Origin of the sequence: Arthrobacter sp. UYP6 (assembly GCF_040547315.1) — a bacterium.
Lineage (GTDB): Bacteria > Actinomycetota > Actinomycetes > Actinomycetales > Micrococcaceae > Arthrobacter_B.
On record NZ_JBEPPM010000013.1, the window covers coordinates 54980 to 111318 of the forward strand.

General features: G+C 65.8%; 52 protein-coding genes and 1 tRNA gene (2 of these 53 running past the window's edge). 26 read left to right on the top strand and 27 right to left on the bottom strand.

Features of this window, described 5'->3' with window-relative positions; all coding sequences use genetic code 11:
* The 6 genes from gcvP to ABIB35_RS12160 all read left to right on the top strand — a co-directional run.
* Positions 1-1919: the 3' portion of an aminomethyl-transferring glycine dehydrogenase gene (gene gcvP / locus ABIB35_RS12135; protein ID WP_354181727.1), read on the top strand. 988 nt of this gene lie to the left of the window's left edge; 1919 of the gene's 2907 nt are visible here — the last part of the coding sequence; the start codon falls outside the window, past its left edge; it ends in the stop codon at positions 1917-1919.
* A 19-nt stretch (positions 1920-1938) separates the two neighbouring features.
* Complete coding sequence (gcvT, locus tag ABIB35_RS12140) at positions 1939-3060, top strand: glycine cleavage system aminomethyltransferase GcvT (protein WP_354181729.1); 1122 nt, start codon at positions 1939-1941, stop codon at positions 3058-3060.
* 123 nt (positions 3061-3183) lie between these two features.
* Positions 3184-3561: a glycine cleavage system protein GcvH gene (gene gcvH, locus ABIB35_RS12145; RefSeq protein WP_354181731.1), complete on the top strand. Its 378-nt coding sequence runs from the start codon at positions 3184-3186 to the stop codon at positions 3559-3561.
* On the top strand, positions 3558-4859 hold the full coding sequence (glyA, locus tag ABIB35_RS12150) for a serine hydroxymethyltransferase (RefSeq protein WP_354181732.1): 1302 nt from the start codon (positions 3558-3560) through the stop codon (positions 4857-4859). Before gcvH ends, glyA begins: the two co-directional genes overlap by 4 nt.
* 9 nt (positions 4860-4868) lie before the next feature.
* Positions 4869-6284, top strand: coding sequence for an L-serine ammonia-lyase (locus tag ABIB35_RS12155; RefSeq protein WP_354181734.1), 1416 nt, complete (start codon positions 4869-4871; stop codon positions 6282-6284).
* 38 nt (positions 6285-6322) lie between these two features.
* Positions 6323-6745: a ChaB family protein gene (locus tag ABIB35_RS12160; protein WP_354181736.1), complete on the top strand. Its 423-nt coding sequence runs from the start codon at positions 6323-6325 to the stop codon at positions 6743-6745.
* A 24-nt stretch (positions 6746-6769) separates the two neighbouring features.
* Here the strand turns inward: ABIB35_RS12160 and ABIB35_RS12165 are convergent, their stop codons facing one another.
* From ABIB35_RS12165 to ABIB35_RS12175, 3 genes are all read right to left on the bottom strand, one after another.
* Positions 6770-7573 carry a carbohydrate ABC transporter permease gene (locus ABIB35_RS12165; RefSeq protein ID WP_354181848.1) on the bottom strand — a complete coding sequence of 268 codons (804 nt, stop codon included), beginning with the start codon at positions 7571-7573 and terminating at the stop codon, positions 6770-6772.
* Positions 7574-7659: 86 nt separating this feature from the next.
* On the bottom strand, positions 7660-8610 hold the full coding sequence (locus ABIB35_RS12170) for a carbohydrate ABC transporter permease (RefSeq protein ID WP_354181738.1): 951 nt from the start codon (positions 8608-8610) through the stop codon (positions 7660-7662).
* Positions 8607-9989, bottom strand: coding sequence for an ABC transporter substrate-binding protein (locus tag ABIB35_RS12175; protein ID WP_354181740.1), 1383 nt, complete (start codon positions 9987-9989; stop codon positions 8607-8609). Before ABIB35_RS12175 ends, ABIB35_RS12170 begins: the two co-directional genes overlap by 4 nt.
* Positions 9990-10183: 194 nt before the next feature.
* On the opposite strand from ABIB35_RS12175, the gene ABIB35_RS12180 reads away from it, so the two are divergent.
* Positions 10184-11050 carry a sugar-binding transcriptional regulator gene (locus ABIB35_RS12180; RefSeq protein ID WP_354181742.1) on the top strand — a complete coding sequence of 289 codons (867 nt, stop codon included), beginning with the start codon at positions 10184-10186 and terminating at the stop codon, positions 11048-11050.
* Between the two features lie 33 nt (positions 11051-11083).
* On the opposite strand, the gene ABIB35_RS12185 is transcribed toward ABIB35_RS12180, so the two are convergent.
* The gene (locus tag ABIB35_RS12185) at positions 11084-12568 is read right to left on the bottom strand and encodes a mannitol dehydrogenase family protein (protein ID WP_354181743.1); all 1485 of its coding nucleotides are present in this window, start codon (positions 12566-12568) and stop codon (positions 11084-11086) included.
* Between the two features lie 246 nt (positions 12569-12814).
* Between ABIB35_RS12185 and ABIB35_RS12190 the strand changes: the two genes are divergently transcribed.
* The 3 genes from ABIB35_RS12190 to ABIB35_RS12200 all read left to right on the top strand — a co-directional run bounded on the left by ABIB35_RS12190 (position 12815) and on the right by ABIB35_RS12200 (position 16314).
* The gene (locus ABIB35_RS12190; RefSeq protein WP_354181745.1) at positions 12815-14677 is read left to right on the top strand and encodes an L-lactate permease; all 1863 of its coding nucleotides are present in this window, start codon (positions 12815-12817) and stop codon (positions 14675-14677) included.
* Positions 14678-14685: 8 nt separating this feature from the next.
* Positions 14686-16077 carry an FAD-binding oxidoreductase gene (locus ABIB35_RS12195; protein WP_502915786.1) on the top strand — a complete coding sequence of 464 codons (1392 nt, stop codon included), beginning with the start codon at positions 14686-14688 and terminating at the stop codon, positions 16075-16077.
* 69 nt (positions 16078-16146) lie between these two features.
* A complete protein-coding gene (locus ABIB35_RS12200) occupies positions 16147-16314 on the top strand; it encodes a hypothetical protein (RefSeq protein WP_354181747.1) in 168 nt (55 codons plus the stop codon).
* An 18-nt stretch (positions 16315-16332) separates the two neighbouring features.
* Here the strand turns inward: ABIB35_RS12200 and ABIB35_RS12205 are convergent, their stop codons facing one another.
* Both ABIB35_RS12205 and ABIB35_RS12210 read right to left on the bottom strand, forming a co-directional pair.
* A complete protein-coding gene (locus tag ABIB35_RS12205) occupies positions 16333-19095 on the bottom strand; it encodes a molybdopterin-dependent oxidoreductase (protein WP_354181748.1) in 2763 nt (920 codons plus the stop codon).
* The gene (locus tag ABIB35_RS12210) at positions 19092-19937 is read right to left on the bottom strand and encodes an FAD binding domain-containing protein (protein ID WP_354181750.1); all 846 of its coding nucleotides are present in this window, start codon (positions 19935-19937) and stop codon (positions 19092-19094) included. The genes ABIB35_RS12205 and ABIB35_RS12210 overlap by 4 nt, the downstream gene beginning before the upstream one ends.
* A 357-nt stretch (positions 19938-20294) precedes the next feature.
* On the opposite strand from ABIB35_RS12210, the gene ABIB35_RS12215 reads away from it, so the two are divergent.
* Positions 20295-21140 (top strand): HpcH/HpaI aldolase/citrate lyase family protein, encoded by an 846-nt coding sequence (locus ABIB35_RS12215; protein ID WP_354181752.1) that lies wholly within the window; start codon positions 20295-20297, stop codon positions 21138-21140.
* A 136-nt stretch (positions 21141-21276) separates the two neighbouring features.
* A complete protein-coding gene (locus ABIB35_RS12220) occupies positions 21277-21669 on the top strand; it encodes a helix-turn-helix domain-containing protein (protein ID WP_354181754.1) in 393 nt (130 codons plus the stop codon).
* Between the two features lie 7 nt (positions 21670-21676).
* Here the strand turns inward: ABIB35_RS12220 and ABIB35_RS12225 are convergent, their stop codons facing one another.
* From ABIB35_RS12225 to ABIB35_RS12240, 4 genes are all read right to left on the bottom strand, one after another.
* Positions 21677-22264: a ClpP family protease gene (locus ABIB35_RS12225; RefSeq protein ID WP_354181755.1), complete on the bottom strand. Its 588-nt coding sequence runs from the start codon at positions 22262-22264 to the stop codon at positions 21677-21679.
* Positions 22261-22917 carry a ClpP family protease gene (locus ABIB35_RS12230; RefSeq protein ID WP_354181757.1) on the bottom strand — a complete coding sequence of 219 codons (657 nt, stop codon included), beginning with the start codon at positions 22915-22917 and terminating at the stop codon, positions 22261-22263. The genes ABIB35_RS12225 and ABIB35_RS12230 overlap by 4 nt, the downstream gene beginning before the upstream one ends.
* Before the next feature lie 78 nt (positions 22918-22995).
* Positions 22996-23463: a ribonuclease E activity regulator RraA gene (gene rraA, locus ABIB35_RS12235; RefSeq protein ID WP_354181759.1), complete on the bottom strand. Its 468-nt coding sequence runs from the start codon at positions 23461-23463 to the stop codon at positions 22996-22998.
* A 101-nt stretch (positions 23464-23564) separates the two neighbouring features.
* Entirely contained in the window at positions 23565-24137 is a 573-nt protein-coding gene (locus ABIB35_RS12240) for a TetR/AcrR family transcriptional regulator (protein ID WP_354181761.1), read from the bottom strand.
* A gap of 115 nt (positions 24138-24252) precedes the next feature.
* Here ABIB35_RS12240 and ABIB35_RS12245 point away from each other — a divergent pair, with 115 nt between their 5' ends.
* Positions 24253-25779: an MFS transporter gene (locus ABIB35_RS12245; protein WP_354181763.1), complete on the top strand. Its 1527-nt coding sequence runs from the start codon at positions 24253-24255 to the stop codon at positions 25777-25779.
* A gap of 33 nt (positions 25780-25812) precedes the next feature.
* On the opposite strand, the gene ABIB35_RS12250 is transcribed toward ABIB35_RS12245, so the two are convergent.
* Positions 25813-26259 carry a universal stress protein gene (locus ABIB35_RS12250; protein WP_354181765.1) on the bottom strand — a complete coding sequence of 149 codons (447 nt, stop codon included), beginning with the start codon at positions 26257-26259 and terminating at the stop codon, positions 25813-25815.
* A gap of 110 nt (positions 26260-26369) precedes the next feature.
* Between ABIB35_RS12250 and ABIB35_RS12255 the strand changes: the two genes are divergently transcribed.
* Together ABIB35_RS12255 and ABIB35_RS12260 are read left to right on the top strand one after the other, a co-directional pair.
* Positions 26370-27575, top strand: a complete 1206-nt coding sequence (locus tag ABIB35_RS12255) for a multidrug effflux MFS transporter (RefSeq protein WP_354181766.1) — start codon at positions 26370-26372, stop codon at positions 27573-27575.
* A 283-nt stretch (positions 27576-27858) separates the two neighbouring features.
* Entirely contained in the window at positions 27859-28767 is a 909-nt protein-coding gene (locus tag ABIB35_RS12260; RefSeq protein WP_354181768.1) for an SDR family oxidoreductase, read from the top strand.
* Positions 28768-28894: 127 nt separating this feature from the next.
* Here the strand turns inward: ABIB35_RS12260 and ABIB35_RS12265 are convergent, their stop codons facing one another.
* The gene (locus ABIB35_RS12265; RefSeq protein ID WP_354181770.1) at positions 28895-29770 is read right to left on the bottom strand and encodes a hypothetical protein; all 876 of its coding nucleotides are present in this window, start codon (positions 29768-29770) and stop codon (positions 28895-28897) included.
* Positions 29771-29956: 186 nt separating this feature from the next.
* On the opposite strand from ABIB35_RS12265, the gene ABIB35_RS12270 reads away from it, so the two are divergent.
* Positions 29957-30457 carry a DUF456 domain-containing protein gene (locus ABIB35_RS12270; RefSeq protein WP_354181772.1) on the top strand — a complete coding sequence of 167 codons (501 nt, stop codon included), beginning with the start codon at positions 29957-29959 and terminating at the stop codon, positions 30455-30457.
* 6 nt (positions 30458-30463) lie between these two features.
* On the opposite strand, the gene ABIB35_RS12275 is transcribed toward ABIB35_RS12270, so the two are convergent.
* Positions 30464-31981: a S10 family peptidase gene (locus tag ABIB35_RS12275; RefSeq protein ID WP_354181773.1), complete on the bottom strand. Its 1518-nt coding sequence runs from the start codon at positions 31979-31981 to the stop codon at positions 30464-30466.
* Positions 31982-32363: 382 nt separating this feature from the next.
* Between ABIB35_RS12275 and ABIB35_RS12280 the strand changes: the two genes are divergently transcribed.
* Positions 32364-33716 (top strand): MFS transporter, encoded by a 1353-nt coding sequence (locus tag ABIB35_RS12280; RefSeq protein ID WP_354181774.1) that lies wholly within the window; start codon positions 32364-32366, stop codon positions 33714-33716.
* Positions 33713-34831: a zinc-binding dehydrogenase gene (locus ABIB35_RS12285; RefSeq protein WP_354181776.1), complete on the top strand. Its 1119-nt coding sequence runs from the start codon at positions 33713-33715 to the stop codon at positions 34829-34831. Before ABIB35_RS12280 ends, ABIB35_RS12285 begins: the two co-directional genes overlap by 4 nt.
* Here ABIB35_RS12285 and ABIB35_RS12290 read toward each other — a convergent pair.
* The 7 genes from ABIB35_RS12290 to ABIB35_RS12320 form a co-directional block, all read right to left on the bottom strand.
* On the bottom strand, positions 34828-35229 hold the full coding sequence (locus ABIB35_RS12290; RefSeq protein WP_354181778.1) for an META domain-containing protein: 402 nt from the start codon (positions 35227-35229) through the stop codon (positions 34828-34830). The two genes, ABIB35_RS12285 and ABIB35_RS12290, sit on opposite strands and share 4 nt — an antisense overlap.
* The gene (gene corA, locus ABIB35_RS12295; RefSeq protein ID WP_354181780.1) at positions 35220-36215 is read right to left on the bottom strand and encodes a magnesium/cobalt transporter CorA; all 996 of its coding nucleotides are present in this window, start codon (positions 36213-36215) and stop codon (positions 35220-35222) included. Before corA ends, ABIB35_RS12290 begins: the two co-directional genes overlap by 10 nt.
* A 197-nt stretch (positions 36216-36412) precedes the next feature.
* Positions 36413-37819 carry an NAD-dependent succinate-semialdehyde dehydrogenase gene (locus ABIB35_RS12300; protein WP_354181781.1) on the bottom strand — a complete coding sequence of 469 codons (1407 nt, stop codon included), beginning with the start codon at positions 37817-37819 and terminating at the stop codon, positions 36413-36415.
* A gap of 41 nt (positions 37820-37860) precedes the next feature.
* Positions 37861-39306 (bottom strand): NAD(P)/FAD-dependent oxidoreductase, encoded by a 1446-nt coding sequence (locus ABIB35_RS12305; protein WP_354181783.1) that lies wholly within the window; start codon positions 39304-39306, stop codon positions 37861-37863.
* A 442-nt stretch (positions 39307-39748) separates the two neighbouring features.
* Positions 39749-41656: a heavy metal translocating P-type ATPase gene (locus tag ABIB35_RS12310; RefSeq protein ID WP_354181785.1), complete on the bottom strand. Its 1908-nt coding sequence runs from the start codon at positions 41654-41656 to the stop codon at positions 39749-39751.
* A 91-nt stretch (positions 41657-41747) separates the two neighbouring features.
* Complete coding sequence (locus tag ABIB35_RS12315) at positions 41748-42503, bottom strand: IclR family transcriptional regulator (protein ID WP_354181787.1); 756 nt, start codon at positions 42501-42503, stop codon at positions 41748-41750.
* A gap of 41 nt (positions 42504-42544) precedes the next feature.
* A complete protein-coding gene (locus ABIB35_RS12320) occupies positions 42545-42769 on the bottom strand; it encodes a hypothetical protein (RefSeq protein ID WP_354181789.1) in 225 nt (74 codons plus the stop codon).
* Between the two features lie 177 nt (positions 42770-42946).
* On the opposite strand from ABIB35_RS12320, the gene ABIB35_RS12325 reads away from it, so the two are divergent.
* Complete coding sequence (locus tag ABIB35_RS12325; RefSeq protein ID WP_354181790.1) at positions 42947-43459, top strand: mycothiol transferase; 513 nt, start codon at positions 42947-42949, stop codon at positions 43457-43459.
* A gap of 44 nt (positions 43460-43503) precedes the next feature.
* Here the strand turns inward: ABIB35_RS12325 and ABIB35_RS12330 are convergent, their stop codons facing one another.
* Entirely contained in the window at positions 43504-43923 is a 420-nt protein-coding gene (locus ABIB35_RS12330) for a four-helix bundle copper-binding protein (protein ID WP_354181792.1), read from the bottom strand.
* Between the two features lie 254 nt (positions 43924-44177).
* Between ABIB35_RS12330 and ABIB35_RS12335 the strand changes: the two genes are divergently transcribed.
* The 4 genes from ABIB35_RS12335 to ABIB35_RS12350 all read left to right on the top strand — a co-directional run bounded on the left by ABIB35_RS12335 (position 44178) and on the right by ABIB35_RS12350 (position 46476).
* Positions 44178-44250: transfer RNA gene (locus ABIB35_RS12335), tRNA-Ala, on the top strand.
* A 415-nt stretch (positions 44251-44665) separates the two neighbouring features.
* The gene (locus ABIB35_RS12340) at positions 44666-45550 is read left to right on the top strand and encodes an NAD-dependent epimerase/dehydratase family protein (protein WP_354181794.1); all 885 of its coding nucleotides are present in this window, start codon (positions 44666-44668) and stop codon (positions 45548-45550) included.
* 87 nt (positions 45551-45637) lie between these two features.
* On the top strand, positions 45638-46087 hold the full coding sequence (locus ABIB35_RS12345; RefSeq protein WP_354181795.1) for a hypothetical protein: 450 nt from the start codon (positions 45638-45640) through the stop codon (positions 46085-46087).
* Between the two features lie 2 nt (positions 46088-46089).
* A complete protein-coding gene (locus ABIB35_RS12350; protein WP_354181797.1) occupies positions 46090-46476 on the top strand; it encodes a PadR family transcriptional regulator in 387 nt (128 codons plus the stop codon).
* Here the strand turns inward: ABIB35_RS12350 and arfB are convergent.
* Complete coding sequence (arfB, locus tag ABIB35_RS12355; RefSeq protein WP_354181799.1) at positions 46473-46895, bottom strand: alternative ribosome rescue aminoacyl-tRNA hydrolase ArfB; 423 nt, start codon at positions 46893-46895, stop codon at positions 46473-46475. The genes ABIB35_RS12350 and arfB overlap by 4 nt on opposite strands.
* Before the next feature lie 146 nt (positions 46896-47041).
* Between arfB and ABIB35_RS12360 the strand changes: the two genes are divergently transcribed.
* Together ABIB35_RS12360 and ABIB35_RS12365 are read left to right on the top strand one after the other, a co-directional pair.
* Positions 47042-47425, top strand: a complete 384-nt coding sequence (locus tag ABIB35_RS12360) for a VOC family protein (RefSeq protein ID WP_354181800.1) — start codon at positions 47042-47044, stop codon at positions 47423-47425.
* An 84-nt stretch (positions 47426-47509) separates the two neighbouring features.
* The gene (locus ABIB35_RS12365) at positions 47510-49789 is read left to right on the top strand and encodes a glycoside hydrolase family 3 C-terminal domain-containing protein (protein ID WP_354181801.1); all 2280 of its coding nucleotides are present in this window, start codon (positions 47510-47512) and stop codon (positions 49787-49789) included.
* A gap of 31 nt (positions 49790-49820) precedes the next feature.
* Here the strand turns inward: ABIB35_RS12365 and ABIB35_RS12370 are convergent, their stop codons facing one another.
* Both ABIB35_RS12370 and ABIB35_RS12375 read right to left on the bottom strand, forming a co-directional pair.
* A complete protein-coding gene (locus ABIB35_RS12370) occupies positions 49821-51107 on the bottom strand; it encodes a Y-family DNA polymerase (protein ID WP_354181803.1) in 1287 nt (428 codons plus the stop codon).
* Between the two features lie 24 nt (positions 51108-51131).
* Positions 51132-51509 (bottom strand): LexA family protein, encoded by a 378-nt coding sequence (locus tag ABIB35_RS12375; protein ID WP_354181849.1) that lies wholly within the window; start codon positions 51507-51509, stop codon positions 51132-51134.
* Positions 51510-51727: 218 nt separating this feature from the next.
* Here ABIB35_RS12375 and ABIB35_RS12380 point away from each other — a divergent pair, with 218 nt between their 5' ends.
* Entirely contained in the window at positions 51728-52873 is a 1146-nt protein-coding gene (locus tag ABIB35_RS12380) for a glycerol dehydrogenase (protein WP_354181805.1), read from the top strand.
* Between the two features lie 30 nt (positions 52874-52903).
* Here the strand turns inward: ABIB35_RS12380 and ABIB35_RS12385 are convergent, their stop codons facing one another.
* The 3 genes in view from ABIB35_RS12385 to ABIB35_RS12395 are tightly spaced (each overlapping or abutting the next) and all read right to left on the bottom strand, a layout consistent with a single transcriptional unit that may run on beyond the window.
* Positions 52904-54181, bottom strand: a complete 1278-nt coding sequence (locus ABIB35_RS12385) for an ABC transporter permease (RefSeq protein ID WP_354181806.1) — start codon at positions 54179-54181, stop codon at positions 52904-52906.
* The gene (locus tag ABIB35_RS12390; RefSeq protein WP_354181808.1) at positions 54178-54855 is read right to left on the bottom strand and encodes an ABC transporter ATP-binding protein; all 678 of its coding nucleotides are present in this window, start codon (positions 54853-54855) and stop codon (positions 54178-54180) included. Before ABIB35_RS12390 ends, ABIB35_RS12385 begins: the two co-directional genes overlap by 4 nt.
* On the bottom strand, positions 54852-56339 hold the 3' portion of the coding sequence (locus ABIB35_RS12395) for an efflux RND transporter periplasmic adaptor subunit (RefSeq protein ID WP_354181810.1). The gene runs 123 nt beyond the window's last position; only the last 1488 of its 1611 coding nucleotides appear in the window; its start codon lies beyond the right edge, outside the window — the gene reads right to left on this strand; it ends in the stop codon at positions 54852-54854. Before ABIB35_RS12395 ends, ABIB35_RS12390 begins: the two co-directional genes overlap by 4 nt.

The window sequence follows — 56339 nt, forward strand, 5'->3', positions numbered from 1 at the left end:
CGTACCGGCTGGCACTGCAGACCCGCGAGCAGCACATCCGCCGCGAGAAGGCCACCTCCAACATCTGCACCGCGCAGGCCCTGCTGGCCATCGTGGCGTCCATGTACGCCGTTTACCACGGCCCCGAGGGCCTGACGCGGATTGCCCGCCGCGCCCATGATTCCGCCCGCACCCTGGCCACCGCCCTGCAGGCCGCCGGCGTCGAACTGCTGCACACGAGCTTCTTCGACACCGTCACCGCACGCGTTCCCGGCCGCGCCGCCGAAATCATTGCCGCCGCCGAAGCCCGCGGCATCAACCTGCGTTCCATCGACGCGGACACCGTGGGCATCTCCTGCGACGAGACGACGACGCCGGCCGTTCTCGCCGACGTCGCCGCCGCCTTCGGCGCCTCGGTGGACTCAGCTGCCGAGCCCGAAGGCTTTGAGCTGGCCGCAGACATCCGGCGCATCTCGGACTTCATGACGCACCCGGTGTTCTCCTCCTACCGGTCCGAAACCCAGATGCTGCGCTACCTGCGCCGCCTCTCGGACCGCGACCTGGCCCTGGACCGCACCATGATTCCACTGGGTTCCTGCACCATGAAGCTCAACGCCACGGCCGAAATGCAGGCCATGACCTGGCCCGAGTTTGCCTCCATCCACCCCTTCGCTCCGGATTCCCAGACCGAGGGCTGGCGCGAGCTGATCGCTGATCTGGAAGAGAAGCTCGCGGTCATCACCGGCTACGAGAAGGTCTCCATCCAGCCCAACGCCGGTTCCCAGGGCGAGCTGGCCGGCCTGCTGGCCATCCGCGGCTACCACCACTCCCGCAATGATCAGCAGCGCACCGTCTGCCTGATCCCCGCGTCCGCGCACGGCACCAACGCCGCTTCCGCGGTCCTGGCGGGCATGAAGGTGGTGGTTGTTGCCACCGCCGATGACGGCGCCATTGACCACGCGGACCTGCGCGCCAAGATCGACGCACACCGCGAAAACCTTGCCGCCATCATGATCACCTACCCCTCCACCCACGGGGTGTTCGACGACGACGTCCGCGACGTCTGCGAGGCGGTCCACGAGGCCGGCGGCCAGGTCTACATTGACGGCGCCAACCTCAACGCCCTGGTGGGACTGGCCCGGCCGGGCGAGTTCGGCGGCGACGTCTCCCACCTGAACCTGCACAAAACCTTCTGCATCCCGCACGGCGGCGGCGGTCCCGGCGTAGGCCCGGTGGCCGTGAAGTCCCACCTGGCGCCGTTCCTTCCCGGTGACGCCGCCACGTGGACCGAGGGCGAGGACATCCCCGTCTCGGCATCCCGTTTTGGCTCCGCCGGTGTGCTGCCCATCTCCTGGGCCTACGTGAACCTCATGGGCGGCGAAGGCCTGACCGAAGCCACGAAGAGCGCCCTGCTGGCCGCCAACTACGTGGCGGCCCGGCTCAACGAGTACTTCCCCGTCCTGTACACCGGCCGCGGCGGACTCGTGGCGCACGAGTGCATCCTGGACCTGCGCGAGCTGACCGCCACCACCGGCGTCACCGCCGAAGACGTGGCCAAGCGCCTGGTGGACTACGGCTTCCACGCACCCACCCTGTCCTTCCCGGTGGCCGGCACACTGATGGTGGAGCCCACCGAGTCCGAGGACCTGGGCGAAATTGACCGTTTCATCGACGCCATGATCGCCATCCGCGCCGAGATCGACCAGGTGGCCGCCGGGGACTTCACCCTGGAGGGCAGCCCGCTGCGCAACGCGCCGCACACCGCCGTCGTCCTCGCCGGAAACGACTGGGACCGCGCCTACCCGCGTGAACAGGCCGCCTTCCCCATGCGCAGCCAGCGGATGGACAAGTACTTCCCGCCGGTGGGCCGGATCGACGGCGCTGCCGGGGACCGCAACCTCATCTGCTCCTGCCCGCCCATCGAAGACTTCGAAAACTAGAGCGCAAAGGCTAAGAACAATGACTGAGAAATACACCGCGCTCTACGAAGAGCACAAACGCCTCGGCGCCTCCTTCACCGACTTTGGCGGCTGGCAGATGCCGCTCAAATACAGCTCCGAACTGGCCGAACACCACGCCGTCCGCAAAGCTGCGGGCCTGTTTGACCTCTCCCACATGGGCGAAGTCAAGGTCACCGGCCCGGACGCCGGCGCCTTCCTGGACTACGCCCTGGTGGGCAAGCTGTCCGCAGTGAAGGTGGGCAAGGCCAAGTACTCGCTGATCACCAACGCCGACGGCGGAATCATCGATGACCTGATCAGCTACCGGCTGGCCGACGAGACTTTCCTGGTGGTGCCCAACGCCGGGAACGCCCCGGTGGTCGCCGCAGAACTGGCAGCGCGCGCCGAGGGCTTTGACGTCACCGTGGACAACATCTCCGATGACACGTCGCTGGTGGCCGTGCAGGGGCCCAACGCGGAAGCCATCCTGCTGTCCCTGGTTCCGGCTGAACACCGGGACGCGGTGACGGGGATGAAGTATTACTCAGCTGCCACCGTGCCGATGGCGCTGGGGGCCTGGACCGCGGACCTGCTGGTAGCGCGCACCGGGTATACCGGTGAGGACGGTTTTGAGATCTACGTGTCCAACGACGCCGCGTCCGTTCTCTGGGCTGCACTGCTGGACGCCGGATCGGACCGGGGCCTGATTCCCGCCGGGCTGGCGTGCCGCGACTCGCTGCGCCTGGAGGCCGGCATGCCGCTGTACGGCAATGAGCTGTCACTGGATCTGGACCCCTATGCTGCGGGCCTCGGTCCCGTCGTCGCCCCCTCCAAGGAGGGTGACTTTGTGGGCCGCACCGCACTGGAAGGCAAGAAGCAGCAGGCTCCGGCCCGCCGCCTCGTGGGCCTGAAGGGTGCCGGCCGCCGCGCCGGCCGTTCGCACTATCCGGTTCTCTCCGACGGCGCCGTCATCGGTGAAGTCACCTCCGGCGCTCCCAGCCCCACCCTGGGGTACCCGATCGCTCTGGCCTACGTGGATACCGCCTTCGCGGAGCCCGGCACCGAGGTACAGGTGGACCTTCGCGGCAAGCCGGAACCTTTCACCGTCGTCGAGCTCCCCTTCTACAAGCGCACCAAATAACCCCGCGAGATGGCAGTAAGTGCTCGTCTCAGGCCTGAAACGGACATCTACTGCCATCTCGCGCGGCCTAGACTTTGAAGTAACCCGCACAGACCCGATAGATAGCTTTCGAAAGGCATCCTCATGAGCAAAGTGAACGCAGGACTCCGTTACTCCGCCGAACACGAGTGGGTGGACTCCTCCAGCCCCGTCAAGGTAGGCATCTCCGCCGTCGCCGCCGACGCCCTGGGCGACGTGGTGTACGTGGACCTGCCCGAGGTTGGCACCGTCATCACCGCCGGCGAGACCTGCGGCGAAGTGGAGTCCACCAAGTCCGTGTCGGACCTCTACGCTCCGGTCTCGGGCGAAATCATCGAAATCAACCAGGAAGCCATCGACAATCCGGCGCTGCTGAACGAGGACCCGTACGGTGCCGGCTGGCTCTTCACGGTCAACACCACTTCCGAGGGCGAACTGCTCAGCGCCGAGGAGTACGCAGAAAAGAACGGCGGCGAGCTGTGACCGATTACCTGAATTCCCACCTCGCTCAGATCGATCCGGAGGTGGCGGAGCAGATCGACAACGAGCGCCGCCGCCAGCAGTCCGGCCTGGAAATGATCGCCTCGGAGAACCACACCTCCGTGGCCATCATGGAAGCCCAGGGCTCGGTCCTGACCAACAAGTACGCCGAGGGTTACCCGGGACGCCGCTACTACGGCGGCTGCGAGTACGTTGATGTCATTGAGCAGCTGGCCATCGACCGCGCCAAGGACCTCTTCGGTGCTAACTTCGCCAACGTCCAGCCGCACTCCGGCGCCCAGGCCAACGCCTCGGTCATGCACGCCCTGATCCGTCCGGGCGACACCATCCTGGGCCTGTCCCTGGCGCACGGCGGCCACCTCACACACGGCATGAAGATTAACTTCTCCGGTCGGCTGTACAACGTGGTGCCGTACAACGTTTCCGAGGACACCCACCGGGTGGACATGGCCGAGGTGGAACGCCTGGCCCGCGAACACCAGCCCAAGCTGATCGTGGCCGGCTGGTCGGCGTACGCCCGCCAGCTGGACTTCGCGGAATTCCGCCGCATCGCCGATGAGGTGGGCGCCTACCTGATGGTGGACATGGCCCACTTCGCCGGACTGGTGGCTGCCGGACTGCATCCCAGTCCGGTTCCCCACGCCCACGTGGTCACCTCCACCACGCACAAGACCCTCGCGGGTCCGCGCGGCGGCATCATTCTCTCCAACGACGCCGACATTGCCAAGAAGATCAACTCGGCTGTGTTCCCCGGACAGCAGGGCGGCCCGCTGGAGCACGTCATTGCCGGCAAGGCCACTGCCTTCAAGATCGCGGCCACCCCCGAGTTCAAGGAACGCCAGGAACGCACGCTGGCCGGCGCGGGCATCCTCGCCGACCGCCTGCTGGCCGACGACGTCGCCGCCAAGGGCATCTCCGTGATCTCCGGCGGCACTGACGTGCACCTGGTGCTGGTGGACCTGCGCAACGCCGAGCTCAACGGCCAGGAGGCCGAAGACCGGCTGGCCCAGATCGACATCACCGTGAACCGCAACGCCGTTCCGTTTGACCCGCGGCCGCCGATGGTGACCTCAGGCCTGCGGATCGGCACCCCGGCGCTGGCTACCCGCGGCTTCGGTGAGGACGCGTTCCGTGAAGTGGCGGACATCATTGCGCTGGCCCTGATTGCCGGCGGCGACGATGACCTTTCGGAGCTCAAGGCACGCGTCACGGCCCTGGCCGCAGCGCATCCGCTGTACACCGAGGTGGCCAACCTGGCCTCCTCACCCGCGCACGTGTAAGGAATCCTCATGGCTGTTGGCGTTTTTGATCTGTTCTCCGTGGGCATCGGCCCGTCGAGCTCCCACACCGTGGGCCCGATGCGTGCCGCTGCCGTTTTCTCGGCGGAACTGGTGAACGACGGCATCCTGGGGTCCGTGGCCGGCCTCCGCGTTGACCTGTACGGGTCACTCGCGGCGACCGGCCGCGGCCACGGCACCATGACCGCGGTGCTGCTGGGGCTGGAAGGCTTCGCGCCGGAGAAGATCCTGCCCGAAGAAGTCGAGGAACGCCTGGCCGCCATCGAGGCGACCCGGAAACTGCAGCTGTGCTCGCAGGTGCCGGGCGCCCCGGACTGCGTGCTGGAATACGGCGAGGCGGACATTGTCCTGCACCCGCTCACCGTCCTGCCCCGGCACACCAACGGCATGAAGTTCGCTGCCAGCGCCGCTGACGGCACAGTGCTGCACGAGGCCACCTTCTTCTCCGTGGGCGGCGGGTTCATTGTGCGCGACGGCGAAGAAGACGCCGCCCGCGAAGAACTGGAATCCACCAAGGCGGCCCTGCCGTACCCCTTCCGCACCGCCGTCGGACTCCTGCAGCACTGCACCGAGAACGGGCTGAGCATCTCCGAAGTCATGCTCGCCAATGAAAAAGTGTCCCGCACCGAGGCGGAGATCCGCGCCGGTCTGCTGCACATCCGCGACGTGATGGAGGAATGCAAAAACTCCGCCATCGCCCGCACCGGGCTGCTGCCCGGCGGTCTGAAGGTCCGACGCCGGGCGCCGGCCTGGCACAGCCGGCTGCGGGCGGAGGATCCGAACCGGGATCCGAAGTTCTGGCAGGAATGGGTGAACCTGGTGGCGCTGGCCGTCAACGAAGAAAACGCCTCCGGCGGCCGGGTGGTCACCGCGCCTACCAATGGCGCGGCAGGCATCATTCCCGCCGTCATGTTCTACGCCACGCACTACGGCCCCGGCATGGAGAACGCCACGCAGGAACAGAAGAACGACGTCGTTGTCCGGTTCCTGCTCACCGCCGGTGCCGTGGGCGTCCTCTACAAGGAACAGGCCTCCATCTCCGGCGCGGAGGTGGGCTGCCAGGGTGAGGTGGGCTCGGCGTCGTCCATGGCCGCCGCCGGGCTGGCCGAAATCCTGGGCGGCACCCCTGAACAGGTGGAAAATGCCGCCGAGATCGCCATGGAACACAACCTGGGGCTGACCTGCGATCCGATCGGCGGGCTGGTGCAGGTGCCCTGCATCGAGCGCAACGCCATCGGTGCGGCGAAGGCCGTCAACGCCGCCAAAATGGCGCTCTGGGGCGACGGCGACCACCGGGTTTCGCTGGACGAAGTCATCGTGACCATGCGTGAAACCGGCCGCGACATGAGCTCAAAGTACAAGGAAACCGCGCTCGGCGGACTGGCCGTCAACGTGGTGGAGTGCTGATACTAGGGACCTTCGATACCTGACGGAGAGGACGCGTTATGCCTAAGACCGGAAAGAACGGCCACGCCATCGAGGACGAGATTCCTTCCACTTTGCAGCGGTCGAACGGCTTGGCGCAGGACACTTTCGCCAAGACGTTCGACTCCGCAGAGGAGGAATACGGCGACGGGGAGCGTGCTGCCCGAACTGCCTACGCTGCTTTGAAGCGCACCCACGAAAAGGTGGGGGATCACTGGGAGGAAAAGGAAGCCAGCGGCCCTTCCGACGCCAAAGCTGCGGAAGGGCGGGATTCCGCCGCGAAGACCGCCGGCGGGGTGGACGCCAACGCGTCCAAAGAACATCTGTATGGCCTGGCTGCCGCGCTGGATATCTCCGGCCGGTCCACGATGACCAAGGGCCAGCTCGTTGACGCGCTGCAGAAGGCCAACGAGAAGGAATCCCGCAAGTCTCGGAAGCGCTGAACGCTCCGCCGGCGCCCTTAGCCTCTACTTCACGGCACCCATGGACAGGCCGCGCACCAGCTGCTTCTGCGCTATCCACCCGGCTATGACCACCGGCAGCGAGGCGAGGACCGACGCGGCGGAGAGCTTGGCCAGATACAGGCCTTCGCTGGTCATCTGCGACACCAGGAAGACCGGCACAGTTGCGGATCTGGCTGCCGTGAGATTCAGGGCGAAAAAGAACTCGTTCCAGGCGAAGATCACGCAGATCAGGGCGGTCGCGGCCAGTCCCGGGGCGACCATCGGCATCAGCACCCGCCATAGGGTCTTTAACAGCCCGGCGCCGTCCATCTGTGCGGCCTCAAGCACCTCGGCGGGCACCTCCTGGAAGAAGGAACGCATCATCCACACGGCGATCGGCAGGTTCATGGAGGTGTAGAGGACCACTAGGGTCCAGATGTTGTCCAGCACCTTCAGCTGGCCGGCAATCACGTAAATCGGCATGATGACTGCCACCACCGGCAGCATCCGGGTGGAGATGAAGAAGAACAACACATCGGAGGTCTTCTTCACGGGCCGGATGCTCAGTGCATAGGACGCAGGAACAGCCATGATCACCACCAGCAGGGTGGAAACTCCGGTGGCAATCATGGAGTTGACGAAGTAGCTTCCGGCACCGGCGTCGAGCACCGCGCGGTACTGGTCCAGTGTGGGGGTGAAGAAGAACGACGGCGGGTTGGAGGCAGCGGCGGATTCCTGTTTGAAGGACGTCAGCACCATCCATAGCACCGGCGAAAAGAACCCGATCGCCACGATCCAGGTCAGCGTGGTCAGCAGTGATGAGGCCATGCGCGGTTTGCCCCGCCTTGGCCGGACGGCCTGCACATCGGTCGAGGAAGAGGAGCCTTTGGCGGGAGCCGGCTCGGTTTGTGTGCTCACGTCTGGTCCTTTACGTCGAAGCTGCGGAAGATCAGGCGAAGGGCGAAGGTGGCAATGATGATCGTTGCAATGACCACCACCACGCCCATGGCAGCCGCCTGGCCAATGTCGAAGCCCAGGAAGGCCCGCTGGTAGATGTAGAACGGCAGGTTGGCGCTGGCCGTGCCGGGCCCTCCCGCCGTCATCAGATAAATCTGGTCAAAGGTGTTCACCACGTAGATGGCCCCGAGCAGCACGCCCAGCTCGATGTAGCGGCGCAGCTGCGGAAGCGTCACCCATAGGAAGGTCCGCCACCAGCCGGCACCGTCAACCTGTGCAGCTTCCAGCACATCCTTGGGCTGCGACTGCAGGCCGGCCAGCACCAGGAGCATCATGAACGGCGTCCACTGCCATACCAGGGACATAAGGATGGAGGCGATCGGGTGCGTCGAAGTCCAGTCCACGGGGGAGATCCCCACCAGGCCAATCAGCCAGTTGAGGAGCCCGTAGTTGGGATTGAGGATGGAGACGGACCAGAGCAGGGAACCGGCCACCGGCATGATCAGGAAGGGGGTGATCAGCAGGGTCCGGACCACTCCGCGCCCGGTGAAGGAGCGGTCCAGCAGGATGGCGAACACAATGCCCAGGATCATCGCGAAGAAGACGCAGCCCAACGTGAAGATCACCGAGTTCAGTGCAGCTTGCCGGAACGTGGAGTCGGCAAAGATCTCCACGTAGTTGGCGAGTCCAACAAAGCGGTCGCCTTCAGGGTTCAGCAGGTTCCAGTTCTGCAGGGAGTACCAGATGGTGAACAGGAACGGGACCTGAGTCACGATCAGGGTGAAAACAAGGGCGGGCAGAAGGGGGCCCCGGCGGCGCCAGCCCTCGGCCTTGGAGATGCCGCCGGCCTGGCGCTGCTCAGCGTCCCGGCGGGCCTTCTGCTGATGTTTCTCTACCAGGGTGCTCATTTGTTTTCTCCTGACTGGTAGCTCTCCGCGACGGTCCGGGCGTATCGCTGGGATTGCTCAAGGGCCTCGGGGACGGTCTTTTGCCCCGCAATGGCGGCGGAGATCTGCTGCGCCACCCGGGTGCCAAGATCCTGGAACTCCGGGATACCCACAAACTGCAGCCCCGGATACGGCACCGGCTTTGTCATGCTGGTTTCCTGCGAGGCCCCGGCCATGGCGGTCAGTGTTGGCTCCGCATACGCCTCGGCGACCTCGGCGTATTCGGGAATCTCGTAGGTTGAGAGCCGGCTGCCGGGAGGCACCCGTTCCCAGCTGATCTTTTCCCCTACCAGCTGGATGTATTCCTTGTTGGTCATCCAGGAGACAAAATCCCAGGCCGCGTCCTTCTTTTCGCTGGTGGTGGGAATGGCGAGCGACCAGCTGTAGAGCCAGCCCGAGGATTCCGTTTCCTGCACGGGCGCCGGAGCATAACCGGTTTTGCCCACTACCAGCGAAGATGCGGGGTCTTCCACGGAGGAAACCATGGAGGTGGCGTCGTACCACATGGCCGCGTTGCCCTGGCTGTACTGGGTGAGGCAGTCACCGAATCCGCTGGTGGCGGCTCCGGGCTGTCCGGCGGTGCGGACCAGGTCCACGTAGTCGGTCACGGCCGCTTCAACCTCGGGTGAATCGAGGGTGGCGTTCCAATCCTCGTCGAACCAACCGCCGCCGTAGGTGTTCATCATGGTGCTCAGCGGTGCCATGACCTCGCCCCAGCCGGCCAGGCCGCGCAGGCAGATGCCGGAGAACCCGTTGTCGGGATCGTTGAGCTGCTCCGCGAAGCCGGTGATGTCCGCCCATGTGGGCTTCTGAGGCATGGTGAGGCCGGCCTCCTCGAAGAGGTCCTCGCGGTAGGCCAGGAAGGACGACTCCCCGTAGAAGGGAACCGAATACATGTCCCCTTCGTAGCTGAGCGCCTCGCTGATGTTGGGGATGAAGTCCTCCGGATCGTAGCCGGGGGTGCTGTCGGCGTACTCCTGCAGGTTGGTGATCCACCCGTTTTCGGCCCACATCGGCGTCTCATAGTTGGAGATCATGACCACGTCGAACTCTCCGCCGCCGGTGGCCACTGAGGCGGTGATCTTGGCCCGGGCCTCGTTTTCCGGAAGGGAAACAAACCGGGCATCAACGTCCGGAAACTGGGCCCGGAACTCGTCCTTGAGGGAGATCGCATCCGTCATCTGCGGATTGGAGACGATGGCCACCACAATTTCCTCGGGCCCGTCCGCGTTTCCGCTCCCGCATCCTGCCAGGACCAGCGACAGGGCCGCAACACCCGCCGCGGCACTCTTACCGGAACTGCGCCTGCGGGTTCTCCGCGTGCTGCGTCCTGTTCTCATACGTCACCTTTGCTCATGTGAGAATTGCTTTCCGCTCATTTGGGGAGTAACTCTAAACAGATACACTCAAATGAGCAACAGCGGGCGACTTCTTCGAAGACAGGCAGGGTCGAATCATTACCGGAACAGGTACGTCCCATGAGGAGCTGCTGGCCAGGATTGGCCGCGACTATTACCTCCACAATCACTCAAAAGTGGAGATCGCCCGAACCTATGGCATCTCCCGCTTCCAGGTGGCCCGTTACCTCGAGGAAGCCCGGGCGCTGGGGATTGTGCGCATTGACGTCAGATTCCCGGCCGCGGCAACGGGCCTGGAACCCGAGCGCCTGGCGGCTGCCCTCGGCGTCGCGCACGTGCGGGTTTCCCCCACCGGGCCGGATGAGCACGCCACGCGGAAGGCCATGGCCAAGGGTGCGGCAGAGGAGCTGATGGCGGCGTCCTTCAGCGGCGCCACCCTGGGTGTGTCGTGGTCCCGGACCCTGGACCTCGCAGCGGGTTATGTGACTGACCTGCCGCCGTGCGGGATCGTCCAGCTGGCCGGAGCACTGCCGGTTCCCGGCAGCGGCAATTCGCTGGAGCTGATCCAGGGCCTGGGCAGGCACGACGGCGTGGCCACCTGGCCGCTGTGGGCACCGCTGGTGGTGGAAAACGCCGCCACCGCGCAGAGTCTGCGCCGCCAGCCCGAAATCGCCGAAACCCTGGCGCGGGCAGACTCCCTGGACGCCGCCGTCGTCGCGGTGGGCGCCTGGCAGCCGGGGCTTTCCACCGTCTGGGACCGGGTGGACAACCGGCTTCGCCTCGCCGCCGCCCGCGCCGGTGCCGTCGCCGAATGCTCCGGCCGCCTGGTGGATGCGGCCGGCAACCCGGTGGACTCGGAGCTGGATGAACGGGTGCTGGCGGTGACCGTTGCCCAGCTGCAGCACACTCCCCGGGTGGTGGCTGTGGCGCAGGGTGCAGCGAGGGCCGATGCCGTGCGCGCCGTGCTGGCGGCAGGCTTTGTCACTACCCTGCTGGTGGACGAAGAGCTCGCCGCCGCACTGTCCGGCGACGCCGCGCAATGAACGACGCGGAATGAGCCGGGCCGGGCTGGGGAACTAGGCCGGGTGATCCGCCGCCAGGTTCTGCACGGCGGCCCGGGCTCCGGCCTCATGCAGGGATGCCAGCGCGGCGGTGTAGGCCTGGACAAAACGGTCGTTGGTGGCGAGGTCCCCGAAGAGTTCGCTGTTGGACACGAAGGCCAGCGGATCCTCCCGATTGCGTGCCGCTGAGGCCATCAGCGTCTCGCGCAGCCGGTCCACGACGTCGATCGGCCGGCCCTGTTCGTCAAGGCCTTCCGCGTAGCGGGCCCAACTCGCCACGATGGCTGCCGAGCGGTGGATCTCGCCGCCGGAAGCCAGGTTTTCGCGGATCACCGGCAGCAGCCATTTGGGGATCCGGTCCGAACTCTCGGCGCAGAGGCGGGCGAGCGTGTCGCGGACATACTCGTTGGAGAACCGCTCGATCAGCCGGTGCTGGTAGGCGGTGAGGTCCACGCCGGGCAGCGGTGCAAGCGTGGGGGCGGCTTCCCTGGCCATGTAATCGAGCAGGAAGCCGGCAAACAGGGGATCCTGGCTGACTTCGTGGGCGTAGCGGTATCCGGCGAGGTAACCGAAGTAGCACAGGCCCTGATGGCTGGCGTTGAGCAGGCGCAGTTTCATGAGTTCGTAAGGTTCCACCTCGTCCACCACCTGCACGCCCGCGTCCTCAAAGGGCGGGCGGCCCTGCGGGAAATCGTCCTGCAGGACCCACTGTTCAAAGTCCTCGCTCACCACCGGCCAGGCGTCCTCCACTCCGAAGTCCTCAGCGACCATGGCACGGTCCCGGTCCGTGGTGACAGGTGTGATCCGGTCCACCATGGAATTGGGAAAGGCCACGTTCTCCTGCATCCAGGCGCCCAGCTCGGGATCACGTGCGGCGGCAAAGGCTGTGAACATCCTGCGGGCCACATCGCCGTTGCCCTGGATGTTGTCGCAGGACATGACCGTGAACGGCGGCAGCCCCCTGTCCCGCCGGCGCTGCAGGGCCTCGCTGACCAGCCCAAAAACGGTGGTGGGAACTGCCCCCGGCTGCAGATCCGCGGCCACTGCGGGGTTGGCTGCATCAAATTCGCCGGTGACCTGATGGAAGTTGTAGCCGCCCTCCGTGATGGTCAGCGAGACGATCCGGGTGCCGGGCGCGGCCATTTTCTCGATGACGGCCTCGGGATCCTCCGGTGCCAGCAGGTATTCGATCATCGATCCGATGACGCGTCCCTCCCGTGTGCCGTCAGGATTCTTCAGCACCAGTGTGTACAGGCAGTCCTGCGCATCCATCACCGTCTTCATGGCGGCATCCCCCGGCAGGACGCCCACACCGCAGATCGCCCAGTCCCTGGCTGCTCCCTCATTCATTAGGCGGTCCAGGTACATCGCCTGATGGGCCCGGTGGAATCCACCCACACCAAAGTGGACAATCCCGACGCTGAGCTCGGCACGGTCATAGCGTGGAACGGAGAGGTTGGCCGGAAGTCCGGACAGGGACGCGCTGTTGAGTTTACTCATGGGTTCCACCTCGGGGCCGGCGTCGGACAGGTGCGGCTCAATTTATCATGTGAGCGGACATTCCGGCCTCACATGAGCGCTGGGAAAGGGTCGACCGCTGCAGAGGAAGAGGTGAGCAGGTGCTTTTAGCCGCCACCGTTGACCGGTTTGCGGCTGCGGGCCTAGGGTCAACGCATCGTTACCGTGGATGGGGCTGGTACAGCTGCACCGCGCAGACGGACGTGAACAAAGACAAAGGAGTCTTTTGTGAGGACGCCGCTAGCTGCATTCGAACAGCCGCTCGATCCCATTGCGGATTCCCTGGGTTATTCCGCCCTGCTTGCGGCGCTGCCGCTGCTGGTCCTTTTTGTCCTGCTGGGGGTCTTCCGAATGAAGGCCTATCAGGCCGCGCTCATCTCGCTGGCGCTGTCCGTCCTGCTGGCGGTGCTCGCCTGGAAAATGCCGGTGGAGCAGGTGGCAGCGGCCACCGGGCTGGGTGCCTTTTACGCCATATTTCCAATCCTCTGGATCCTGATCAACGCGCTGTGGATCTACAAACTCACCGTTGCCACGCCCTGGTTCGAGGTTCTGGGACGCACCATCCGCTCCATCTCGGATGACCTGCGGATCCTGTCGATCCTGATCGCGTTCTGCTTTGGCGCGCTGCTGGAGTCACTGGCCGGCTTTGGCGCGCCGGTGGCCATCGCCGCCGCCATGCTGATGGCGGCCGGCATGGAGCCGCTCAAATCCGCCATTGTGGCGCTCCTGGCCAATACCGCTCCGGTTGCCTTTGGCGCCATGGCAGCGCCGATTATCGCTCTGAACGGCGTGACCGGAATTCCGCTCCATGAATTGTCCTCCATGACCGGACGGCAAACCCCCTTCATCGCCCTGGTGGTGCCGCTGATCCTGGTGTTCCTGGTGGACGGCAGGCGCGGCCTGAAGCAAACCTGGCCGGTTGCCCTGGTGGCCGGGTTTGTCTTTGGACTGGCACAGTTTCTCGCCTCGAACTTCTTTGTTGTGGAACTGACCGACGTTGTGGCAGCCGTGGCCACGGTCATCGCCGTGCTCCTTATGCTCCGGGTCTGGCAGCCGGCGGAGATCATCGGCATGTCCGGCCAGGTGCAGGAAGCCCGGGACGGTCTGGAAACCGGAGAGCCTGCGGCGGAAGCACGGGAAACCGTGGATGCCGCCGGCAGCGGAAACGCCGGCGCCGGAGGCAACCTGGACACCTTACAGACTCGGCCCCCGGGGAAAGCGCGGGGGCGGCGCTCCGCGGCACTGTCTTCGGGCGGAGCCACCGCGGCGCAAATCCCGGCCGGAAAGGTGGTGGAAGGGGCCGCCGGTGTATCCGGTCCAAAATCTCCGGGGAACACGGCCCGCCCCGATGCCCGCAGCGTCTGGATGGCCACCGCTCCGTACCTGATCATCATCGTGGTGTTCTCGCTGGCTCAGATACCTGCCGTCAAGACCTGGCTGACCGCCATCGGCAGCGTCACCTTCCACTGGCCGGGGCTTGACGTGGTGGACTCGAACGGTAAAACGGTAACCACCCAGACCTTGCGCTTTGACCACATCCGGGCCACCGGAACCCTGCTGCTGTTCGCCGGAATCCTGACCATGCTGCTGTATCGGATCCGGCCTGCAACGGGCGTGAAAGTCTACGGCGAAACCCTCAAGCAGCTGCGCTGGACCATTGTGACGGTGTGCGCCGTGTTGGCCCTGTCCTTCGTGATGAACCTGTCCGGGCAAACCACCACGCTGGGCGTGGCGCTGGCCTCGGCCGGCGGGTTCTTTGCGCTGCTCTCGCCGCTGCTGGGCTGGATCGGCGTGGCGCTGACCGGTTCCGACACCTCCTCAAATTCGCTGTTCGGCCAGCTGCAGGTGGCGGCGGCCAATGAGACGGGTCTGTCCGCCACTCTGATGGCGGCGTCCAATTCCTCCGCCGGGGTGCTGGGCAAGATGCTCTCGCTGCAGAACCTGGCCATCGCCGCCGCCGCCGTGGGCCTGGAAGGAGCGGAGAGCACACTGTTCCGCAAGCTTCTGGGCTGGAGCCTGGGCCTGCTGGTCTTGATGACGCTGCTCATCTGGCTGCAGTCAACATCCGTCCTCGGTTGGATGGTGCCGTAACCGTGAGCATTTTCTCCGACGCCGACGCCGCTGTTGGCCCTCCCGGGCCGGCACCGAGCGCCGCCCTGCTGGATCAGGCGCCGAACGCGTCCCTGGAGCCGGCGCACCGGGAGCACGCCAGTACCGACCGCTCCGGGTTCGTGGCCGAGTCACACCCCGACGGCGTGGTGTTCGCGGAGTCCGCAGAGCAGGTTGCCGAGACCCTGCGCCTGGCCACCTTGCACCGGGTGCCGGTGGTGACCCGCGGAGCCGGCACCGGCCTGGCCGGAGGATCCTCCGCCCGCTCCGGGGAAGTGGTGCTGGATGTGTCCAGGATGAACAGGATCCTGCGCATCGACCCGGTGGAACAGCTGGCCGTGGTCCAGCCCGGGGTCCTGAACGCGGAAATTAACGCAGCCGCCGCGGACTACGGACTGTTTTATGCCCCGGATCCCGCGAGCACCGCCATCTGCTCCATTGGCGGGAACATCGCCACGAACGCCGGCGGGATGCGGTGCGCCAAATACGGCGTCACCCGCGAATCCGTGCTCGCGCTGCGGGTCATCCTGGCCGACGGGCGTGAGCTGCGCACCGGCAGGGAGACCATCAAGGGCGTCACCGGCTACGATCTGAACGCGCTGATCATCGGCTCCGAAGGCACGCTCGGCGTCGTCGTCGAAGCAACGCTTCGGCTGCGCCCCATGCCGGTGTCAACCGCCACCGTGGCGGCGTTTTTCCCCGACGTTCAAAGTGCCGCCCAGGCCGCGTCGGCGGTGGTGGCTGCCCGGATCCAGCCGTCAATGATGGAACTCATGGACGGTCCCACCCTTGAGGCCGTGGACGCGGCAACCGGCACGGACTACCGCTCCCGCGGCGCATCGTTCCTCCTGGTGCAGACCGACGGTTACGGTGCCTTCCTGGAGCAGGACGTGGTGCTTCAAGCCGTCCGCCCCTACGCGGGGTCATGCGACAAGGCAGCCGACGACGACGAGGCCGCCGCCATGGTGCGCGCCCGGCGGGACGCCATTCCCTCGCTGGAAAAGATGGGGCGCGTGTCGATCGGAGACATTGGCGTGCCGCGCGGACGGCTGGCCGAAGCGGTGGCCGGGCTCGAAGAGATCTCGGCTGCCACCGGGGTGCGGATCTTCACCATCGCCCATGCCTCAGATGGCAACCTGCATCCCATGATCGTGATGGATCCGCGGGATTCGGTCACTGAGGGGCCGGCCAAGGACGCCCTGGGCCGCATGTTTTTCCTGGCCAACCGGCTCGGCGGAACCCTGACCGGGGAGCACGGGGTGGGGCTGCTCAAACGGGAGTGGGTGGGTGCCGAGCTTGGCGACGTCTCAGTGGGTGTGCAGCATTCCATCCGGCGCGCCCTGGACCCCCTGGGCATCCTGAATCCGGGGAAGGCGATCTAACCCGCTGTAACATGCGGGTAGCAGCCGGGCGGGTACCCGTACCGGTTTAGGGCATGACGGGGGAGAGACATGATGGCATTTTCAGGATTTGGTGCAATATTCGCCATTCTTTATTTTGTGGTGGTGGCCGCGGTGGCGGTTCTGGGGGTGTGGGCGCTGGTGCTGCTGATCATCTTCCTGCGGCTGCGCATCACCGAGCTGCGCGGGGCGCAGACCGGGCCGGGGAATCCCCGGTAACGCAGGGGTCCCCGGGCATCAGCCGGGCAGGCCGTTCCGCCTCAGCTGATCCTGCAGCGCCAGGCACATCACGTCCCGGGCCAGCGGAAGCACGCTGAACCGGATTCCCGTGGCATCCCGGACGGCATTGGCCAGTGCCGGTGCCACGGGATTGAACGGGCTCTCACTCATGGATTTGGCGCCCAGGGGCCCCAGCGAATCGGTGGTATCCGCGAAGAAGATTTCGGTCCTGGGAACGTCGGCAAAAGCGGGTACATGATAGTTGCGCAGGATCTTTGTCTGGACCTCGCCGGCGTCATCAACGCGTACCTTTTCAAACATCGCAGCGCCCAGCGCCTGGGCGATTCCGCCCTCGATCTGGCCGCGGCACTGCAGGGGGTTCAGGACCACCCCGGCGTCCGCGGCATGGACGCTCTGCAGGATCCGGATCTCACCCGTGCCGGGATTCACTCCCACCCGGAAGCCCTGCACGTTGAAGGCCACCGACCGCGGGGTTCCGCCCCAGCGCCCCTCCGCTGACAGCCCGATTCCGGCCACCCGGGCGCGGGCGGCCACCTCGGCCAGCGGAAGGCGCTCGCCGCCGCACACCACGGTGCCCGCCGCCAGCACCACCTGGGCGGATGTGGTGGCAAAGAGCGAGGCGGCGAACCCCTTGATGAGCACGGCAAGTTCCGCTGCCGCGGCCAGTGTTGCCTTGCCGGCCACCACGGTGCCGGTGGAGCCGTAGGCGCCGGTGTCATGATCCACCAGGTCAGTGTCCGCTTGACGGATCACCACATCCCGCGGATCAGCATGCAGCGCTTCCGCGGCGAGCTGGGCATGGACCGTGCTGGTGCCGTTGCCGAACTCGGCGGTGCCGACGTCGAGCCCGTAGCGGCCGTCCGGCCGCAGGGTGATCCGCACGTTGGATACGTGCCCGCGGGGCGGAACCGTATCAATCATGGCGACGGCGGTGCCGGCGCCTACCAGCCACTCGGAGCCCAAACCCGCTCCGGAGCTTTCCCCGGACACCATCCCGCGGTCCAGGGCGGCCCGCACCCACTCCACGCACTGGTCCAGGCCGTAACTGCCGTAGTGCACATCTCCTGCCGGTTCGGCGGCGGTGGAGAGCATGGGATCTCCCATGGCGACGACGTTGCGGCGTCGGAATTCCAGCGGGTCCATGCCGATACCCCGCGCGAGTTCGTCCATGGCGCTCTCGACGGCAAAAATCATCTGGCTCAGCCCGTACCCACGGAAGGCCCCCGACGGGACGGTGTTGGTATAGACGGCGCGGGCATCCACCTTCTTATTGCGGCACCGGTAGACGGCCAGCGACTCGCCGCAGCCGTGGAACATCACGCCCGGAGCATGGTTGCCGTACGCGCCGGTGTTGGTGGTGACATCCACGTCCATAGCTGTCAGAGTGCCGTCCCGTCCGGCTCCGGCCCGGACCCGGACGGAAAACGGATGCCGCACGGTGCTGGCGGTGAACTGCTCCTGGCGGGTCAGCTCCAGCTGCACCGGCCGGTTCAGCCGCAGGGCGGCCAGGGCAACCAGGTCCTCCGTGAGCACTTCCTGTTTGCCGCCGAAGCCGCCGCCCACCCGCCCGGCGACCACGCGCACGGAGTCGGGCTGCAGATCGAAAATCCTGCACAGCGTCCGCCGCACCAGGAACGGCACCTGGGTGGAGGTGCGGACGGTCAGCCGGCCGGCGTCGTCGAACCAGGCCACGGCGGCATGGGTTTCCAGGGCCATGTGCGCCAGCCGCTGGCTTTCGTAGGTGTTTTCGTGGACGACGTCGGCTGCGGCAAATCCTGCGGCGAGGTTGCCGATCTCGGAATGCAGCTCTGCCACAATGTTCGCGGCGGAGGCGCCGGGCCCGGCAGCAGAAGGCGCGTCCTGGGGGCCGGGATGCAGCGCCGGAGCGCCGGGTGCCAGGGCCTCCGCCGGATCAAAGACGGCCGGCAGCAGCTGATACTCCACCCGGATCAGCCGGCTTCCCTCCTCGGCGGCGGCCACGGAAGACGCGGCGACGGCGGCCACCCGCTGACCGCGAAAACGCACCACGTCGTCCAGGACCCGGGTGTCGTCCGGGTCATCGGTGTGCAGCTCGTGCTGGGCGCTGGAGAAGCGCTGCAGCGGAGCGTCGTGATGGGTCAGGACAGCCTCCACCCCGGGTACGGCCAGGGCAGCCGAAGCATCAATGGACAGGACGCGGGCATGCGGATGCGGCGAGCGGAGCACCTTCAGGTGCAGCAGGCCGGGCAGGGAGGACGGGGGAATATCCAGGGTGTAGCGGGCAGTGCCGGTGACGATTGCGGTGCCGGCCGGTGCCGGAACATTCCTGCCGACCGTCCCCGACTCCTCGGTATGCCGCACGCCGTGTACTGCGTCCTCGATGGCCCGGTAGCCGGTGCAGCGGCACAGGTTGCCTTTGAAGCTGCGGGGCAGGTCCTGCTGCTGTTCCGGGGTAAAGGAAGCGGCAGTCATGATCATTCCGGCGGTGCAGAAACCGCATTGGAAGCCCTGTGCATCCAGGAACTGCTGCTGGAGGGGGTGGAGAGTGTCGCCGTCGGCCAGCCCTTCAATGGTGGTGATACTGAGGTCCTCCGCGCGCACCGCCGGGTAGAGGCAGCTGTGCACCGGCAGGCCGTCCACGTGCACGGTGCAGGCGCCGCAGTCACCGGCGTCGCAGCCCTTCTTGACGCCCAGCCACCCCTGCTCCCGCAGGAAGGTCCGCAGGCACTGCCCGGGCGCCGGGACGGCCGCCGTTTCGGTGCCGTTGATCCGGTACGTCACGCGGCCAGCTCGGTACGGATTTCTTCGGCGAGCCGCCCGGTGATGTAGTGCCGCCAGGCAGGCAACCCGTGCACGTCATTGAGGTACAGCTCTGCGGGGATGGCCCCGGCAAGGGATGAGCGGAGTTCGGCCGCCGCTGGCATCCCGGCGAACCGAAGCTGCACCGGCCGCACGGTGGCTGCGGTGACCGTCAGTACAAAGCCGCCGTCTTCGTCCCGGCGTCCAATCAGCAGAGCGCCGGACCTTCCCAGGGTGGTGAGCGAAACCTGACGGGAAGCCGTGCGGGCGCGGAGGGCTGCCGCGGGCACGGTGATGCTGCGCAGCAGTTCTCCCGGTGCCAGGGCCGTGCTGCCTTCGCCGATGACCAGGGCTGTGACGGGCAGGCGCCGGCTTGTTCCGTCGGGGGAGAGGATCAGGGCGCTTGAGTCCAGTGCGGCTGTCAGAGCGGTCATGGGCCCGGCGGGAAGGGCGGTGCAGATGTTTCCGCCCACCGTGGAGACGTTCCAGACCTTGAAGGAGGCAACGAAGGCGTCGCAGCAGGCCCGGATCAGGTTCAGCGCCGGCCAGCCGACGGCCGGCGATTGGCCGGAGGCGGCGCCGTGGGGATCGGGTTCGGCCGGGAAGGCATACAGGGTGGAGACGGTGCAGGTGGCGGAAATTTCGAGGCCGTCCGTGCTGACGGTCAGCGGTTCCCAGCCCGCCTTCGTGATGTCCAGCAGCCGCTGCAATTCGGAGGTGCCGGCTGAGAAGAGGACGGTGCCGCCGGCGAGCCAGGCGTCGCCGGGCCGCCAGTCGCGCGGATCGGCGGTGTGCACCACGGAGGACACGGTGTTCAGATCCATGAGGCCCCGCCCGCCGCTGCAACCTCCACGTAGCCGCCCGAGAGCAGACCGGTCACGGCGTCGGCACAGGCGCGGCCGCTCGTGAGTTTTGATACACGGGTATCCAAATGTTCCAACACGGTGGTCCTACCCTCCAGCGGCGCTCCGGCGGGCAACCGCTGCCCGTCCAGAAACACAACTTGCTCTGGAGGTTCCCGGCCGGAGCAGCTCCCCGCCGGTGTCCCCCTAATTGCACGGAGCCTACCACGGTGCTCGTTGTGTTTTTCGCGGATAGGACCGGTGACGGCGGCTGTAACGGTGGTCACACCCAGCCCCCCAGTTGGAATAACGCCACGGCTGGAAAGTAGGGTCTAGGGTATGGCCCCTTTTCGTAACAGCCGCGCCGCGTCGCTGCCTGCAAAACTGTCCCGCTCATGGCTTCTGGCATCTGCAGCCAACGAGGCCAACTTTGGGCCGGCGCTTGCGTCCGAGGCCGACTCCGTGGTGTTCGACATGGAAGACGCGGTTCCGGCAGCCGGCAAGGCCGAAGCCCGCGAACGCGTGGTTGAAGCCCTCTCCACCGGAATGACCGCCTGGGTGCGCGTCAACGGCATCGAAACCGACTACTGGGCCGATGACCTGGCTGCACTGTCCAAGGCTCCGGGCCTGCGCGGTGTCATGCTGGCGATGACCGAAAAGCCGGAGCAGGTCACTCATACGGCCATGCGCCTGCAGGCGGGCACCCCGGTCCTGGCCCTGGTGGAATCCGCGCTGGGCATCGAGAACGCGACGGCGATTGCCTCCGCTCCGGGCACCTTCCGGCTTGCGTTCGGCGTGGGTGACTTCCGCCGTGACACGGGCGCCTCTGACGAGCCCATGGCGCTGGCCTATGCCCGGTCCAAGCTGGTGGTCGCGTCCCGCGTGGGGCAGCTGCCCGGCCCGATCGACGGCCCCACCGTCGGCGCCCTGGGTGAGAAGCTCCTTGACGCCTGCAAGGTCACCCAGTCCATGGGCATGACCGGCAAGCTGTGCCTCATGCCCGACGCCGCAGACACGATCAACCAGGGGCTGTCCCCGAGCGGATCGGAAGTCCAATGGGCCCATGAGCTGCTTGAAGCGCATGCCGCCGGTGCCGTGGTGGGCGACGGATCGTACCTGCCGCGCCTGGCCCGTGCCCAGAAGATCTCCTCGCTGGCCGACTCGTACGGACTCTGGAACGCCTAACTGAGTTGAACCCGGTGCCCTCGATCCGGCCAGGAACTCCAGCACCCGCGCCGTGAGCGCGGGTGCTGCTAGCGGCAACCCTCTGCTCAGAGCAGAGTCCCTGTTGTCCGGCGCCCGCAGCGTTTTACCATCAATCATGGCCGACATCACTGCGTTAAGTGTTCCAGCGGGAATCCGCCCGGCAGCCGGGCCGCCGTCCAGCCGGGGAACGCCCCGCAGCCCGGGCGAGCCCTTGTGGCGGCAGGTGCTCGGCGGGTTGCTGCGGCGGCTGCGGCATGAGCGGGGTCTGACGCTGGGTGAGATCGCCGACCGTGCCGGACTGTCCCCGCAGTACCTCTCCGAGATCGAGCGGGGGCTGAAAGAACCTTCCAGCGAAATGATCGAGGCAGTGGCGGGGGCACTCGGCGTCACGCTGGTCGACCTGACCCTTGCCGTGGCTGAAACGTTGATCCTCGCCAGCAGCGCTGCTGCCGTACCGGGCCCGGCCGGTCGCGCCACCGGCCGCGGTTCCTTCACCCTCGCGGCCTGACGGCGGCTCAGGCCTGGTCGATCACGTGGTCGATCAGGCCGTAGTCCCGGGCCGCCGGGGCGGTGAACAGTCGGTCCCGGTCGGTGTCCGCGCGCAGCGTCTGCATGCTCTGGCCGGTTCGGTCGGAGAGGATGGCCTCCATATCGGAGCGCACCCGTACAAGCTCATCTGCCTGCAGAATCAAGTCGGGGATGGTGCCGCGGCCCTGCACCGCGGGCTGGTGCAGCATGATCCTTGCAGGCGGCAGCGCGGCCCGTTTCCCCTTCGCCCCGGCGGCCAGCAAAACGGCGCCGACGGCGACCGCCTGGCCCACGCAGGTGGTGGCCACCTCCGGCCGGATGAACCGGATGGTGTCGTAAACGGCCAGCATGGCGCTGGGCTCGCCGCCGTCGCAGTTGATGTACAGATCGATGTCCATGTCCGGACTCGCGGAGTGCAGGTACAGCAGCTGGGCGATCAGCGCGTTGGCCACGCCGCCGTCGATCGGGGTGCCGAGATAGACGATCCGCTCGGTGAGCAGGTGCGAATAGATGTCCATGATCCGTTCGCCGCGCGGATGCTGGGCGATCACGTTGGGAATCGTGTAGCTGCTCATCGGGCCGCCTCCGCTTCGGCGGCTCCGGCGGTCTGGCCCCGGGGCGGGCGGCCGAATCCGGCGGCGGGGCGCAGGCGCGGCCGGAACTCGTCGAAGCCCTGCACGATTGAATCGATGAAGCCGTAGTTCAGTGCCTCCGCGGCGGTGTACCAGTGGTCGTGCAGGGAGTCCTCAAAAACGCGGTCGACCGGCTGGCCGGTGTCCTCCGAGATCAGCCCCAGCACGGTGTCGCGGGTGTGCCGCAGGTCATCGGCCTGCAGTTCGATGTCCACGGCGGTGCCCGCGATGCCGGCGGACCCTTGATGCATCAGGATCCGGGCGTGCGGCAGGGCGCGGCGTTTGCCGGGTGTGCCGGCGGACAGCAGGAACTGGCCGGCGGAGCAGGCAATGCCTAATGCCAGTGTGGAAACATCGTTGGGAATGGTCCGGATGACGTCGCGGATCGCCAGCATTGCCGGCACGGACCCGCCGGGGGAGTGGATCCACAGGGCGATATCGGCCAGGGGATCCTCGGCGGCAAGGGTGATCAGCTGGGCGGCGAGCAGTGTTCCGTTGTCGTCATCCAGCGGCCCATCCAGGACCAGGACGCGGCGCTCGTAGAACTCGGTGCGGACTCTTTCAGTGAACAGCGGAGGTTTCTCGGAATCAGTCATGACTCCACGGTGTCGCGGCCGGCGGCCGGGGGGAAGGCCGCTCTGCCGGCAGCAGAGCTGCTGTCAGCGGAGCTGGTCCTAGCGCTCGGCGAGGATGCCGTCGTCGTCGGCGTACAGGACGGCACCGGGCCGGAAGGTGACGCCGCCGAACGTTACCGTGACGTCCACTTCGCCGGCGGATTCCTTGGCGCTTTTGCGCGGGTTCGAGCCCAGTGCCTTCACACCCAGCGGCAGCCGGGCCAGGGCTGCGCGGTCACGGATTGCGCCGTTGATGACGACGCCGGTCCAGCCGTTGGCCACGGCCGCCTCGGCGATCATGTCGCCCATCAGGGCGGTATTCAGCGATCCGCCGCCGTCGACCACCAGCACCGCGCCGTCGCCGGGCGAGTTCAACGTGGACTTCACCAGGCCGTTGTCCTCGATGCAGCGGATGGTGCGGATCGGTCCGGTGAACCGGAGATTTCCGCCCAGGTCCTGGAACTGCAGGGACACTGACGCCAGATGCTCACCGTGTTTGTCGTAAAGGTCTGCTGTGCTGGTTTCCATGGCACCTACTGTCGCATGCCCCCTCCGCCGAGATGGCACAACACGCTCGTCTCCGGGCGTATTAGCGGCGTGTCCTGCCATCTCGGCGAGGGGAGGGAGGGCTAGTGCGGCTGCGGAAGGCTGGCGGCGTGGGCCTTGAGGACTTCGACGACGTCGAGCAGCTCGGCCACGGATTCCTCGGTGGTGGAGCTCTTTTCCCGCGGCCAGCCGCCGGGCAGTCCCTCGTTGTAATACAGTCCGTCACCCAGCAGGATAATGGCGCGGGCAATGACCGGATTTCCCACTTCCTCAAGGACCAGGTCGGTCCAGTTGCAGTGGATCCGTTCCAGTACCGCCGATGCCTCCGGGTCGGAGGCCTGAGCAAGGCGGACGACGCCGATCAGCGCACGGTCCAGTGCGCTGCCCACATAGACCGATTCCCGGACCAGGTACCGGGATGGGCCTTCGGGGTCGGCGCTCATGTTCCTCATGTCCTCCGCAGCCAATTCCTCAAGGCGGGCGATGAGGGCTGCGGCCAGGGCTTCCTTGTTCTTGAAGTGGTACAAAAGGCCACCCTTGGACACACCAGCCAAGGCAATGACAGCGTCCATGGTGGCGCCGCGGGGACCTTCGTTGATCAGCAGTTCCTCATAGGCGGAAAGGATGCGATCCCGGGTGGAAGTGTGTTCAGGCATACGTTTACGCTACGCCATCTTGTCCTGTACAGTCTAGACGGTACAGTAGATGGAGACTGCAGTGACTCGTCTGCCGCTGCTGGCGCCCCCATGACTACCCCAGAAGGAGACAGCTGTGCTTGCCGTACAGGAGACGCCCCGGAGTCAACGAGCCGGACGGCGCGAATGGCTGGGACTTGCCGTCCTGATGCTGCCGGTGCTCCTGATTTCCGTGGACAACACTGTCCTTAGCTTCGCGATCCCGTCGCTTTCCCGCGCGCTGGCGCCGTCCGGAACCGAACTGCTGTGGATCGTGGACATCTACGCGCTGGTGCTCGCCGGACTGCTGGTTCCCATGGGAGCCCTGGGTGACCGGCTCGGCCGGCGGAAACTGCTGCTGATCGGAAGCGCCGGGTTTGGCCTGGTGTCCGCCGCCGCAGCCTTCGTGCCGAGCGCGGAGGCCCTGATCGGTGCCCGTGCCCTGCTCGGCCTGTTCGGCGCCATGCTCATGCCTGCCACCCTGTCGCTGATTCGGAACATCTTCACGGTTCCCTCTCAGCGGCGGATCGCGATTGCCGTCTGGGCTGCAGGTTTCTCCGGCGGTGCGGCCCTGGGTCCGATCGTGGGCGGGCTGCTGCTGGAACACTTCTGGTGGGGCTCGGTATTCCTGCTTTCCGTTCCGGTGCTCATTCCGCTGCTGGTCTTTGGGCCTTTGCTGGTGCCCGAATCCCGCGACCCCAACCCCGGTCCGGTAGACGTCTGGAGCCTGCTGCTGGTGATGGCCGCCATGTTCCCGGTGGTCTACGGCATCAAGGAAATTGCGGCGTCCGGAGTTGGCGTTCCCTCACTGGCGCCCATCGCCGTCGGGCTGGTTTTTGGCATCCTCTTTGTCCGCCGACAGTTGCGGCGGACGCATCCAATGCTGGATGTCCGACTGTTCCGGAACCCCACGTTCAGCGGATCCATCAGTGCCAACCTGCTCAGCGTCTTTTCCCTGGTGGGCTTCATCTTCTTCCTCTCCCAGCATCTGCAGCTGGTCCTGGAGAAGTCGCCGCAGGAGGCCGGCCTGATCATGCTGCCGGGGCTGGTGATCACCATCATCGCCGGCCTGGCCGTGGTGCGGGTGGTCCGGCGCGTCCGTCCGGGTTATGTGGTGGCCGGCGGCCTGCTCCTTAACGCCGTGGGATACACCATTGTCCTGGCCACCGGGGCCGAGGACAGCATTGCCGGCCTGATGATTGCGTTCATGGTGCTGGGGCTGGGTGTCGGCGCGGCGGAGACCATTTCCAATGACCTCATTCTCTCTTCGGTGCCGCCCACCAAGGCAGGAGCGGCCTCGGCCATCTCCGAAACCGCCTATGAAGTGGGTTCCGTCCTGGGTACCGCAGTCCTGGGCAGCATCCTCACCGCCGGTTACCGCAACGGAGTCTCACTCCCGGACGGTTTGTCCTCCGCTGATGCGGCGGCCGCGTCGGAAACCCTCGGCGGCGCCGTCGAGGCGGCACAGCGGTTACCCGAAGGGCCCGCGATTCAACTGCTGGAATCCGCTCGGGCAGCTTTTGACTCGGGGGTTGGAGTCACCTCGCTGATCGGCATCATCCTCATGCTCGCCTCCGCAGTCGGGGCACTTCTCGTCCTGCGCCGGGCCACCGTGGAGCACTAGCGGCGGCTGCGGCGCGGGGGCGGCCCTCGGGTCCTACGCCGATTCGCCCCGGTGCACAATCAGCACCGGGCAATGGGCATGCGCCGCCAGCGTGGAGCTGACGGATCCGAGCAGCAGCCCCACAAAGCCGCCGCGCCCGCGGTTGCCCACCACCAGCATTTCCGCGCCGCGGCTGGCTTCGATGAGCAGCTCCACGGGCAGGCCCACCAGAGGTGTCCGCTTCAGATCCGCCGGCACATCCTCGCCGAAGGCTTCCGCCACCGCCTCGTCGAGGGTCCGCTCGGCCTGTACCAGCGGCGACCAGGACTCCGTGGGAACGGGCGGAGCTAGGGAGATCGAGTACTCCCAGACCGTCACCACATGCAGGGAACACCCCAGCACCGCGGCCAATCGCCGGGCCTTCCAGAGGGCTTCAATGGAGAGCCGGGAGCCGTCCACCCCCACAACTATGCGTTTGCGGTCCTCATCGCCGTTGCTCATGGTGCATCCCGTCCTTCAAAACGTTGGCTTTTTGGCGTGCTGGATGGTGCCGTGATGCCATCCTCCCCCTGAATGGAGCTCCGGGGGAGAGTCACCGTAGCATCGGGTCTATGTTTAGTTCGTTTCGCCGCGGGCCGGCCACCGCCATGACCACCGGCCTGCTCCTGGTCCTGGCACTGCTCTCGGCCACCGGACCGTTTGCGACCGACCTTTATCTGCCCTCCTTCCCCGCGATGACCGAGGAGCTCGGTGCATCCGCCACCGGGGTGCAGCTGACGCTCACGGCTTTCCTTCTGGGGATGGCAGCGGGCCAGCTGGTTTTCGGACCGCTCTCGGACCGGCACGGGCGCTTCCGCCCCCTGCTCCTGGGATCCGCCGGGTTTGTCCTGGCCTCCGTGGTCTGCGCGCTGGCACCCACCCTGGCCGTGCTGGTGGGAGGGAGGCTGGTGCAGGGCCTGTGTGCCTCCGCCGGGGTGGTCATTGCCCGCGCCATGGTTGCCGACCTGACCACTGGCGCGACGTCGGCACGCACCTTCAGCCTGCTCATGACCATAGGCGGGGTGGCGCCGGTGGTGGCTCCAACGGTGGGCGGACTGCTGGCGGGAAGCCTCGGCTGGCGGGGCGTCCTCTGGGTACTGGCCGGACTGGCACTGGTGATGTTCGTCTGCGTGGTTGCGGTGCTTTCTGAATCCCAGCCCCCGAGCAGCCGGAGCAGCGGCCCGCTGCTGGCGGGACTGGCCTCGGTGGTGAGGAAACGGAAATTCCTGGGCTACGCGGTCCTGTTTGCGAGTACCTTTGGTGTGCTCATGAGCTATATCTCGGCCTCCCCGTTTGTCTACCAGAACCTGATGGGGCTCTCCGCGTCCGCCTATGGGATTGCCTTCGGTGTCAATGCCATGGGATTGGTGGGCGCAGGGTTCATCTCCGCCCGGCTGGCCCGGCGGATACCGCCGCGGAAAACCGTCACGGTTGCCGTTTCCGTCCTGCTTGCCATGTCCCTGGCGGTGCTGGCACTCTCCGTCGGGGGAGCTGCGCCGCTACTGCTGGCAATCCCCATCTTTTTCGCTGCCAGCTCGGTGGGATTCATCATGGGTAACACCACCTCACTGGCGCTGGCCGAGGTGGGCCTTGCCGCCGGCAGCGGATCCGCCGTCCTGGGCGGAGGCCAGTTCTTTGCCGGCGCGCTGGTCTCGCCGCTGACGGGGCTGGCAGGGAAGGAATCCGCGGTGCCGCTGGCAATCATCATGACCCTTTCCGCCCTGGTGGCCGTGGCCGCACTTGTGGCGACCCGGACGCGTCAACCTGCGGATCGGTAGACTCAACGGACTATGCGAACCATGAACAAGTACCGAACGCTCATTGTCTGGCTCCTCATCATCGCGCTGGTAGGCAGCCTCAGTGTGGGGTTCCTCGGCATGCTTTTCTAACGCCAGGCGTGTCCGCGGCAGGGGCCAGATGTTGTCTCCGCGGGCAAAGTTGAGCCGGAAAGGCTCTGAGGTCTAGGGTAGTAAGCATACTTACGCTTCTGTCGGGGCGGTGAAAGTGCCGCCAGTCCGGGCGTACCGCATGCAGAATGACCTACCGAAAGTGGGAAACTCTATGACCAACGGCAGCACTAACGATCAGTACACCTTCCAAAACCCCGTAGACCGCTTCCCGACCATCACGCCGCCGAAGCAGGATCAGCCCGAGCCGGGACTGGATGCGGATCTGGAGCCCAAGACGGACCGCGGCGAGGAATCGTACCGCGGCACCGGCCGGCTGGAAGGACGGAAGGCCCTGATTACCGGTGCCGACTCCGGCATTGGCGCCGCAGTCGCCATCGCCTACGCACGGGAAGGCGCCGACGTCGCGCTGGCGTACCTGCCGGAGGAAGAAGAAGACGCACGGGAGATCGTGCGTCTGGTGGAGGCTGCCGGACGCAAGGCCGTGGCCCTGCCCGGTGACGTACGCGACGCCGCCTACTGCACGCAGCTGGTCGCGGATGCCGTAGCGGCCCTCGGTGGCCTGGATATCCTGGTGAACAATGCGGGCAAGCAGATTGCCGTGGAGAACCTCGAGGACCTCTCCGATGAGCAGCTGGATGACACCTTCAAGACCAACATCTACTCCTTCTTCCGCATCACCAAGGCTGCGCTGCCGCACCTTCCGGCCGGATCGACCATCATCAATACGACGTCGATCCAGGCGTACAGCCCCTCTCCGTTCCTGCTGGACTACGCCAGCACCAAGGCGGCCATCAACAACTTCACCAAGGGGCTGTCCCAGCAGCTGGCGCCCAAGGGCATCCGGGTAAACGCCGTGGCGCCGGGTCCGTTCTGGACGCCGCTGCAGGTCTCCGACGGACAGCCCAAGGATGCCCTGCCGGAGTTTGGCAAGGACACCCCGCTGGGTCGCGCCGGCCAGCCCACCGAGCTTGCCCCGGCGTATGTTTTCCTGGCATCACCGGAATCCAGCTACGTGATCGGTGAGACCCTGAACGTCAACGGCGGCATGCCCACTCCGTAAGGCTCGGGTTTCGGCCCAGCTGAAAAAGGAACCGGCCCGCACCTTTCAACAGGTGCGGGCCGGTTCCTTTTTGTCTCTTCTTGATCCATCCGCGGGCGGTGGTGCCCCGTCCCCCGAAGAAGGGGCGCTAGGCGCGGGCCTCGGCGCCGCTGTAATCCGCACGATCGATCCGGCGGTGATAGCGCATGCCGGCCAGGCCGCCAAGCAGCGCACCAATGAGGGTGGCGGCCAGTGTGGCGGCGACGGCGATCCAGGTGGCTGCGGTGGCCCCGTCCAGGTCTTCCGGCAGCGGAGCAACCGTGTTCAGCTGGGTGATGCTGCGGATGTCATTGCCGTAGATCAAGCCCAGCACCACCACTACCACTGCGGCGATTAGTGCCCAGATCCAGACGGCCAGGCCCTGCCTGAGCCCGTTGAACCGGGCCATCCGGCCGGCCACATAGCCGCCGGCAAAGTAGGCCAGCAGCAGGATCGCCAGCAGGATGACGGCACCCACAATGCCGGCGCTCTGGTTGGCTGCCGCCTGGTCCAGGGATTGGCCCAGGTCATTGTCGGTGGAGAAGTCGACGGCGGCACCAATCGCCGCGGCCAGTGCGGACAACAGCACCACCATGCCGGTGGCGGTCAGCCAGCCGAAGAACGCGGCGCCGAATTTCATGCCGCCAAAACGCTCCTTCTCCATGGCCAGCAGGGCTTCGCGGTCTGCCTTGCCGGGAAGTGCGGTCCCCGGGGCTTCGGTGCCGGTGGTGCCGGCTTCCGGGTGGTGGCCGCCGTCGTCGTAATCCGCGTGGGGATCCTTGGTGTGGCTCAGCGGCAGTGCCCGTGTGCGGCCGTTGTCGTCGGCAGCCACAGCTCCGGCGGGAAGGACCTGGGTCTCATCGGCCGGAGCGAGGCGGTCGGAGCGGTCACGGAGGCGTCCACCGTCCGGGCCGACGGCGCTCCCTGAGCCTACGGCGGAGTTGCTGGCTTCTGGGCGGCCGGTTTTGCCTGATTCCGTGCTCATCTGTTTCTCCTGTTGCCATCCGGTGTATCGGGCTGTAGATGCCACCTTATAAGTAACCTTAGTAATTTCTCCACCTGCGGCCTGTCGCCTGCAGCCGGCAAACCGGAGCAGAATCCCCACGTGATGTAAAAACCAGGCGGCGGCAGGTCGGCATTGGGGCCGGAGCGCAAATGGAAGACTGGGGGGATGGACCCGGACATAATTTTTACTGTGATCGCTGCCCTGGCTATTGCCGTGGGTCTGACCGGAATCGTTATTCCGGTGCTGCCGGGCAGCATCCTGATCATTGCCGCACTGCTGGGCTGGGCGCTGGGACTGCAAAGCGCGGCTGCCTGGTGGGCCTTCGGAGTGGGGGCGGGACTGGCGCTGGCCGGCCTGCTCTCCAGTGCGGTGCTGACCGGCCGGCGGCTCAAGCAGCGGGAGGTTCCGAACACGTCAGTCCTAGCGGGATTGGCGGTGGGCGTGGTGGGAATGTTCCTCATTCCGGTGGTGGGACTGATTGTCGGATTCGCGGTGGGGCTGCTGCTCAGTGAGTTTCTGCGCCGCCGCAGCCTGCCGTCGGCCTGGTCCGCCAGCTATGCAGCCCTGAAGGCGATGGGCCTGGGCATCCTGGTGGAGCTTGGCCTGGCTTTTGCCGCCGGCACAGTGTTTGTGGGCGGGATCTGGTGGCATTTCGTCACGCGGTAGAACCGCTCAGCCAGCCGTAACAAACTCACCCAGGGCGGCGAGCTGGTCAAGCCGGCACTCCGGCTTCAGATACATCATGTGTCCGGCCTCGTGATAGTGGTGCGTGAACCGCGCCCGGGCAGCATTATCGAGCCGCATGTGCGCCCACACGTACTCGGCGGCGAAGTGGGGTGTGGCGCCGTCGTGGTACCCGTAATCCACATGCACGCGCAGATGCGGATTGTGCGCCAGCAGCCGCTCAAGGGTGTCGGTGACATCCACGGGAACCCCTTCGAAACTCTTGTAGCTCCAGGGTTGGACCCGCCCGGTGAGGATTTCATACGGAAGGTCGTTTTCGTAGCCCAGCTCGGCCCGGACATAGTGGTTGATCGCCGCGGAGTAGGGTCCGTTGATGGCCCGCAGGCTGGGATCGTCCCAGTTGATGGAATCCTGCTGCCGTGCCGGGGGAGCGGTGAAGCGGCCGTCGATCCGCCCCACCACCAGGTTCTCGTTCCGCAGCAGCTCCGCCGAGAACTGGGCGTAATCCCAGCGCAGGTTGGTGCGGCGGATAAAGCCCTCGTCCAGGGTGGTGATTTCGGCAAGCCGGCGGACGACGTCGTTGTACTCTTCCGTCCCCAGCCGGGCTCCCTGCGTGAGGGCGTAACCGAACTCCCGCCCGGCGAAGTCCTCGGCCTCGGCCACCACCGCGGGCAGCTCCCGGTTCCCGTGCCGGCCGTGAAAATGGGCGATCGCCGCGTAGGTGGGCAGGTGGAGCGCGTAGGGGGTGTCCCGGCCGGGCGCGAAGTCGAGGGTGGCCATGTTCAGCACGGTGGAGATCAGCCCCAGTCCGTTGACTGCCATGCCGTAGGCATCAAAAAGCCGGCCGGCGACGGCGACTGCGCGCAGCGTCCCGTAGGACTCGCCCACCAGGTACTTCGGGCTGAGCCAGCGGTTATTGCGGGTGGTCCAGAGCCGGATGACCTCGGCCACCAGGTCCCGGTCCTCCTCGAAGCCGTGGAATTCACCGGTCTCATTGCCGTCCACTACCCGGGAGAATCCGGTGTTCACCGGGTCGATCATGACCAGGTCCGCGTGCTGCAGGATGGTTTCCGGGTTGTCCACCAGGCCGAACGGCGGCGGGGTCAGCGCCCCAACATCCCCGGAGTCCACCATCCGGGGACCCAGCAGTCCCATGTGCAGCCACACCGAGGAGGACCCTGGACCGCCGTTGAAAGCAAAGACCACCGGCCGGCGGCTGGGGCCGGAAGCCTCCGGGGCAGGAGGATCAGCCGTGTACGCGACCAGGAAGATCTCCGCCTTCGGACGGAAGCCCTCCGACTTTCCGTCCTTGGTTTCTTCCCGGCGCAGCACCATGCGCCCGGCGGTGGTGGTGTAATTCAAGCCCGTGGGCAGGGTGTGGCGCCGGATCGCAAAATCGTCGGTGGCCTTCGGATCCTCAGAGTGCTGTTTCGGGCGCTCCTGCTGCTCCTGATCCCGGTCCCGGTGCTGGCTGTCGGTGTCCTGGCGCTGCTTGTCGTGGGGCATTGGAGCAGTCTAACCAGTTCCGCAGCGGCTGCTGTGTAGGTCGGATCGGCTGTTACGGCGTGCCGGCGAGGAGGCCGCATGGCGGGGCCGGGTATCAGCTCATGCAGGAAAAACTGGTGAACATGGCGCTGGAAATCAACAAGGGAGGCCCGGACCATCCTGGGCCAGCACATCCAGGCCTTCCGTTGAGTCTTTGACGGGCTGGAACACCTGAAGGCTACGAGTAGGCTCCGTCAGCAGGAGCCCCGGGAAGGGCACTGCACGACACACTTCGGAAAAGGATGTGCTTTACGCCACATTCGGGGTATTTTATCGGCAGGTACATTACCGACCGTTCTTTCAGTTATTCGCCCCCACCCTTTGATGAACAACGGAGTTTTTCATGAGCAACAGCACCGCAGCCGCGCCTTCCACCGGAAGGATGACCCGGGAAGAGCGCAAGGTCCTTGCCGGAACCCTGGTGGGGACCACCATCGAGTGGTACGACTTCTTCATCTACGCGCAGGCCGCAGGCCTGGTCCTGGCGACGCTGTACTTTGGCCCGGTCAGCGACGGCCCGCTGGGACAGGTGGTGTCCTTTGCGACCATCGGCATCAGCTTCCTCTTCCGTCCGCTGGGCGCCGTCGTCGCCGGGCACCTGGGCGACAAGATCGGCCGCAAGAAAATGCTGGTCTTCACCCTGCTCATGATGGGTGCGTCCACCGCGCTGATCGGGCTGGTCCCCACCTACGCCCAGATCGGCATCGCAGCTCCCATTCTGTTGGTGCTGCTGCGGATCCTGCAGGGCTTCTCAGCCGGCGGCGAGTGGGGCGGCGCGGCGCTGCTGTCCGTGGAGCACGCACCGGTGAACAAGCGTGGCCTCTTTGGCGCCTATCCGCAGATCGGTGTTCCGATCGGCATGATCCTGGCAACCTTCGTCATGTACGTACTGAGCACCAGCCTCACTGAGGAACAGTTCCTCTCCTGGGGATGGCGGATCCCGTTCCTGTTCTCGGTGGTGCTGATCGGCGTGGGGTACTTCATCCGCCGGTCCGTGGATGAAAGCCCGGTCTTCCTGGAAATCCAGCAGCGCAAAAAGGAATCCTCCGCTCCGCTGGCGCAGCTGTTCAAGCACAACACCCGTGAAGTCGTCCTCAGCGCCCTGATCTTCATCGCCAACAACGCCGCCGGCTACCTGGTCATTGCGTTCTTTGCCTCCTATGCCACCGGCAAGGTCGACGCCGGCGGGCTGGGCATGCACCGGCCCTCCGTGCTGCTGGCCACGACTCTGGGTTCCTTCGGCTGGCTGATTTTCACCATGTACGGCGGGATCCTCTCGGACCGGATCGGACGTATCCGCACTTTCCAGATCGGCTACGTGTGGGTGTTCCTTTGGGCCGTACCCATGTTCCTGCTCATCGATACCGCCAACATTGTGCTGTTTGCCGTTGCCATCTTTGTGCTGACCATCGGACTGGGTTTGTCCTACGGCCCGCAGTCGGCGCTGTATGCCGAAATGTTCCCAGCCCGCGTCCGCTACTCCGGCGTGTCCATTGGCTATGCGCTCGGGGCGATTCTTGGCGGAGCGTTTGCGCCCACCATCGCCCAGATGCTGCTCAACAAAACGGGATGGTCGCCGTCGATCGGCATCTACATTATGGTCCTGTGTGTGATCTCCTTCGCTGCAGTGAGCATGGTCAAGGAAACCAAGGGGGCTGACCTGCACGTCGATGAAGTGCGGAAGAGCGCGCGGTGAAAATCAGGGGGGCGGTACTTGAGCAGATAGGCAAACCGGCCAAGTATGCGGATTCGGGGCCATTGACCATCTGCGACCTGGAGCTGGACGACCCGGCGGGGAATGAAATCCGGGTCCGGATTGAGTGCGCCGGGGTCTGCCATTCGGATTTGTCCGTGGTCAACGGGGACCGGATGCGTCCGGTGCCCATGCTGCTGGGCCATGAGGCGTCCGGAATTGTGGAAAGTGTCGGCAACACCGTCACGGAGCTGGTTCCGGGTGACCGCGTGGTCATGACGTTCCTGCCCCGGTGTGGGCAATGCCGCGGGTGCCGCTCCAACGGGCTCCTTCCCTGTGTTGAGGGAACCGCCTCCAATACCAAAGGAACGCTGCTGTCGGGGCAGATCCGCCTGCACCGCGGAGGCGAAGAGGTCCTGCATCACCTTGGCGTGTCCGGTTTTGCCACCCACGCCGTGGTGGATCAACGGTCGGTGGTCAAGGTGGACGCCGACGTGCCGCCCGAAGTCGCTGCACTGCTGGGCTGCGCTGTCCTGACCGGCGGCGGAGCCGTGCTCAACCTGGCCAAGCCTGAGCCGGGGGACACCCTGATTGTGGTGGGTCTTGGCGGTGTGGGGATGGCTGCCCTGTTGACGGCACACGCCCTGGGCGCGGAGGTCATCGGGATTGACGCGAATGAGGAAAAGCTGGACCAGGCCAAGGCCCTGGGTGCAGCGGCCGTCTATACCCCGGCGGCCGCGGCGGAGCTGGGGATCAACGCGAGAACCGTGGTGGAAGCTGCCGGCAATGCGCGCGCTTTCGAGACCGCTGTAGCGCTGACGGAGCCCGGCGGAACCACCATCACCGTGGGACTTCCCGCTCCCACCGCCATGGCGCAGATTTCACCGCTGACACTGGTGGCCGAAGCCCGGACCATTATTGGCAGCTATCTGGGATCGGCTGTGCCCTCCCGCGATGTGCCCATCTTTGCCGATCTCTGGCGCCAGGGCCGGCTCCCGGTGGAGAAAATGGTGTCGGCCCGGATTCCGCTGGCGGAGATCAACGCTGCCATGGACGACCTCGCCGAAGGCCGGGCGCTGCGCCAGATCATCCACTTTGAGGAGGAGATCTCCGGCTAGCGTTCCAGCGTGCCGATCGGCTCGCCGTCCTCGTTGAATACCGCCAGGGTTTCACCGTCAATTTCAGCGGTGGAGGCAGCGGAGAGCCACGCGTCCACGTCCTGGCAGAACATCATGGTGGAGGCGAGGTCGCTGATGGTGACCGCGGTGCCGTCCTGGGTCCAGTGACCCATGAGGCGGTTGCAGCCGTCGGTGCCCGTGACCCGCCCGTCGGAGGCAAAATCCAGGGAGGGCGCGCTGGAATCTTCGGTGTTTCCCCACGCGCCTTCCACCGACGGGACAGGCGCCCCGGCGGAGTCCGCACAGGAGGACAGCATACCGGCGGTCAGCACCGCCCCGAGCAGGACGGTGGTCCGCAGCCGGAGGGACGCGGGAAGGCGCCGTATGCTCAAAGCCATTTATTCCTCTTAAAAGTGAGATAGAGAGCAGCCGCCATGGCCGCCATAGCCCCCAGAGCCAGAGGATACCCCCACTCCCAGGACAATTCAGGCATGTTATCAAAGTTCATGCCGTAGATGGCGCCGATCAGGGTGGGGGCAAACAGGATGGCAGCCCACGAGGAGATGCGTTTGACCTGCTCGTTCTGTGCAATGGAGGTTTCGGCCAGCCGGTTCGACGCCAGCGTGGAGGAGAGGTTCAGGGCATTTTCCAGCAGGGCACGGTAAGCGTTGGCCCGGTCGATCAGGCGCAGGACGTGGTCCAGGACGTCCCCCAGGTTGTCCCGCAGCTGATCCGGAATGCCGTACTCCCCGGTGTTGCTCCGCAGGGTGCCCACCATGCCCTCGAGCGGGGCAATGGCACGCTGGAACTGGATCACCTCACGGGAGAGCTCGTAAATGCGGCGGGATACTTCAACATCGCCGCCGAACAGCTGGTCCTCGATTTCGTCGATGTCGTTCTCCAGCCCCGCTGCCACCGGTGCGTACTCGTCGACCACCTGGTCCAGGACGGCATACAGCACCGAGTGGGGGCCCAGGGCCAGCAGATCGGGCTCCTGCTCCAGACGCTTGCGGACACGGCCCAGATCCGGGGACTCCGCGTGTCGGACGGTGACCACAAAGTTGGGGCCAACAAAAACGTGCAGCTCGCCGAACTCCACACGTTCCACGTCGTCCAGATAGCGGGCCGGCCGAAGCACCGTGAACAGCGTGTTGTCGTAGCGCTCAAGCTTGGCACGCTGATGTCCGGCCAGGGCGTCCTCCACCGAGAGCAGGTTCAAGCCGAACTCTTCCGCCACTGCGAGCAGCTCGATGTCATCGGGCCGGTACAGGCCAATCCATGCCATACCGCCGGAGGAGCGGGTCAGCTCGAATGTCTCGTCCAGACTGCCCGGGGTGTGCCGCCGCTTCCCGTCCACGTATACGCCGTTGTCGACCAGAGTCATGGACGTCCCCTCACCTGTTCATCGGAACCGCGCCGGCCGCACAGCTGCGGGGGCGTGGTCCATTATCCCTTGTCCGCGGCACCCGTACGGACCGCCGGTAATCTGAGCCTGACCGTTTGGCTGTGGACCAGCTACTACAGGGGCGCCTGGTGCGGAACCTGATCCGGCCACCCGCCAGGCGCCCCTGTATTTGGGTGCTACTTGCTGACGTGGAAGAGACGCTTGTTGACGAATTCGTCCATGCCCAGCGGCCCAAGCTCACGGCCGTAGCCGGAGCGCTTCACACCGCCGAAAGGCAAGCCGGCGCTCTCTCCTTCGGGAGAGTTGACGAACGCCATCCCCACCTCGAGGCGCTCCGCGAGCCGGCGCGCACGCTCCTCATCCTTGGCGAACACTGCGCCGCCCAGCCCGTAGATGGTGTCGTTGGCCAGGGCCAGTGCTTCCTCGTCGCTGGAAACCTTGAACACCAGGGCCACCGGGCCAAAGAGCTCTTCGTGGTAAGCGCGCATTTCCTTCGTGACGCCGGTGAGGACAGCCGGGGAGAAGTAGGCGCCCGGTCCGTCCTGCAGGATCCCGCCCGCGTGCAGCACGGCTCCCTTGTCCACTGCGTCGCGCAGCTGTTCCACTAGCTCTTCCGCACCCGCACGGGAGGACATCGGAGTGTAGGTCCGTTCGACCTCGGTGGCCGGGTCCCGGGGCACCAGCCCCGTGGCGAGGCTGGTGAGTTCGGCTACAAAGTCGTCATAGATGTCTTCCATGACGATCATGCGCTTGTTGGAGTTGCAGGCCTGGCCGGTATTCTCCATCCGGACTGCCCATGCCATTTCGGCAGCGCCCTTGACGTCTTCGCTGTCCAGCAGGACATACGGGTCGGAGCCGCCAAGTTCCAGCACGGCCTTCTTGAGGTTCTGGCCCGCCAGCTGGCCAACAATCGCGCCGGCGCGCTCCGAACCGGTCAGCGAAACACCCTGGATTCGCCGATCAGCGATGATGTCAGCGATCTGGTCATGGTTGGTGAACAGGTTGATGTACACACCCTCCGGCACACCGGCGTCGTCCATGATCTTCTGGATAGCCAGGGCCGAGCGGGGGCAGGTGTTGGCATGCTTAAGGATGATCGTATTGCCTAGCATCAGGTTTGGCGCGGCGAAGCGGGCCACCTGGTAGTACGGGTAATTCCACGGCATGATGCCCAGCAGCGGACCAACCGGGCGCGTCTGGATCACGGCATGGGCACCGCCGATGTCCTTGATCTCCCGGTCTGCGGCAAGGCCCGGACCTTCGGTCGCAAAGTAGGCAAAAATATCCGTGCAGAACTCTGCCTCACCCTTGGACTCGGGCAGCGGTTTGCCCATTTCCAGGGTGATGATGGCGGCGAGCTCATCCGCCCGTTCGGCAAAAAGCTCGGAGACCCGGGACACAACCTTGGCCCGTTCGGTGATTGGCACCTCCTGCCAGGAAAGGTAAGCGGCATGGGATGTGGCCAGGGCGTCCTGGACCTCGGCGTCGGTGGCGGTGGGGAACTCTTCGAGAACCTCACCGGTAGCGGGATTCTGCACCCGGTAGCCCGAGCGGGTGGACGTAGCTGTGGGGGAAGCACTCACTGCTTTTCTCCTTTGAAAGTGGGTAAAACGGTGGAAAGCGGTTAGGAGTCAAAGCCCATTCCGATGGCATCCATGGTCTTGAGGAGCAGGCCGCGCTTGCCCTCGCGGCGGTCCGCACGCGCCAGGGCAGTGGTCATGGCCTGGACGCCAACCCAGGCGATCGGTTCCGGCGGGAACGGCAGCGGCTTTTTGCGCACCATTTCCAGTTCCGTGATTTCGGTCTTTTCCCCCGAGAGTAGGTCAAGCATGACTCGCGCACCAAAGCGGGAGGCTCCAACGCCGAGGCCCGTGAACCCTGCGCAGGAGGCAACCTTCCCCTTGTACGCGGTGTCGAAGAAGGCAAAGAAGCGGCTGGACGTATCGATCACACCGCCCCAGGCATGGGAGAACTTCAGCCCGGCGAGGGCAGGGAATGCCGCGAAGAAGTGGGCGGCCAGCCGGGAATAGGTTGCTTCGCTGTGGTAATGCTCGGGTTTGATCTTGCCGCCGAAATGGTACAGGGCGTCGAAGCCGCCGTAAAGGATCCGCCAGTTCCCGTTCTCATCGATGATCGGACGCGAGTAATGGAACCTATTGTGGAGATCGGTCAGTCCGTGCGGGGTGTCCCAGCCAATGGCTTCGCGCTGCTGCGCGGTGAGGGGCTCCGTCACCAGTGCGTAGTCGTAGACGGGAACTGTCATCAGGGAGTGGCGTTTGAGCAGGGGTGTGAACGCATTGGTCGCCAGTGCAACCTGCCCGGCGCGGATCTTGCCGCGGGAGGTTTCCACTGTGACGTGGTGTCCGGAATCCGAGATGTCGGTGGCAGTGGTCTGCTCATGCATACGCACGCCAAGCTTTAGGCAGGCTTCCAGCAGTCCCCATGCCAGCTTCGCCGGGTTCACCAGGACGGTGTCTGCCGTGCTCCACAAACCGGAGATGAACGCATCCGACTTGATCATGCCGCGGACAGTCTCGGTATCCAGGTACTTCATATCCTTGCCGTTGCCCGCCTCGCGCAGCCAGGCGTCCTGATGCGGTTCCGTGGAGACAGCCACAGTGCCGCTCTCGAAGAGATCGCAGTCAATGCCATAACGCTCGAGGGTGTCGATGAGCTCGGCGAGGTTTTCGAGGCCCAGCTCCGTCAGGCGCTCGTTTTCCTTCGGCAGGTGCTGCTCGCCGTTGGACTCGCCGTGGACCAGGCTGGCTTCGCAGAATCCGCCGTTGCGGCCCGAGGCTTCAGAAGCGACCCGGCCGGCTTCAATCAGTACGACGTCGGTGTCCGGGTTGCGCTCCTTGGCCTGCAGGGCCGTCCACAGCCCGGTGTAGCCGCCACCTACGACGAGCAGGTCGCAGGTTGCATCGCCGAGCAGCGGCGGCAGGGCGCCGGGGCGGTTGGGGGTATCAAGCCAGTAAACGTCCCGTTTGGCGTCCTTCAGGGACGCGGCACAAAGTGCCGGGTCGATGGTTCGTTCGGCGTTCTCGAAGAACGTTGGCGTTGATCTGGGCATGGTCTCTTTCTCAGGGGAAACGACGGTGCGGTCTGCGGAGTATCCCGGGGCAATGCGACCAGTGTGGGGAAGAAGATACTGCCACCGCCGCGAAAAACAACAGCCTCCGAATTCTGCACTGTGACCTTCATCTTTCAGGGTATGGCTACGACAGTAGAGTGCAGTCAACAAGCATGTCAACCTTGTTGACCTGCTTGTTGACTGCATCGGAAGGCACACTACGCGGAGAGTAAACCAGCCCTCCGCGGGGCAGAACCGAGGCGTGGATGGCAGGCAAGACCGCTGGCAGCGGATCGCCCAAGGTGAGCTTGGACCGCGGATTTTTGTCGAAGCCCCACTGCGCCCCGCGGCCGCGCAACCCTTCCCTGACCCATCCAGACCCAGGCAATGGAATCGGGGTCGATCCCACCGCGGTGTAACGGCACGTCCGAACCAAAGACGCTTAGATGGAACCGGATACCGGGGCGGGATGTGGGGTAGTCGCCTTTTCTGCCCGACGGAACAGCTTCCGGCCGTGAAGTGCCCGCAGCGCATTGAGGATCGTGGCAAGATCCACCAGCTCCTGGGTCAAAGCACCGGCCACAGCCGGAATGAGCCCAAAGGACGCCACCAGCATCAGGGCTACGCTGAGGCCGATTCCAAGCCAGATGCTGCCCAGGGCCACTCGCATGGTCCGCTGGCCGATCCGCACGGCCTGCGCCACCTTGGAGAAGTCATCGGCAACGATCACAACGTCCGCGGACTCGCTCGCCGCAGTGGAGCCGCGGGCGCCCATGGCGATACCGACGTCGGCCGCCGCGAGAACGGGGGCGTCGTTGACTCCGTCGCCCACCATAATCACCGGACGCAGCGTTAGCCCGGCCACCGCCTTCACCTTGTCCTGGGGCAGCAGCTCGGCACGAATGTCGGTAATGCCCACGGTGGAGCCCATGCTCCGGGCCGTGACGGCGCCGTCGCCGGTAAGCATCAGCGTTTCCCGGATGCCCAGGGAGCGCAGGGTAGTCAGGGTGTCGGCGGCGTTTGTCCGCGCGGTGTCGCTCATGACCAAGGTGCCCGCGAAGCGGCCGTCCACGCTGAGGTAGACGCCCATCTGGCCGGGGGCAAGATCCACTGCACGGGTCAGCGGGTCCGTTTCGGCGATGAACCGGCGTTTACCCACCCGCACGGTCCGGCCGCCAATCTGCGCTTCGACGCCGTTGGTTGCCACTTCCTGCGCGGTATCCGCCGGGCTGGGCGTTAGTCCGCGTGCGCGAGCAGCGGCGAGGACGGATGCGGCCAGGACGTGGGAGGAATACTGTTCTGCTGAAGCGGCGAGGGTGAGGAGCTCATCGGCATCGATGCCGGGCTCCGGATTCACTGCCACCAGCTCCGGACGGCCGTAGGTCAGGGTTCCGGTCTTGTCGAAGGCGGCGGTCTTCGCGTGCGAGAGTTGTTCGAGGGTGGCGCCGCCCTTAACGATGATGCCGTTGCCGGCGGCCCGGCTCATCCCGGAAATAAACGCCACGGGGGCGGCGATCAGCAGCGGGCACGGCGTGGCCAGCACCAGCACTTCAGCGAACCGGACGGGGTCCCCGGAAACAGCCCAGGCAATTCCCGCGATCAGCAGCGACACCACGGTGAACGGAACAGCAAACCGGTCCGCGAGCCGAACTACCGGAGCTTTTGAATCGGCCGCCGCCTGAACCAGGGACACGATGCGCTGGTACTGGCTGTCCGATGTCGTTGCGGTGGCGCGCATCCGGACGGCCAGGGTGCCGTTCACCGAGCCGCTCATCACGGATTCTCCGGTGGTCCGCGCCACCGGAACGGATTCGCCGGTCAGCGAGGATTCGTCGAAGGACGCGGCAGCGGAGAGCAGCACGCCGTCCACGGGGACCACTTCCGCCGGCTTGATCAGCAGAACGTCGTCAACTGCAACCTCGGTGGCCGGAATGTCCTCCGCCGTGCCGGTGTGCTGTTCACCGGTGTCCGCGTCCGAGGGCAGGCGGTGTGCCAGCTGCGGTGCACGGTCCAGCAGCGCGTTCAACTCACCTTTGGCGCGCCCTGCGGCGTAAACCTCCAGGGCTTCACCCCCGGAGAGCATCAGCACAATGATCAGCCCCGCGATGTACTCACCAACCGCCACGGTGGCGAGCATGGCGACGACGGCCAAAATGTCCAGGCCCCAGTGCCCGCGCATAATGTCCCTGACCATGCCGACGCCGGTCACCACCACAATGCCAAGGGTGTACAGGCTGGCAAGCCACGCGGCGGCCGCCGGCGCGCTGGTTTCCAGGAGCAGGACGACGGCGAGCACCACAATGGTCGCGGCGACTAGCGGATAACGGCGCAGTGCACGTTTGAAGGCCATACTTTTGTTTTAGGCCTGCCGGCAGGTTTTTTCTAGCAAGCTCATGCTTGCCTAACCCCTTTTGGCCGGCGGGGCAGGGCCGGAGCTCGCGTTAGTGCAGCTGCGCCTCGATCAGCTTGACGCTCTCCACCAGCCGGGCTCCGATCGCTGCTTCGTCCTTTCCGGAGCCGAAGTACACCACGGAGAGCGACGCCGGGAGCTGGCCGGGCACGCTGATCGGCGCTGCAACGGACCCGACGCCGTCGATCACCTCGCTGAAGCTGGTGGCGTAGCCGCGCTCGCGGGCTAGCCGGGCCTCCGACCGGTAGGGCTGCCCCGGAGCAAGCCGCTCCCATTGCTCTTCAGCCACCGCGGACTGGATGGCGATCCCCGGAGCGCCGGCGGAAAAGGAGTGCCGGGTACCGGGCCGCTGGATCAGCGCGGTGCGGCTGTGCCGCGGTTCCACCGCCACCAGGGTGACGCAGTCATGCTGATCCCACACCGCGATAAAAGCTGTCATGGCCAGCTCGTTCGCGAGGATGGTGAGCTCCGGCAGAGCGGCGGACTGCAGGTCCCGGGAGACGCCCCGGGCCAGCGCAGCCAGTCCGGGCGCCGTCGTCACCTTGCCCGCGTCGTCGCGCATCACCAGTGAATGGGCCTCGAGGGTGCGCAGGATGCGGTAGGCAATGGAGCGGTGCACGCCGAGGCCCTGGGAGAGTTCGGCAATGGTCAGCGGCGCCTCCGCGTCGGCGAGCAGTTCCAAGGCGCTGATGCCGCGCGAGAGGGTCTGGGACAGGGAACCGGAGCCGCCGGCCCCGGGGGAGCTGGCGGGCGTAGGTGCACCGTCGGCAGCGGAGGCTTCAGTCATGAGCCCCATCTTAGGTGGACTTGGTCTTGCGGTGATTCGGCCTAAGGCATCCGGCGGCGGCTCAGCAGGCCTGACATCAGCAGCGCCAGACCGGTGGCCAGCGGCCACCAGGTGTACATGCTGAGCGTTTCGCCCAGGAAGGCGACCACCAGGATGCCCAGCATGCAGGCAACGACCATGGTCATGCCCACCACTATGCGGATGCGGCCGCGGTTGGGCGAGGGGAGGGGGGGAAGCCACGGAGGACGCTCGTCGGTCCAACTCATGGGGCAATGTTAAGTCTGCCGTCCTCGGATGCACCCGGCTGCCTGCGCCTTTTTTTACCTGGCCCCTCCGTCCGGCCCGCTGCTCTTTCCCGACGCCTCGGTGCATGAAAGGATGACGGCGATCCTGCCGTGGCGCGCCCCCGTTATTTCCCCTCTACCTCACCCTGGAGTACTGATATGGAACAGAGCGATCTGCTCATTGATGCTTTTGGCCGGCTTCCCCAGGCTGTCCGGCGTGCAGCCCACGGTTTGGACGCGAAGGCGCTGAATCACCGTCCCTATCCCAAGGGAAACTCCATCTCCTGGCTGATCTGGCATCTGGCCCGGAGCGAGGACGCGCAGCTTGCTCCGTTGGCGGGGCACGAGCAGGTATGGACCGCCGAGGGATGGTACGGACGGGTGGGGCTGCCGCTGGCGGTCGAAGATACCGGCTACGGCCATGATTCGGAGCAGGTGGCAGCCGTGCAGGTGCAGTCGGCCGATGTGCTGCTGGGCTACTACGAGGCGGTGCATTCGCGCACGGCTGCCTTTGTCTCAGGCCTTACCGGCAAGCAGTTGGATCAGGTGGTGGACACCGCGTGGGATCCTCCCGTGACTCTCGGGGTGCGGCTGATCAGCATCCTTGGAGATGGGCTGGAACACGTGGGTCAGGCCGCCTACCTCCGTGGGATGGTGGCGGCCGGGCGGTAGCCGGCGGGCCGCCGCCGTCGTTATCGGATCTGGGGTGCGCCGGCTCAGCTTCGGGACATGACCACCAGCAGCTCTTCACACATGGCGGCGCAGCGGCGGCAGGTTTCCGCGCAGATTCGGCAGTGTCCGTGGGCTGACGCGTGCTGGGCGCATTCTTCGGCGCACTGGTGGCAGGCTGCCGCGCAGGCGCGCAGCAGCGCGGCCGTGCTGTCCGGATAGCCGGCGTACCGGGTTCCGACGCGGGCGATCACAGTGCCGGTGGCAGCACAGATATCGGCGCAGTTGAGGTCCTTGCGGATGCATTCCACCATGTCCCCGAGCATGTCCTCGCTGAGGCAGGCATCGGCACAGGCGGTGCAGACCTGTACGCAGTCAAAACAGGCGATGATGCAGGTGGAGACGGCTTCCAGGTCGGTTCCTGCGCCGTCGGGCCGTTCGCTGAGCATAGATTCGATGAGTGTCATGGCACTGCTCCTTGTGGCGGTTCGCTGATCTGTGCGGTTTCGCTGGGAGTGCTCCCGGGGGAGTACTGCGGCCCGGGCTGTCAGGATAGCGCCGTGCCGGAAGCTGCAACCAGAGAACGGCCGGCCGCGGGGGCTGCGGAGAGCAAGACAGGCGCTGCGGATGGTAGGACCAGTGAGGCGATTTGCCTCGGGGACTGTTGCCGGGTCTAGAATCGTGGTTATGCCCTCAGGGGCTGTCCGGCTTTGGCCGGGCTGGGGCTTTAGCTCAGTTGGTAGAGCGTTTCGTTCGCAATGAAAAGGTCAGGGGTTCGATTCCCCTAAGCTCCACTCGCAAAACCCCCGGATTGTCGGGGGTTTTCTTGTTTCTACCAGTCCCGCAACGGCGCCTGGAGTCCTAGGTGTAGCCATCGGTTCTAAGTGTGCACATCTTGGGCTGACAATGAAGGGGTGTGCACGGCTCCAGTTCACCACTCCGGGTCGTAAACATCCCGCCACCTTAGCGTCTACCGTGCGCCCGGAGCATTCCTCCGAATAGTCCCAGCCGAGGCAAGCCTGTGATGAGCCCAACCAATGCTCTTCCTGCAACACCCACCAGCCTTGCTGGGTCTCGGTGGCGGGCCATGGTTTCTGCCTTGTAGCCACGCTCATCGGTGGTCCGTGAACGGCAAGCCGCAATAGCCAGCACGTGGTGCGGCTGCTACTTTTGGGGGCGACCGACGTGTACTAATTCCAAGGAGCAACCATGAAAGTCCTCATCACCGGAGCCCATGGAAAAGTCGGACGCGCCACAACGCAGGCAATGATCGACGCCGGACATGAAGTCGTCACCACTGACCTCGACCGCCCCTCGTACGAGCGGAAGCCGGAGGGCGCGCCCCGCTACATCATGGCTGACCTCACCGACGCGGGCGCGGCCTACGCGCTGGTCAAGGGAGTGGACGCGGTGGTGCATGTTGCCGCAATCCCCGAGCCCACGGGCCATGCTCCCCACGTTGTCTTCCACAACAACCTCATGGCCACGTTCAATATCCTGGAAGCCGCGGTCAGCTTCGGCGTCAAGCGCTTTGTCTTCATCTCCAGCGAAACCGTACCCGGCTTCTTCTTCCCGGAGCGCGATTTCCTTCCGGAGTATGCGCCGGTGGACGAAGAGCATCCGATCCACCCGCAGGACCCCTATGCGCTCGCCAAGCATTTCGGCGAGCAGCTCATGGACGCTGCTGTTGCCCGGTCCGACATCCAGTGCATCTCGATCCGGCCCAGCTGGGTGCAGTTCGAGGGCAACTATGAAAACAACCTGGGTCCGCAAATCCGCGACAGTTCGGTGCTCAGTGCCGGACTGTGGAGCTACGTGGATGTGTACGACCTGGCGGACGCCATTGTCCTCGCCGCGGAGTCCGACCTGCCCGGCCACGAAGTCTTCTACATCGCATCACCGGATAACGCAGGCGGCCACGACTTCGCCGAGGTACTGACCAAGTACTACGGCGACAAGATCCAGCTGCGCGCTCTTGACCGTGCCGACGCGTCAGGCATCTCTACCGCAAAGGCGCAAAAGATGCTGGGCTGGCAGCCCAAACGGTCCTGGCGCGATTACCTGGATGCCGAAGGAAGGGAACTCAAGGCGTAAACGATGTCAGGGGGCAGAAACCGGTGGCCGGCATAATGTTTCGCTAACCCCTTCCATCGGTAGTGTCCCATTGGTACAGTGCCGGTCATGACAACTCATGCTGCTCCCCAGGCCACCGTCAACGCCCGCTCAGTGCTCCTGCCGTATCTGCTGGGGCTGGTCGCTGCAATGCTGCTCATCCAGGCGGTCATTGCCCTCACCGGCGGAGAGGTGACCACCCCCGCCGGCGTCCTCACCGCCATCGTGGCAGCCGGAATCGCCGCCTGGATGTGGCTGAATTACCGAACGCTCACGAAGATCCGGTTCGGCTTTGCGGTGGCGCATGCCATTGCCTTTGTTGTGGTGACCACGTCCTTCAACAGCCATGCAGTGGTCCGCACCATCGCCCTGGGCGGCGCCGGAGGCGCAGGAGCGGCGGCCCATGAGCTTCTAGCGACCCCGTGGTTCGGTGCCACCCTGGTGATGAGCGCGGCCTGGGGGCTCGGCCTGCTCATCCACCTCACCGGGGTTGTCCTGGGCCGCGGATGGGAGGACTGAGCATGGCGGCCCGTCCCGCCGAGGAAGATGAATGGGTTCAGGCGCGGGTGGAATCCTGGGTGGACACCTACAAAAAATCGATGCTGACGCCGGTGATCCTTCGGGCCGTGTCCGTTCATCAGTCGGTGACCGTGGCTCGGGTTGCAGCAGATGTTGCGGGGGATACCGGATGGCAGATCACCGAGCGCAGCCTCTATCGAACCTTGAAACGGTTAGAGGATGCTGGTTTCCTGCACAGTGCGCAGGCGGATGCTCCGCGCACAGGGGCAAAGCGCAAGGAGATATCGCTGACCCGTTTGGGGGCGCAGTTCCTGGCCGGGATCGGGGCGAATCTTGTCAGCTTTCCGTCTCCGGCTCCGCCGCAGGAGCCGGGCCAGCGGATGAACTAATCGGCCGGCGGCCGTTGCCGCTGGCGTTTAGTGACGGCACGCTGCTTCTTTGCATCGAGGCGGCGATAGGTGGAGCCGCGGGTGGGTTTGGTTTTTCGCCGAGCGGCAGCTTCGGGGGCCAGACCGTCCGCCACGATCTCTGCGAGCTTGGCTAAAGCGATCTCCCGGTTGCGCAGCTGGGAGCGCTGCTCCGAGGCGGTCACCGTGAGTACTCCGGCGATGAGGCGCCGTTCCAGCCGCTGGAGCAGCATCAGCCGCTGGCGGTCAGAAAGCACCGCAGAGGCGGCGACGTTCCACGAAAGCGCGGCGCGGCTGTCCGAGGTGTTAACGTGCTGGCCGCCGGGCCCGGAGGACCGCGAGAACCGCCAGTCAAGTTCCGACGCGGGAATTGTCAGCGCGGGCGAGACCATCACATCCATACCTCCAGCGTCCCACGGCCGGGCCCCGGACGAGGCGCGGACAGAAAACCGGCAGGTGCCCACTGCGAAAGCCGGCGGTTCAGACCTCCTGCTCCGCCTCGTCCAGGGCGGCGACGCACTGTGCTAATGCCCGGCCCGACGCCGGTGTGGTGCACGGCCTGGGCTCGCTTCAGCAGGCGTCCGATGTGTGGTTCTTCATCCTTGACTTAGCCACGGCGGCTGCCTTCTATGAAGACGTTGTCGGGTTGACCCGAGCGCCCGCCTCACCGCCGCACGCCGTCGTCTTTGGCATCCCACCCATTGCGTTCGCAGTTCGGGAAACTATTCCCGACGTCGATCTGGACTCGGTGGCGCAGCCCGGGCTCGGCGTCGTGCTTTGGCTGCATGACCCCGATGCTGCGGACCTCCATCAGTCCATGGCCGAGGCCGGCGTGGCCATGACGCAGGAACCCTTCGAGGGGCCCTTCGGCACCACCTTCACCTTCCTCGATCCGGACGGCTACGCGGTGACCGTGCACAACCGCCGGTAGCTTCGCAGCCCTTGCCGCCGTCTCGGGAGTGCTGCTTAGGTGGTGGAAATTCCCTGAACCGAAATTCAAACGAAGGATGAAGTCATGCCAGAGAGCACCATCGGAAATGCCGCGGCAGCATCCGTCGCGGACCTCACGCTTGAGGAGAAGGCCTCGCTCACCAGCGGCGCCAGCTTCTGGACCACCAAGGCGGTTGACCGCGCCGGTATTCCGGCCGTAATGCTTACCGACGGCCCGCACGGCCTGCGCAAGCAGCGTGGCAGCAGCGACCATCTTGGGCTCGGCGACAGCGTCCCGGCCACGTGCTTCCCGCCCGCCGTCGGCCTCGGTTCGTCCTGGGACACCGAGCTCGCGCACCGCGTCGGCGAGGCCCTGGGAGTGGAGTCTTCCATCGAGGACGTGGCAGTGAGCCTCGGCCCGGGTGCCAACATTAAGCGTTCCCCGCTGTGCGGGCGAAACTTCGAGTACATCTCGGAGGACCCGATCGTTTCCGGCGTGATGGCCGCCGCCCTGGTGCAGGGAACCCAGTCCACCGGCGTCGGCACCTCATTGAAGCACTTCGCGGCCAATAATCAGGAGCACGACCGCATGCGCTCCTCCAGCGACGTGGACCCGCGCCCGCTGCGTGAAATCTACCTGCGCAGCTTCCAGCGTGTTGTCCAGGACGCCCGGCCATATACGCTGATGTGCTCGTATAACCGCGTCAACGGGGTGTTCGCCTCGGAGAACCCGTTCCTGCTGACCCGGGTGCTGCGCGAGGAATGGGGCTTTAACGGCCTGGTTGTCTCTGACTGGGGCGCGGTCAACGACCGGGTTTCGGCTCTGGCCGCGGGCCTGGATCTGGAAATGCCGTCCTCCGGCGGTACGACTGACGCGCAGATTGTCGCTGCCGTGCGCGAGGGGTCGCTGGATGAAAGCTTTGTTGATGCCTCGGCCGCCCGCGTGGCAACGCTGGCGAAACGGTGGCAGGACACCCCGAAGATCGCCGGGCCGCTGGACGTCGATGCCCATCACGCCCTGGCACGAGAGGCTGCCGGCCGCTCGATCGTCCTCCTGAAGAACGACGGCGATTTGCTGCCGTTGGCTGCCGAAACAACCGTTGCGGTCATCGGTGCCTTTGCCAAAAATCCGCGCTATCAGGGTGCTGGCTCGTCCATGATCAACCCGACGCGCCTGGACTCGGCGCTGGAGGGCATCTCCGCCGTGAGCACGGCCGCGGTGACGTACGCCGCAGGCTTCAGCCTGGCTGAAGCAGCGCCGGCGGAAGAGACCGCCGCCCTGCGCAAAGAGGCCGTTGCTGCAGCCGCTGATGCTGAGGTTGCCGTGGTGTTCCTTGGTCTGCCGGCCCGGCTCGAGTCGGAGGGCTATGACCGGGAGAATATCGACCTCCCCGCCGAGCAGCTCAAACTGCTGGACGCCGTCCTCGAGGCCAACCCGCGGACGGCGGTGGTGCTGTCCAACGGCAGCGTGGTGGCGCTTCCGTTCGCTGGCCGCGTCCCGGCGATCCTCGAAGCGTGGCTGCTGGGGCAGGCCGGCGGCAGTGCGACGGCGGATGTGCTGTACGGTGCGGTGAATCCGTCGGCAAAACTGACCGAGACGATTCCGGTGCGGCTGGAGGATTCCCCCGCCTTCCTCAACTTCCCCGGAGAGGACGGACACGTCCGCTACGGCGAGGGCCTGTTTGTTGGGTACCGCTGGTACGACGCGCGGCAGCTGGAGGTGACCTTCCCGTTTGGCCACGGCCTGTCCTACACCACGTTTGAATACGGGGACGCAACGGCATCCGTGAACGAGGCCGGCGACGTCGAGGTCCGTGTCACGGTGACCAATACTGGTGACCGGGCCGGCCGTGAGGCGGTGCAGGCTTACACCGGACTGGTATCCGAGGTGCAGCGGCCCGAGCGTGAGCTCAAGGCCTTCGCGATGGTGGCGCTGGAGCCGGGCGAGAGCCGTGAAGTGCTGCTGAGCATCCGTGCAGCAGACCTCGCGTACTGGCACGTCCGCGCGGACCGCTGGGTCGTCGAAGGCGGCACCTACACGGTTCAGGTGGCCGCTTCCAGCCGGGACATCCGGTCCACCACAACCGTGGACGTGAAAGGCGACACTGTCCTGATGCCGCTCACGCGGGAGTCCTCCCTGGCCGAGGTCTTTGCGCACCCCGTCGCCGGCCCGATCATCCGGCAGGCCATGGCACCGATCATGTCGGCGATGGACGGATCATCGTCCGTCATGCCTGAAGGTGTGGAGATGGAAAAGATGATGGGTTCCTTCCCCATCGGGCGCATCGGCATGATGGCAGGCGGGGACTTCTCGCCCGAGCAGGTCGACAGGCTCCTGGAGATGGCCAATTCCGCCACTGCTTGAGTATCGGCGATCCGGGTGGTGAGGGCCGTACCTATACGGCCCTCACCACCGGCAGGTCGGACCACTCCGTGGTGTAGCGGGGCGACGCGAAATTCCGCGCCATGGTCCAGTCCGGCTTCGCGGAGGCCATTCCCGCCAGCCCCAGCCCGATGCTGGCCGCACCGTACTTATCCGTGACCTGCGCCAGCAGGGGGCCGATGTCCTTCTGCTCCGGCCCGGCATCAAAGAGGTCGAACACCGGCTCGGCACCGGCAGCCGAAAGGCCGGTGAGCATGATTCCGGCCTTGGCGTACCGGGCTCCCTCCACCACCTGGGAGTCCATGGCGGTGATTGCGGCCCGGGTCAGCACCAGCGGATCCGCCGTGGGCCGCTGAAGCCGGACCGTCACCGAGGGGGAGGAGGCCTCCGTTCCGCTGAACCGCGACGTGGCGGCGAAGACCGTCATCACGGTGGCCAGCTGTCCCTCCTTGGCCAGCCGGATAGCGGCTTTCTGGGCATACAGGCTCATGACCTGACGCATTGATTCCCGGGTCACCACGGGGGTGGCGAAGCTACGCGAGAAGAGGACCTGCTGCTTGTCCGCGGACTCGGTTTCCATGGGAATGCAGGCGGTGCCGTTCAGCTCCAGCACCGTGCGCTGGAGCACCACGGAGAACTTGGTGCGGATTACGGCAGGATCGGCGGCGCGCAGGTCGGCGACAGTGTGAATCCCCAGCGCGTTCAGCCGGGCGCCGTTGCGTGCGCCCACGCCCCACAGGCCGGTGACCGGCACCCGGGACATGATGGTGTCTACGACGGCGGCATCCAGAGTATCGAGGTTGCAGACCCCGCCCATGTGCGGATTCTGCTTGGCGATCCGGTTCGCGAATTTGGCCAGGGTCTTGGTGGGACCGATTCCCACACAGACCGGCAGGCCGATGTTCCGCGCCACGGCGGCCCGGATGTCAGTGCCCCGGTTCCGCAGCTCCTCATCGGTGCCGTGCAGATGCAAAAAACACTCGTCGATGGAGTAGATTTCCTGCTCGGAGGAGTAGCGTGCCAGCAGCTGCATCACCCGCGAGCTCAGGTCCCCGTACAGCTCATAGTTACTGGAGCGCTGCACCAGGCCCAGCTTCGGGGCAGCTTCGGCCAGCTTGAACCATGGCTCACCGGTCGTGATCCCCAGTGCCTTGGCCTCGTCGGAGCGCGCCACCACGCAGCCGTCATTGTTGGAGAGCACCACCACCGGAATCCCGGCGAGTTTGGGGTCGAAAACGCGCTCGCAGGAAACGTAGAAGCTGTTCACGTCCACGAGGGCGATGCGGTGCCGCTCAGCCACGGCACACGCTAAACATCTGGGGCCTCAAACATAGTGCAGGCACCGGGTCACGACGCCCCAGACGGACAGCTCCGCCGGATCCGGCACCCGGATGTCCATCGAATCCGGGCTGTCCGCATGCAGGAAGATTCCCTGTCCGGTGAGCAGCAGCCGACGGATGATCAGCTCACCGTTGAGGACGGCGACGACGACGGACCCGTCTTTAGGCGTGAGCGAACGGTCCACGATCAGCTCGTCTCCGTCGCTGATGCCGGCCCCGGACATGGCCTCGCCGGAGACCCGCATGATGAAGGTTGAGGTGGCGTCCCGGATCAGATGCCGGTTCAGGTCGATCCCGGCGTCGTAATAGTCCTGCGCGGGGGAGGCGAACCCCGCCGGAAGGGTTGAACCGCGGGCGGCCAGCGGCTCGCTCGCGCCTCCGGAACGTGGGGCGGAGCTGGAAGAAAAGACGGGCACCGCACACCTCCATAGAACACACTTTCGAATGCCTTCAGGGTAGCATCGACCCGAAATTTCACCAGCCCGGCACGGGTTTGCCGCACCCGGGTAGCCGCTGCGGAATCTGCCACCTACGCTGGCACCGGCAACAGGCCGCCGTTTCACACCGACCAGGAGCTCCAATGAAGCAGACACCAGTTCGTACCGTCATCAGTCCCGGCCGCTATGTGCAGGGCGCCGGTGCCATCCACCGGCTCGGCGAGTTCCTTGCGCAGATCGGCAAAACACCGCTGCTGGTGGCCGACGACGTCGTCTGGGGTCTTGTGGGACACGACATCGGCACCTCCCTGCGGATTGCCGAACTGCCGCTGACCCGGGAGGTCTTCAACGGCGTTCCCACCGCCGCCGAGATTGACCGGCTGACCGGGGCCATCCGTGCCGCCGGCGCTGACGTGGTGGTGGGTGTGGGTGGCGGCAGCACGATTGACGCGTGCAAGGCTGCCGGGGATGCGGCCGGAATCCGTTGGGCATCGGTGCCCACCGTCGCTTCCACTGACGCGCCGACGTCGGCGCTCGCCGTGGTCTACACCGCGGACGGGGCCTTCGAGGAGTACCGGTTCTTCTCCCGGAACCCGGACCTGGTGCTGGTGGACTCCCAGATTGTGGCCAACGCTCCGGCGTCGTTCCTGGCACACGGAGTGGGCGATGCGCTGGCGACCTGGCTGGAAGCGCGCGCCACGGCAGCCTCCTTTTCGCTAACCATGGCCGGCGGACTGCCCACCGAAACCGGCACCGCGCTGGCACGGCTGAGCTGGGACGTGCTGTGGGAGTTTGCGCTTCCCGCGCTGGACGCGGCGCGGGACCACCTGGTCACCCCGGCTTTGGAGAAGGTTATCGAGGCCAACACCCTGCTGTCCGGTCTGGGGTTTGAGTCCGGCGGGCTTGCTGCCGCCCATGCCATTCACAACGGCCTGACCGCGGCTCCGCAGACGCACGGTCTGGCGCACGGACAAAAGGTGAACATCGGGTCCGTGACCCAGCTGGTCCTCGAAGGCGCTCCCACCGCGGAGATCAGGGACTTTGTGGAATTCACAACGCGCGTCGGCCTGCCGAACACGCTGACCGAGGTGGGCCTCTCCGTGGACGACACCCGGGAACTGGCCCTGGTGGCGGAGGCCGCCACCGTTCCCGGCGAGACCATGAAGTCCATGCCCTTTGACGTGGGTCCGGCCGATGTGGTGTCCGCATTGAAATCCATCGAACGGTTTTCACGCCGGGTGCGCCGGGAGGCAGGGCTGCCGGAACCGGTCCCGTACAAGGCGCACTGACGTTCTTCGGTGCGTGGGTGCCGTTGGACGCTAGGATCCCCGGAGGGCTGCGACGGGTTCAATGCCGGTGGCCTTGCGGGCCGGAAAGCCGCCGGCAACGAGCCCGACGAGCGCTCCGAGCAGTGCCCCGCCGCAGGATACCAGCGGGTTCAGGATGGGTGTCCATTGCTGGGACAGGGAGATGGCGATGACGGCGAAAACTCCTGCAGCTGCCCCGAGGATTCCGCCGAGCAGCCCGATAATGACGGACTCCGCGACAAACTGGGCGGCGATCTGGCGACGGGTAGCGCCGATGGCACGGCGCAGGCCAATTTCTCCGGTGCGTTCCATGACGGACAGCATGGTCACATTCGCGATTCCGACCCCGCCGGCAAGAAGCACCACCACGGATAAGACCACGAAGATAAGGTTGACGTCCGCTTGGATATTGCCCGCGAGCTGGGATTGACCCCGGGGGGCTGCCACGTCGATGTGCTCGGGCGCATCGGGGGAGAGGGACAGCGCAGCTTGGTCGGCAATTTGGGGGCCGGCGCCAATGACAATGCGGGCCTGGATTTCTCCCGGTGCGCTGAGCCCAAAGTCCGTGCGGGCTGCGCCGGTTGAAATGACAACGCTCTCGAGCAGTTCGGAGCGTTGTTGTACATCGCTGAAGACACCGACGACGGCGTAGGGCAGGCCGTCGATGAAGATGGAAGGCTGGGAATCAACCCGGGTGATGCCAAGGCGGTCGGCGAGCCGATTCCCCAGGACAGCCACGCGGTCGTGCCGCTGATCGTGTCCGGCGTCGAAGAGACGGCCGTGCCGGACCGTGCCTTCGAGCGTATCGACAAGTCCGGCGGAAGCGGCAAAAACCCGTGGCGGTGCGCTGACGGGAGCGGAGGGATCGTTGACGGGCACAGCGGTCACCGTGCCGTCGCGGAGCTTCACCTCGGTAACAAGCGCTGCCTGTTCAACGCCGGCGAGACGCTCCATGCGTTCCACCGCGTCCCAGGGAAGCGACGCTGTGGCAACACTGTTGCCGTCGGCATTCTGTGCCTGGGCGGGGGAGGCGACTACTTGGGTGGCGGCAAAGGCATCAAACTGCCGAGCCAGTTGTCCTGCAGTTGTTTGCGCGAAGCCCAGGGTGGCAACCAACGCTCCGATGCCAAGGACGGTGCCTGCGAGGGTCATCAGGAGCCGGCCGGGTCGTGTCCCAAGATCGGACGTTGCTTCGATCAGCAGGTCGATGAAATGAAAGCGGTCTGCGGCCGGAACCGGCTGAAGGAGCCCTGATTCCGCCGGTTCGGCAGGGTCTAGGCGTCTTCTCATGCTGGCGTGCTCACCCGTCCGTCTGCAATCCGGACGCAATGGGGTGCACGCTGGGCGACGGCATGGTCGTGGGTGATGATGACCAACGCGAGGCCGTCGGTGACCAGTTCCTCGAACAGTGCCATCACATCCTGCGTGGTGTCACCGTCGAGGTTGCCGGTGGGTTCGTCTGCCAGCAGCAGGCTGGGACGGGTGACAACGGCGCGTGCCACGGCCACCCGCTGGCGTTCACCGCCGGACAGAGTGCCGGGCAGGAAATCGATGCGGTGGCCCAGGCCCACACGATCCAGTGCTTCGCGGGCCCGGCCAACGCGTTCCGTGCGGGAGGTTCCGCTGTAGAGCATGGGCATCATGACGTTCTCCAGGACCGACCGCCGCGGCATCAGGTGGAAGGCCTGGAACACGAATCCGATGCGTTGGGCACGGACCGCAGCGCGTGTGTCCTCGTCCAAGACGCCGGTTAGGTGTCCGTCGAACCGGTACTCACCGACGCTGGGCCGGTCCAGGAGTCCCAGGATGTTGAGCATTGTGGACTTGCCGGACCCGCTGGGGCCCACGATTGAGACGTAGTCACCCTCCTGCACGGTGAGGTTGATGCCTTTCAGTGCCTGCACCTCGGGCGGGCCGGGGAAGGAACGGGTGACGTCGCGCAGTTCTACCAGGGGGACGCTCACTTGCCCACCACAACGAGGTCGCCTTCGGCCAGTTCGCCTTCGAGGGGAGTAATTTCCACCGCACCGGGAGTTGCCAAACCGCTGCGGACAACAACCAGCCGGGTGGCTGCCTGTTCGCCGTCCCGGGGATCCCCCTCGGCAACCTCAACGCGGGTTTCGCCGCCCGGGCCGGCCGTCAGGGCCGCGTAGGGAACAGACAACACCTCGCCGTCCGTGGCTCCGACGGCGATCGACACGCGCACGTTGGACCCCTGAAGCTCCTGGATTTGTTCCGGGGTTAAGGGGTCAGGCTGCAGCTGGATGGTCCACCGGGAGGAGTCGCCGACCCCCGGTTCCACAGCCGTGATGGTGGCCAAATGAGCAGTGCCGTCCGGCAAATCAAAAGACGCTTTATCATCGACCTTAAGAAGGCGGGCATCGGCCTCCGCAGCGGATCCGGACAATCCCAGGGTTGCTCCGGATACCGTCATGGAGGCTCCTTCAAGAATGGATCCCCGCTGGGTGGCAACGGCATCCACGCGTCGGGGGAGATCCGCCAGGTACAGCACCTCACCGGCCGGCAAAGCGGGCAGGGCGGCCTGTTCGGCGCGGCCCAATTCCTCCTGCGCCTGCGTGAGCTGGACTGCCGCGGCATCCACCGCCATCCGCTGCGGGGCATCCGACCGGTCCGAGCCGATTTCCTGCCGGCGTAGCTCGGCGAGCTCGAGCGCATCCACCAGGTTGCCGATCTGCACCGGGTCCTGGGGCTTGGCCTGCCGGGCGGCTGTGAGCTCACGCTGCACACCGGCTATGGCGTTGTCGGCTTCCCGGATCTCTACGGGTGTTGCGCCAACAGGCGTCGCCGCAAGCTCGCTCTGCGCTGCGAGCAACCCCTGCTCAGCCATCCGGACTGACTCCTGCGCTGCCCGGAGGGACTCCGTGCTGCCGTCCTCCAATTCAGGCACCGAGTACCCGGCTGTGGCGTAAAGGGTTGATACGGCGTTGGCCGCATCGATGCCGAAGACCGGGTCTGCCGGATCGCCGGCATCGATCCCCACCGTCCTGACAGCCGTCTTGAACTGCATAACATCCGGGCCGGAAACGCCGAGGAACAGGGAGCGGTAGACGGGCAGCTCGCCGGGCAGCACAATAACGGGCCGGCCGGCAACCTCAAGAGCAATCGAAAGTGCCTTCAAATCCGTGCCCACTTCCGGAACCTGGCCCGTGACCACTGCCGGGCCGGCTATTGATGTGGTGTCGATACGCACTTCCACCGGGTCCGCGTAAGCCACCTCTCCCCGGATGGTCACATCGTTGCTGAGCTGCCCGTACTGCACAGGAACGGTAACCAGTCCCGGAGCCGGAGGCTCTGCCGCACCCGCTGCATCAGCCGGGGAGATCAGAAACCGCCCCAGCAGCAGGCCGGCAACCAGGCTCAGTATTGCGGCGGCGGCCACAATCCACAGCGTCCGGTTGCGCTGGAAAACGGTGGCGAGCCCGTCCCG

Bases quoted from the DNA above. Each gene is read 5' to 3' on its own strand.
- gcvT (WP_354181729.1), top strand. From the start codon at position 1,939: ATGACTGAGAAATACACCGCGCTCTACGAAGAGCACAAACGCCTCGGC.
- gcvH (WP_354181731.1), top strand. From the start codon at position 3,184: ATGAGCAAAGTGAACGCAGGACTCCGTTACTCCGCCGAACACGAGTGG.
- ABIB35_RS12155 (WP_354181734.1), top strand. From the start codon at position 4,869: ATGGCTGTTGGCGTTTTTGATCTGTTCTCCGTGGGCATCGGCCCGTCG.
- ABIB35_RS12160 (WP_354181736.1), top strand. From the start codon at position 6,323: ATGCCTAAGACCGGAAAGAACGGCCACGCCATCGAGGACGAGATTCCT.
- ABIB35_RS12165 (WP_354181848.1), bottom strand. From the start codon at position 7,573: ATGGCCTCATCACTGCTGACCACGCTGACCTGGATCGTGGCGATCGGG.
- ABIB35_RS12170 (WP_354181738.1), bottom strand. From the start codon at position 8,610: ATGAGCACCCTGGTAGAGAAACATCAGCAGAAGGCCCGCCGGGACGCT.
- ABIB35_RS12175 (WP_354181740.1), bottom strand. From the start codon at position 9,989: ATGAGAACAGGACGCAGCACGCGGAGAACCCGCAGGCGCAGTTCCGGT.
- ABIB35_RS12185 (WP_354181743.1), bottom strand. From the start codon at position 12,568: ATGAGTAAACTCAACAGCGCGTCCCTGTCCGGACTTCCGGCCAACCTC.
- ABIB35_RS12200 (WP_354181747.1), top strand. From the start codon at position 16,147: ATGATGGCATTTTCAGGATTTGGTGCAATATTCGCCATTCTTTATTTT.
- ABIB35_RS12210 (WP_354181750.1), bottom strand. From the start codon at position 19,937: ATGGATCTGAACACCGTGTCCTCCGTGGTGCACACCGCCGATCCGCGC.
- ABIB35_RS12215 (WP_354181752.1), top strand. From the start codon at position 20,295: ATGGCCCCTTTTCGTAACAGCCGCGCCGCGTCGCTGCCTGCAAAACTG.
- ABIB35_RS12220 (WP_354181754.1), top strand. From the start codon at position 21,277: ATGGCCGACATCACTGCGTTAAGTGTTCCAGCGGGAATCCGCCCGGCA.
- ABIB35_RS12225 (WP_354181755.1), bottom strand. From the start codon at position 22,264: ATGAGCAGCTACACGATTCCCAACGTGATCGCCCAGCATCCGCGCGGC.
- ABIB35_RS12230 (WP_354181757.1), bottom strand. From the start codon at position 22,917: ATGACTGATTCCGAGAAACCTCCGCTGTTCACTGAAAGAGTCCGCACC.
- rraA (WP_354181759.1), bottom strand. From the start codon at position 23,463: ATGGAAACCAGCACAGCAGACCTTTACGACAAACACGGTGAGCATCTG.
- ABIB35_RS12240 (WP_354181761.1), bottom strand. From the start codon at position 24,137: ATGCCTGAACACACTTCCACCCGGGATCGCATCCTTTCCGCCTATGAG.
- ABIB35_RS12250 (WP_354181765.1), bottom strand. From the start codon at position 26,259: ATGAGCAACGGCGATGAGGACCGCAAACGCATAGTTGTGGGGGTGGAC.
- ABIB35_RS12255 (WP_354181766.1), top strand. From the start codon at position 26,370: ATGTTTAGTTCGTTTCGCCGCGGGCCGGCCACCGCCATGACCACCGGC.
- ABIB35_RS12260 (WP_354181768.1), top strand. From the start codon at position 27,859: ATGACCAACGGCAGCACTAACGATCAGTACACCTTCCAAAACCCCGTA.
- ABIB35_RS12265 (WP_354181770.1), bottom strand. From the start codon at position 29,770: ATGAGCACGGAATCAGGCAAAACCGGCCGCCCAGAAGCCAGCAACTCC.
- ABIB35_RS12270 (WP_354181772.1), top strand. From the start codon at position 29,957: ATGGACCCGGACATAATTTTTACTGTGATCGCTGCCCTGGCTATTGCC.
- ABIB35_RS12275 (WP_354181773.1), bottom strand. From the start codon at position 31,981: ATGCCCCACGACAAGCAGCGCCAGGACACCGACAGCCAGCACCGGGAC.
- ABIB35_RS12280 (WP_354181774.1), top strand. From the start codon at position 32,364: ATGAGCAACAGCACCGCAGCCGCGCCTTCCACCGGAAGGATGACCCGG.
- ABIB35_RS12290 (WP_354181778.1), bottom strand. From the start codon at position 35,229: ATGGCTTTGAGCATACGGCGCCTTCCCGCGTCCCTCCGGCTGCGGACC.
- corA (WP_354181780.1), bottom strand. From the start codon at position 36,215: ATGACTCTGGTCGACAACGGCGTATACGTGGACGGGAAGCGGCGGCAC.
- ABIB35_RS12305 (WP_354181783.1), bottom strand. From the start codon at position 39,306: ATGCCCAGATCAACGCCAACGTTCTTCGAGAACGCCGAACGAACCATC.
- ABIB35_RS12310 (WP_354181785.1), bottom strand. From the start codon at position 41,656: ATGGCCTTCAAACGTGCACTGCGCCGTTATCCGCTAGTCGCCGCGACC.
- ABIB35_RS12315 (WP_354181787.1), bottom strand. From the start codon at position 42,503: ATGACTGAAGCCTCCGCTGCCGACGGTGCACCTACGCCCGCCAGCTCC.
- ABIB35_RS12320 (WP_354181789.1), bottom strand. From the start codon at position 42,769: ATGAGTTGGACCGACGAGCGTCCTCCGTGGCTTCCCCCCCTCCCCTCG.
- ABIB35_RS12325 (WP_354181790.1), top strand. From the start codon at position 42,947: ATGGAACAGAGCGATCTGCTCATTGATGCTTTTGGCCGGCTTCCCCAG.
- ABIB35_RS12330 (WP_354181792.1), bottom strand. From the start codon at position 43,923: ATGACACTCATCGAATCTATGCTCAGCGAACGGCCCGACGGCGCAGGA.
- ABIB35_RS12340 (WP_354181794.1), top strand. From the start codon at position 44,666: ATGAAAGTCCTCATCACCGGAGCCCATGGAAAAGTCGGACGCGCCACA.
- ABIB35_RS12345 (WP_354181795.1), top strand. From the start codon at position 45,638: ATGACAACTCATGCTGCTCCCCAGGCCACCGTCAACGCCCGCTCAGTG.
- ABIB35_RS12350 (WP_354181797.1), top strand. From the start codon at position 46,090: ATGGCGGCCCGTCCCGCCGAGGAAGATGAATGGGTTCAGGCGCGGGTG.
- arfB (WP_354181799.1), bottom strand. From the start codon at position 46,895: ATGGATGTGATGGTCTCGCCCGCGCTGACAATTCCCGCGTCGGAACTT.
- ABIB35_RS12365 (WP_354181801.1), top strand. From the start codon at position 47,510: ATGCCAGAGAGCACCATCGGAAATGCCGCGGCAGCATCCGTCGCGGAC.
- ABIB35_RS12380 (WP_354181805.1), top strand. From the start codon at position 51,728: ATGAAGCAGACACCAGTTCGTACCGTCATCAGTCCCGGCCGCTATGTG.
- ABIB35_RS12385 (WP_354181806.1), bottom strand. From the start codon at position 54,181: ATGAGAAGACGCCTAGACCCTGCCGAACCGGCGGAATCAGGGCTCCTT.